This window comes from Nocardia sp. NPDC051787 (assembly GCF_040681325.1).
Classification (GTDB): domain Bacteria; phylum Actinomycetota; class Actinomycetes; order Mycobacteriales; family Mycobacteriaceae; genus Nocardia.
Genome location: NZ_JBFAYO010000003.1, coordinates 57,672 through 115,342 on the forward strand (window position 1 = coordinate 57,672; position 57,671 = coordinate 115,342).

The following is a 57,671-nucleotide window of genomic DNA, read 5'->3' on the forward strand; positions in this document are numbered from 1 at the left end:
GACAACAGACTTCGCCTCTCGACTGGAGCGAACATGCGGGTTGTTGCGCAGTGAACCGTATCGGATCAGGGCCGCGGTGGTGGCAACCCATACCCACTCGGGCAGAGTCAGCCCGGCGATCAGGTGTTGCGACGCGCGTCGAGTCCGTCCAGCACGCGGTCCAGCCCATAGCGGAACTTGCACTCGCGCAGTTGTTCCGGGTCCTGGTCCCAATCCTCCTGGACTCGCGGAAACGCCCGCGCGGCCTCTTCGGCGGCAGGACGCAGTTCGGCGAGCCACTCCTGCTCGGTCTTTCCACTGCGGACCAGCAGACTCAGATATGCCGCCTCGGAGATGCCCATGCCGACCACATAGCTGATTACGGTGCCGATGCCGTCCCTCGCCTCGTCGACGGGGAAGCCTCCCGCTTCGAACAGCCCGACCATGCGATCGTTGAGCCGCATGACATTCGGGCCCAAGTAGGACAGCCCGACCTGGCCGAGCGTCGAGGCCATCCATGGGTGCCGCAGGATCATCGCGCGCAGGCTCATCGCGCACTCCCGTGTCGCCGTCCGCCACTGCGCCGGATCGCCGATCTCCGGAACGCTGATCTCGCCGTAGACCTCGTCGACCACCAGCTCGATCAGTTCGTCGCGATTGGCCACATGACGGTAGAGCGAGGTGGCGCCCGCGTTCAGGCGCGCGCCGAGCTGGCGCATGCTCAGCGCGTCCATTCCCTCGGTGTCCAGCAGCGCCACCGCCTCGGCCACGATCTGTTCCCTGGTCAGAGCCGGTTGTTCGCGGCCGCGCCGGGGGCGCGTCCACACCGAACCCACCGGCTGTTTCTCCGCGGGCATGCCCACTCCTTCCGTCGCCGTCAGCGTAGCGCACGCCGTTCGCAACTGCGAACGGCGACCTGCGAACGATGTTCGCGGCACCACGGGAGTTGATGCGTTTCTGATCATCCCGGGTGGAACAGTCAGGAGGGCCCACAGCGACAGCCACCGTCACCGTCACCGAGCTCACTCCCGCCGAACTTCACCGGTTCAACGGCAACGGGAGGCTCGGACCGAAGTTGTTCGCGATGGACGGCGTCGCTCCGGTCTTGGTCCGCATCGATATGTCAACGACATGGCTGCCGATCCAGTGGCAGAACCACGCCGATCTCGGGTGACTTTCAGAACTCGCCCGCGACGCCCAGTACCGTTCGGCCCGAGTGGGTCCCGTTCTTGATCGACTGCAGCACCCGCTCCGCCTCGGTGACCGGCGCGTAGCTCTCCAGAGCCGAAAGATGCTGCGGGCGAAGCTCATTGGCGATCCTGGTCCACAGCTCGGCACGCCGCTCGATGGGCACGTTGACCGAATCGATGCCCAGCAGCGCGACCCCGCGCAGGATGAACGGCATCACGCTGGTGGGCAGCTCGGATCCACCGGTGAGGCCGCTGACCGCGACCGCACCGCCGTAGCCGATCGCGCTGAGAATGTAGGCGAGCGAAGTACCGCCGACGCTGTCCACCGCCGCGGCCCAGCGGGCCTTGGTCAGCGGTCGAAGCTTGGCGGTCGGGTCCTCTGGCAGGCGGCCGATCACCTCATTGGCGCCCAGTTCGCTGAGCAAATCGTCCGCGTCGGTCTTGCCGGTCGAGGCGATGACCTCGAAGCCGAGGTGCGACAGGATATCCACGCTCACGCTGCCCACACCGCCGGTCGCGCCGGTGACCAGCACCGGGCCGTCATCCGGGGTGAGTCCGCGTTCGAGCAGGGCCTGCACGCTCAGCGCCGCGGTGAAGCCGGCGGTACCGATCGCCGCGGCGTCGCGCGTATCCAGCTGATCGAGCTTGACGATCCAGTCGGCGGGCACCCTGGCGTATTCGGCGAAACCGCCGTTGTGGGAGACACCGAGTTCGTAACCGTGCGCGATCACCAGGTCGCCCGGGGAGAAATCGTCGACGGCGGATTCGACCACCTCGCCGCTGAGGTCGATGCCCGGCACGATCGGGTAGTTGCGGACCACGCCGCCACCCTTGGTGATCGCCAAACCATCTTTGTAGTTCGCGCTCGAGTAGTGCACTTTGATCGTCACGTCGCCCGGTCCGAGGAATTCCTCGTCGACCTGCCGACGGGTCAGGTCGATCCCGCTATCCGATTCCTGTGCCACCATCGCCCAGAATTCCATGCGACGAGCATACGAGGGTCCGGACGGGTCCGGGCGCTACTACGGCACGAGTTCCAGGCGGACGCCGAGCAGACGAACCGGCCGGTCGAGCTCGAACCGGTCGACGATGCGCACCGCGGTCTCGGCGATCCGAGCGACGTCGATGGTCGGTTCGGGCAGCTTTTCCTGCTTGCTTCGGGTGTAGAAGGTGTTGGTGCGAACCGTTACGGAGACCCGGGTGCCGATCCGGCCCGCGGCGGCCATCTCTTCGGCGACCTCGGTGGCCAGCCGCGCGACCTGGGCACGAATCTCGCCGGGATGGGTCAGGTCGCGCGGAAATGTCTCGGATTTACTGCGGCCAACGGGTATTCGCGGTTCGGTGGTGACATCGGTGTCGCCCTTGCCGTGTCCCAGCACCCAGAGATAAGGGCCGGTATTCGGACCGAACTCGGCGGCGAGCCGCTGCCGGTCGGCCGCCATCAGCTCGCCGACCGTGTGGATGCCGAGCTCGGCGAGGCGGGCCGCGATCCGATTGCCGATTCCCCAGAGCGCGTTGGTCGGGCGGTGGGCCATCACTTCGATCCAGTTCGCGGCGGTGAGCCGGAAGACGCCCGCGGCGGCGCCGGAGTCCACGGCCGGTTCGGCCGACGACTTGCCCGCCGACTTGGCGAACCCGGTGGCGAGCTTGGCGGTGAGCTTGTTGTCGCCGATACCGATCGAGCAGGTCAGCTCCAAGCCGGCGATGGCGCCGCGGACCTGCTGTGCGAGCGTCTCGGGGTCGTCGGTGTCGACGGCGAGGAACGCCTCGTCCCAGCCCCACACCTCGACCCGGCCGGGAAACGTCCGCAGCAGTGCCATCACCTCGTCGGAGGCGTCCTCGTAGGCGGCCATGTCCAGGGGCAGGAAAATGCCGTCCGGGCATTTGCGCTGTGCGCTGCGCAACGGCATCCCGGCCCGTACCCCGAACGCGCGCGCCGGGTAGGACGCGCAGGTCACCACCTTGCGCGGTTCGGTCGGATCACCGTGCCCGCCGACGATGACCGGCAGCTCCCGCAGTTCCGGATGACGGCGGAACTCCACCGCCGCCTGGAACTGATCGAGGTCGACGTGCAACAGCCATCTGGCCACATCCCGTTCTTACCGCAGCCCTCCGACACGCTGCGGGAATTCCGGCGCTATGCGGCAAACCGGCACAGCCTTGTGCGTGGCAGAAAACAGAACTAAATTCTGGTTATGAAGATTCGAGATCGGTTGCTGCTGGCGGCCGAGCGGCAGTTCGCCGAGCGGGGGGCGCTGGACGCGACGCTGACGCAGATCCGCGACGCGGCGGGCGCCAGTGTCGGGGCGCTCTACCACCACTTCCCGGACAAGGCCGACCTATACCGGCAGGTGTGGGCCAACGCGCTCGCGGACTACCAGGAACATTTCTGGGGGGTGGTCGGCGACAGCACCGACGCCAAGGAAGGCATCACCGCTGGAGTGCGCGAGCACCTACGCTGGGTGAGCGAGAACCAGTACCGGGCAACGGTGCTCACCTCGGCGCGTCCACCCGGGGTGCGGGAGAGCGAGAGCAATCGGCGTTTCATGAGCGACATCGCACGATGGTGGCGCACGCATGCCGGATACGGAGTGGTGCGTGATCTCCCACTGGACTTGGTCTACGCACTGTGGCTGGGACCGGCGCAGGAGTACACCCGGCACTGGCTGAGCGGGGAAATGCGCATCTCTCCGATGGAAGTCGCGAGTGAACTGGCCGACGCCGCGTGGCTCACCCTCGCCGCCGGCCGCACCCGCGCCCTGGAAGGAAAGGTTTTCGAATGACCGCCCCCACGCTGGACATCGACAGCGCGCGACAGGTTCTCGACGCACAGCCGTTCGCCGCCCTGGTCGGCACCGAGATCTCCGAGTTCGGCGACGGCGCCGCTACCTTGGTCATCCGCATCCGCCCCGAACTCGGCCAGCAATTCGGCTTCGTGCACGGCGGCGTGCTCTCCTACGCGGCCGACAACGCACTCACCTTCGCAGCGGGAACAGTCCTGGGCCCGAACGTACTCACCGGCGGTTTCACCATCACCTACCTGCGGCCGGCCGCGGGAACACGGCTACGCGCGGAGGCGACCGTCACGGGCTCGCCCCGACGACAGGCCGTGGTCCACTGCGAGATCTACGCCGAAAGCCCGGACCGCGAACCAGTGCTCTGCGCGGTGGCCCAGGGCACCACGCGAACGGTGGAACGCGATCTGGAGGCATGAGTCCGGAACCCGGCGCATTTCAAATGGTTTCGGGATAGCGGACGACCGGTTCGCATTGCACGAAAGTTGCGCGACGTTCGGTAGTCCGCTGATCCGGGTCCTGGATCGGGCGATGGCCGGCCTGAAGACGCGGAGAGGCGGTCGAGCCGGGCACGGAATGATTTCCATACCCGGCCCTTTCGGTGCACGTCAGGCTGTTGCCGCGAGGGCCAGGCCGTCCAGTGCCGTTTCGGCGACCGGTTCGATGGCATAGGCCAGGATGTCGGCCACGTCGGCGACGGGGCGCACGTCCAGCGCGGCGAGCACTTCCTCTGGGACGTCGTCCAGGTCCGGCTCATTGCGCGCCGGGATGAACACCGTCTTCAAACCGGCCCGCTGGGCGGCGAGCAGCTTCTGCTTCACACCACCGATCGGCAGCACCCGTCCGTTCAGCGTGACCTCGCCGGTCATGCCCACGTCCGAGCGCACCTGGCGCCCCAGCGCCAGCGAGACCAGTGCCGTGACCATGGTGACGCCCGCCGACGGCCCATCCTTGGGCACCGCGCCCGCTGGGAAGTGGATGTGGATGTTGCGATCCAGTACCGACGGCTCGATGCCGATCTCCTCCAGGTGCGAGCGCACGTAGGTCAGCGCGATCTGCGCGGATTCCTTCATGACGTCGCCGAGCTGACCGGTGAGGGTCAGCGAGCGCTCACCCTCGGCGGCGTTGGCCTCGATGTAGAGGACATCGCCACCCGCCCCGGTCACGGCGAGGCCGGTCGCCACACCCGGAACAGCGGTGCGTTCCACCGAGTCGGGGGTGAAGCGTGGGCGGCCGAGGTAGTCCTTCAGGTCGCCCAGACCGATCGTCAGGGCATCCTCCACCAGTCCCTCGTAGCCCAGCTCGAGGTCGTAACCCGGTGCGGCGGGCCATGTTTCACGCTCGGACAGCCGCGTTGCCGCTTTGCGCAGCGCCTTCGCGATCAGCCGCTCCATCTGCCGCACACCGGCTTCCCTGGTGTAGTTCGCCGCGATTTCGCGCAGCGCCTCCTCGGTGACGGTCACCTCGTCGGTGGTCAGCGCATTGCGCTCCAATTGCCGCGGCACCAGGAAGTCGCGGGCGATGGCCACCTTGTCGTCCTCGGTGTAGCCGTCGACGGTGATCAGCTCCATCCGGTCCAGCAGCGGTCCCGGGATGGTCTCCATGACGTTCGCCGTAGCGATGAACAGCACGTCGGACAGGTCCAGGTCCAGATCGAGGTAGTGGTCGCGGAACGTGTGGTTCTGCGCCGGGTCCAGCACCTCGAGCAGGGCGGCGGCCGGGTCGCCACGGAAGTCCGAGCCGACCTTGTCGATCTCGTCCAGCAGGACGACCGGGTTCATCGAACCGGCCTCCTTCATGGCGCGCACGATGCGACCGGGCAGTGCGCCGACGTAGGTGCGCCGGTGACCGCGGATCTCGGCCTCGTCGCGCACGCCACCCAGGGCGACGCGAACGAACTTGCGGCCCAAGGCCCGCGCGACGGACTCACCGAGCGAGGTTTTGCCCACACCGGGCGGGCCGACCAGCACCAGCACCGCGCCGGAGCCGCGTCCACCGACGACCTCCAGGCCGCGGGCGGCACGGCGGGCCCGGACGGCCAGGTACTCGACCATGCGGTCTTTGACCTCGTCCAAGCCGTGGTGGTCGGCGTCCAACACCGTGCGGGCGGCCGAGACATCGGTGCTGTCGGTGGTTTTCACCGTCCACGGGAGTTCCAGCACGGTGTCCAGCCACGTCCGGATCCAGCCGGATTCCGGGCTCTGATCGCTGGCCCGCTCCAGCCTGCCGACCTCGCGCAGCGCCGCCTCGCGCACGGTGTCGGGCAGGTCGGCCTGCTCGACGCGGGTGCGGTAGTCATCGGCGCCGTCGGGTTCGTCCTCGCCGAGTTCCTTGCGGATGGCGTTGAGCTGCTGGCGCAGCAGGAACTCGCGCTGGCTCTTCTCCATCCCCTCCCGGACTTCTTCGCTGATCTTCTCCGTGATCTCGGCCTCGGCGATGTGCTCTTTGGTCCACTCGATCAGGGTGCTCAGCCGCTTGACCACATCAGGGGTTTCGAGCAGTTCCCGCTTCTGCTCGAAGGTCAGGTACGGCGCGTAGCCCGCGGTGTCGGCGATCGCCGACGGATCGGTCAGCTGATTGACCGCGTCGATGATCTGCCACGCCTCGCGGCGCTGGAGCACCGAGACGACCAGCTTCTTGTATTCCGCGGCCAGCTCCTTCGTCCGGCCGTCCGGTGTGGGTGTCTCGACCGGTTCGGCCTCGACCCACAGGGCGGCTCCCGGTCCGGTGACCCCGTGTCCGATCTTGGCGCGCCGCTCGGCCTTCAGGACAGCCGCGGGGGCTCCGCCGCGCATCCGGCCGACCTGTTCGATGGTCGCGACCACACCGTAGGTGGCGTAGCCCTCGGTCAGCCGGGGTGCGAGCAGTACGGAGTCTTTCTTGGCGGCCCGAGCGGCGTCGATCGCGGCCTGCGCGGATTCGTCCAATTCGATGGGCACGACCATGCCCGGCAGCACGATCGGATCGGTCAGGAACAGCACCGGCAGGTTCTGTGGTGTAGTCACGTCTTCGACCCTTCCAAAAGTTGAGCGTTGCCTACTCAACCCGGAGGTATTCGCGTTTGTTCCGCGCTGCTCGGCTCGTTCGCTGACGGCGAATTCTCCGCCGGGGGCCTCGTTGACACTCCGTCCAAGACAATGAGAACGTGGGGGCCTTGGTATCTCATACCGGCGGTACCGCCGGACCGGCCTAGGGAGTCCCATCGATGTCGTCGCTCGCCGCTGGCGTGTTCATCGACTGGGAAGGATTGACCGGGCAGCCGAAGTTCGTGGTCGAGCTGGTCACGTTTCCGGTCTTCAGTGCGCTGGCCGGGTGGCTGACCAACTGGACCGGCGTACTGATGCTGTTCTGGCCGATCCGGTTCCGCGGCATTCGCATCCCCGGCCTGCAGGTGCTCTACCCGTACTTTCCGCGCCGAGTCCAGGTGCTGCCGACTTTCTCCGGCGACGGCCGCCGCCTCGGATTCCAGGGCTTCATTCCGGCGCGCGCGGAGAAGATGGCCAGTATCTGCGTGGACAAGGCGCTGATGCGGATCGGCAGCCCCAAGGACTTCATCCACGAGCTCGATCTGGACGGTATCGCCGATTACACCGCGATGCTCGCCCGCCAACAGGTGCGGCCGCTGGTCGATGAACTGATGTACCGGGAGAACCGCGACCTCTGGCGCACCGTACCGCGCGCCGCCAAGCAATTGATCTACCAGCGGGTGGCTCGGGAGCTGCCCGCGCTGTCGCGCCGCGCGTTCGCCTCACTCGGCGACAACGTCGACCAACTGATCGACATCAAGAGCTTCGTGATCCGCTACCTGCGGGAAAACCCGGACATCCTGAAGGACTTGACCACCACCATCGCAGCGCCCGAGTTGCGATTCATGGTGCGAATCGGATTGCTCGGTGCGCCGTTCGGACTACTGCTGGCGTTGTACATGCATGTGCACCAGCGCGTTCCTGTGTTCGGCTTGGTGCCGGGCTGGGTGATCGTGCTGCTCGTCTCGGCGGCGATTGGTGTGATCGTGAACGTCATCGCCGTGAAGATGGTGTTCGAGCCGGGCGACCCGCAACCGAGGTACAAGTACTTGTGGAAACAAGCGCTGCTGGCGAAGCGGCAACCGCAGGCGGCGACCGACCTCGCACACATCCTGGCCTACCAGGTGCTGACCCTGCCCAACCTCTCGAAAGAGCTCCTCGAGGGTCCGAACGGGGACAAGACCAGGCAGTTGCTGGAGCACGTGATCGCCGACGAGATCCATCGCCAGCTCGGACCGACCACCACGCTCGTCCGAGCGGCGCTGGGGCGCCGCCAGTTCGTCAACCTCTCGGTGGGTGCGGCGGGAGCCGCGGTCGGGCTGGCGCCCAGCCTGGCGGAAGACGAGGAGTTCACCCTCGAACAAGCCAAGACCATCGATGAGTTCGCGGCACGCAAACTCCGGCGGCTGACACCGGGGGAGTTCATGGAGATGTTCTACGCGTCCGTCGAGCAGGACGCCTGGCTGCTGTACCTGCACGGGGCGGTCCTCGGACTTGTCGTCGGCGCCGCCCACCTGGTCGTTTTCGGCTGGTAGCGCGCATCCGCGGCAAATATAAAACAAGCATGCTTGCCTTTTTCTTTCCGCGCTGCGATGCTGAACAATAACGGCATACATGGTGGTGTGCCCGGGAGGGCAAGGAAACGTATGGCTGACCTTGAAGCGCTGCTCGGTGATTTCGCCGGAGAATGTGCTGATCTGGAACGACTCGTCGGCTCGTTAGCTCAGGAGGAGTGGTCGCGCACGACTCCCGCACCCGGCTGGACCATCGCCCATCAGATCGGCCATCTGGCATGGACGGACGAGATCGCGACGATCGCGGCAGCGGACCCCGAGACCTTCCGGCGTCTGGTGAGCGAGGCCGGGCCGCGTGCGCTCACCTTCGTCGATGAAGCGGCTGAGAAGGCCGCGACCGAACCACCCACCGACCTGCTCGACCGGTGGCGGCGTGGACGCGCGTCTCTCGCCGCGGCGCTGCGCGCGGTGCCCGCGGGTGTCAAAGTGCCGTGGTTCGGCCCGCCGATGAGCGCGGCCTCGATGACCACCGCCCGCATCATGGAGACCTGGGCGCACGGACAGGACGTGGCCGACGGCCTCGGCGTGCGCAGGACGCCAACGGTGCGGCTGCGTACCGTGGCCCATATCGGCGTTCGTACCAGGAACTTCGCCTACACGGTGCACGGAAAGACCCCGCCGGCGGCGGAATTCCGAGTCGAGCTGACGGCGCCCGACGGCACGGTCTGGTCGTGGGGCCCCGACGATGCCGCGCAGCGGGTGACCGGACCCGCGCTCGACTTCTGCTTTTTGGTGACGCAGCGCCGCCATCCGAACGACCTCGCGATCGAGGCGCACGGCGATGAAGCCGCGGAATGGCTCACCATCGCACAAGCTTTCGCGGGACCGACGGGCGAAGGAAGGACAGCGGGCCAATTCGCCTGACCCGCTGCCACCCGACCCGATCCGAAAATGTGGGAGCGGGCGAGCGCCACACTTGGGTGCGCCGTGTTCGTGTCGACGGCCGGACGCCGTTGGCCGGGGTGTCTCGATGTGGCAGTCGAGAATGACGCTCGCCAGCTACACGGATATTTACCCGCTCGTGTATTGCCGGAAACATAAACGCCCCGCGAAGGCCTCGTTGGGGAGCCACCGCTTACCCTGCTCGTCAATGAGTGAGCCAACCATCGAGACAGCCGCGGTCATCCCGGAGCCGAGCGTGCACGAGGCGGCGGGATGACCACCTACGACTTCTGCGTCATCGGCGGCGGCATCGTCGGGGTCGCGACCGCGCACCAGATCCTCACGCGCCACCCCGGCGCGAGCCTTGTGCTGCTGGAGAAGGCATTCGAGCTGGCCACACATCAGACGGGGCACAACAGCGGCGTCATCCATTCCGGCATCTACTATCCGCCGAACAGCCTGAAGGCCACGCTGTGCCGCCGCGGCGCGCGCTGGACCAAGGAGTTCGCCGCGGCACATGACATTCCATACCGGGTCTGCGGCAAGTTGCTGGTGGCCACCGACGATGCCGAATACACACGCATGCTCGCGCTGCACCAACGGTCGATCACCAACGGGGTGGCCGTCGAACTGATCGACGCCGCGGAACTCGCTCGGCGCGAAGCGCGGATCACCGGTGGCGGCGCACTGTTCGTACCCGACACGGGGATCATCGACTTCACCCGGGTGACAACCGCGCTCGCCGAGGAAGTGCGCGCAGCCGGTGGCGAATTCGTGCTCGGCACCGAGATCACCACGCTCACCGAGACGGCGGACGTGGTGACCGCCGCAGGCCCGACCGGCTCCTGGACAGCGCGCCGCTCGGTGGTCTGCGCGGGTCTGCAGGCCGATCGGATGGCGCGAGCGGCCGAGCTGCGCACGGACTTTCGCATCGTTCCGTTCCGGGGCGAGTACTACCAGCTGCCGCAGGAGCGAGCCGAGCTGGTCCGCACGCTGATCTATCCCATTCCGAATCCCGAGTTGCCCTTCCTCGGCGTGCATTTGAGCCCGACGATCGACGGCGCGCTGACCGTCGGCCCGAACGCGGTGCTCGGATTGGCCAGAGAGGGCTACCGCAAGGGCAGCTTCGACGTCAGGGACGCACGAGAGATATTCGGATTCCCTGGATTCCACCGGGTCGCCAGGGCGAACGTGCGGACCGGGCTGCGGGAACTGCGCGACTCCCTGTTCAAACGCGGATACCTGGCGCAGTGCCGCCGCTACTGTCCGGAGCTGACGCTCGCCGATCTGCTTCCACGCGAGGCAGGCATTCGCGCGCAGGCGGTGCTGCGGGACGGAACACTCGTGCACGATTTCATGATCGAGCGCACCGAGCGCTCGATCCACCTGCTCAACGCCCCCTCACCCGCGGCGACCTCGGCGATGCCGATCGCGGAGCACATCGTCGATCAACTCTGAGGTCGCCGAAAGACACGGATCCACTGAGAAACCGGCCGGTCGCAATCTGGCAATACGACACACCAAAATGTGCCGAGCTCTCGAATAAAGAGGAGAGCTGTAGTACTTTTGACGCCAGTCGTGAACAGGGAGGGCCTATGGGCCACATCAAGTACGCGAGTGACGTCGGAGCACCCGTCGAGGTCGCCTTCAGCTATACGGACAACCATCTGTTCGTGCCGGACTGGATGTTCGGCGTCGCGGAATTCGTACCGACCGGCGAAGCGGACCGCGGCCTCGGCGCCGTCTTCGCGACCAGCGCCCGCCTCGCGCTCTGGCGACCGAATGTGACCTGCGAGATCACCGAATACCGCCGCAACGCGGTGATCGGGTATACGCTCCGTGGACGCTTGTCCGGGACGCTGACGCTGCGCTTCGACCCGCTCGGTTACGGGCGGTCGGTGCTGACCTCCGAGGCGACATACGGCCAACCCCGTGGCCCGGTCGGACGCCTGGTGGACGCCGCGGCCAAATCGGCGCTGCGGCGTACCGAATCCCGGCTACGGAGGGAGATAGAGGAATTTCACGGTACCGATCTTGTCGGTCGGATTGCGTAGGGTGCCAGCCATGATCATCGTGAGCACCGACGGATCCTGCCTGCGCAATCCCGGCGGCGCCATCGGCTGGGCTTGGGTCAACCATCAGGGCTCCTCGGCGAGCGGGGGAGCCGCGTCCGGAACCAACCAGGTCGCGGAGTTGCGCGCGGTGCTGGAGGCGATCGTGGCCCATCCCGGGTCCGAACCCCTTCTCATCGAAAGCGATTCGCTGTACGCGATCAAATGTGCCTCGGAGTGGGTCTCGGGGTGGCGACTCAACGGATGGCGCACGTCTACCGGCGGCGCGGTGAAGAATGTCGAACTCGTCCAGCAGATCGATCGAGCCATCGCCAGCAGGCCCGGTCCGGTCCGATTCCGTTGGGTGCGGGGACATGTCGGCAACTACTTCAACGAGCAGGCCGATGCGCTGGCCGGAGAAGCGGCTCGGCAGGCCGCGGTCACCGCGGCTGTCGCCGAGGCGAACACCGTGGAAATGCCCGCGGTGACTGTGGAGGAAGCGTCGACGGCGCCGGAAGCGCCGAAGGACAAGGCCGCGGGGAAGGCGGCCGCGCCGTCGGCGCCACAAGCATTGACACTGTTCTGATCCGCTCGCGCGGAACCGGCAAGCTGCCCGAATGACCTCCGGCGGTGGTGGCTCGGCCCACCGCCGGAGGCGCTCGGTTAGTTACCCGGCTGCGGCCCGGGCTGACCGGACGGCGCGGGCTGCGGAGTGCCGCCCGGCGCCGGCGCACCCGGCAGGCCCGTACCGGCGCCCTTCAGCATCGGCGAGTCGAGCTTCTCGACCAGCCACTTGTCGCCCGACTTCTGCAGCTGGGCGATCACGACCACGAACTGCCGCTCCGGGTTGGCCTGGGTGAAGTTGGTCCGATACTGCGTGAGGGTCACCAGCACCTTCGCCGAGGTCTTGTCACCGGACTGGTAGCCGCACTGCACGTCATCGGCCCAGGACTTGACCTGCGCCTGCACCATCGCGTCCTTGAGCGCCTTGGTCGCGTCGTCGAACTCCTTCAGGAACTCCCCGGTCGATCCGGCCTTCACCGTGGTGAAGTAGTCGTCGAGGTTCTTCGAGTAGTCGTAGACCGAGACGTCCTTGCCGAACTCGCAGGCGGCACTGGTCGAATCCCGAATCGCGTCCAGCTTCTCCCCGCGGTCGGAGCCCTGCAGGAAGAACACGACCAGGGCGGTGATCGCCGCGACCGCCAGCACACCGGCCGCGAACGCGGCCACCAGCGGAAGTGATGCGGACTTCCCGGACGCGTCCGCCTTGGGAGCGTCCTTCTCCGCCGCCTTCATCTCCGTCTTCGGCTTGTCTGCCTTCTCCGCCTTGGACAGCTCGGGCTTCGCCGCGTCAGCGGCATCCTCCGACTTCTCGGTCACCGCGTCGGTGTCCTTGCCGCCCACGGCGGCCGTGGTCTCGGCGTCCTTGTTCTCGGCGTCGTCGGTAGACATCGATACAAACCTGCTTTCCCGGCGCGCATCGGCGCGCGCCGATTGGCTTCGGGGCCCGCGACAGCGAACCTTACGCGTTCTACCGGCGAGTATGCCCGGTCCGGCAGGATGACCGGCGGACCGGGTGTGAACTCACCGCACCGGAGGAAGGGTCCGCTCGTTCGGATCCACACCCGGCGGCATCTGCGCGCCGTTGTTCGGCACGTTGGGCCGCGGCGCGTTCGCCGCACCACGGATCAGCTGGCCCGGCGGCGGGTTCTCACAGTAGTTCCACTTCGGAATCGTGCCGTCCTGCACGACCTCGTTACGGATCTTCGGCGTCTCATAGGTGCAGAACGGCCGCGGCCAGATGTCGATGATCGCGTGGAACTCACCGTCGTGCGCCGGGACGCCGAGCGCCTCGCCACCGAGCGCGAGCGAGGGGAACAGCACCCGCAGCGCGGGCAGCCGCAACTGCGCCGCCTTGGTGATCGCCTGGAAGTTGGTCGCCAGGCTGGTGATCGGATCGGCGGTCCGGTCCACCACCGCGCCGAGGCTGGTGAGCTGACCGGGAGCCTGGTCGAGCACGCGCTGCAGTTCGGCGTTCGCGTTGTTGAACTGCTCGAACAGCGTTCCGGAGTTGCGGGTCAGGGTGGCCAGGTCCGGCTGCGCCATGGACGTGGTGTTGGCGATGGTGCGCAGATTCGCGATCAGGTTCGTGGTCTGCGGCAGCAACGAGTCCAGGCCCGCCATGGCCAAGCTGATCCCGTTGACCATGCCGCGCAGTTGATCCGGTCCCGCGCTGAGCGCGACGTCCAGCTCCTGCAGGATGACCTTGAAGTGGTCCGGGTTGATCTGCGCGATCAGCGCGCTGGAGTTGTCCAGCACCGCCCACACCGGGGTCGGCGTTTGGATCTTCTCCGGATCGAACTTGATCACCGCGCCGTCGGCGAGGAACGGCCCCTGCTCGGCATTCGGCCGGAAGTCGATGTACTGCTCGCCCGCGCCGGACAGGGCCTGCACCGCGATCCGGGTGTCCACCGGGATCTTGTACTTGGCGTCGATCTGCGCGGTGGCGGCGATGGCCTGGCCGCGGTCGGTCAGCTCGATCGAACTGACCTTGCCGATCCGCCATCCCCGCAGCGTCACGTCGTTGCCGGGCTGCAGACCGCCGGAACGGTCCAGGTTCACCGTGACCGTGTAGTCCGAGCGCAGCGGGTTGACCCGCATGACATTCACCATCAGGTACGCGGCGCCGACCAGCAGCACGAGCACCAGGCCCAGGTTCGACAGCAGCAGCTTGCGTCCGGCCAGGTTGCGCAGGAAGGTCATCGGTGTCCTCCCGTCACCCGGCCCTGCACCAACTGCAGCACCTGGATCAAGCTGCCCGCGAAGTCCTGCAGGTCGTGCAGATCCTGGAGCTTGCCGTGCTGCGGGTCGGTGAGCGCGCTGATATCGAGGTTGGTCGCGGTCGCGTACACCGCGAAGCTGCTGCCGCGGAAGGTCGCGTCGACCTTCGGCCGCAGCACCCGCAGGCGATCGAGCAGCACGCCGAAGCCGTCACCGGTTCTGGCCAGCGCGTCCATCAGCTGATGGGTGTTGTCCAGCAGGCTGCTCAGCTGTTCGGTGGAGGTGTTCGCGTAGTCGCCGAGCGCGGCGCTGGCCACCGAGAGCTTGGTCAGCAGGTCGCCGATGGCCCGGTTGTTCTCCGCGACGGCGCCGACCATCTGCGGCAGCGTGTCGGCCACCTCGCCGAGTTCGGACCGCCGCGACTCGATGGTGTTCGCCAAGGTGCTGAACTCGCCGAGGACGCTGTCCACCCGGGCGGTGTTGGCGTTCAAACTGCTGACGACGCCGGTCATTTCGGTGATCAGGTGGGCCAGCTGCCCGCCGCGCCCGCCGAGGATGGAGTCCAACTCCGCGCCCAGCCTGGACAAGCTCGCGATGCCGCCGCCGTTGAATAGCATGGATACCGAGATGAGCAACTGCTCGACGGTCGCACCCGCGGAGGTGCTGTCCAGGGTCAGCGTGTCGCCGTCGCGTAGCATTTCCGCGCCCGGGTCCACCTTGGGTTTGGACACCGCGACGAACACGTCACCGAGCGGGGTGGCCTGGCGCAGCTCCGCCGTGCTGCCCTTGGGCAACTCGATGTCCTTGCGGATGGTCAGATCCACGACGGCCTGGAAGTTCTTCGTCTTGATGTCGGTAACCACGCCGACATCCGAGCCGCCGATTTTCACCTTTGCCTGGTCGGGCAGGTTCAGCGCGTTCTCGAACACCGCGTGCACCGTGTAGGTGTCCCCGTTCAGGCCGGGTTTGGGCAGCGGCAGTTTCTCCACGGTGAATCCGCAGCCCGCGGTGACCCCCACACCGGCCACCGCGACGACGGCGACCAGCGCCCTGCGTGCCTTTATCGTCATTCGGTACGTCATTTCGTCAGTCCGAGCAGTGCGGCGGTGAGCCCGTAGTCGGGTCCGAAGTCCTGCATGTTTCCGGTGCGGCAGCCGTCGGCCCTCATTTGGACGCGCTCGCAGAACAGGCTGACGATCTCGCCCGACAGCGCGGTACCGATGATCGCGTGCAGCCGGACGTATTGGTGCTCCCGGTTCACGATGCCGTTGATGTTCTGCATCACCATCGGCGCAACGTCGACCACCTCGGTGATGCCGTAAGCGTTGTCCCGCAGCTGCTGGGTGACGTTGGTCAGGCCGGTCATGGTGCCGGACAGCTGGTCCTGGTACTGCGTCAGCGTGCTGCTCGTGTTCACCAAGAAGGCGTTGAGCTGGTCGAGCGTGGCCTGCAGGCCCGGGGACTGCTCGGCGAGCAGGCCGGTCATCTGGGTCACCCGGTCGCTGAAATCGCGCACCGATTGGTCGTTCTCGGCCAGCATGGTGGTGAGCTCGTTCAACTTGATGATGATGCTGGAGATCGCGTCCTTGTTGTCCACACCGACCTTCAGCGCGCCGGACAACGCGTTGAGGGTGTCGCGGATCTTCTCGCCGTTGCCGTTGAGCATCGGGTAGAGCACCCGGCCCGACAGCGGGCCGATGCCCTCTTGGCCCGGCTCCGGCTTGAGCGCGGCGGCGAACTGATCGATCGTCTTGATCATCGTGTCCAGCTCGACCGGCGTCTTGGTGCGCGCCTTGGGCAGGTGCGCGCCGTCGGACATGGTCGCGCCGCCGGTGTAGACGGGCGTGAGCTCGATGTGCCGGTCGGTCACGATGGACGGCGAAACGATCGCGGCCTCCGCGTCTTTCGGGATCTGCACGTCCTTGTCGATGGACATGTGCACCTCGACCAGGGTGCCTTTGGGCACGACCTTGTCGACTTTGCCGACGTCCAGGCCGAGCACCGTGATCGGATTGCCCTCGTAGATACCCGCGATGTTCTCGAAGTCCGCGGTGATCCGCATCGTGGTGCCCAACGCGTCGTTCACCGAACTCGGCAGCAGTGAGCAACTGCCGACCGTCAGCGCCGCGGCGCTGATCATGAGCGTCTTCGCGACGGTCTTCAGCGGAAAAGCCGTGCGGAGTTTCATCCCTGGCACCCTTCGATCACTTGGGCGAAGCACAACCAGTTGTCCGGGAAGAGCCACGGCAGGCCGACGTCGCCATACGGACCGCTGCCACCCCACGAGTTCGCCAGGTAGCGCACGGTCGGCGGCATGAGCGACAACAGCCGGTCCAGGTTGTCCTTGTTCTTCTGCAGGCCCTCGGCCATGGTGTTCAGCTGCGCGATGGTCGGCCCGAGCTGATCGTTGTTCTGCGCCCCGATCTCCTGCAGCTGCCTGGTCAGCGTCGCGACGCCGTCGAGCAGCTGGCGCAGCAGGGCCTGACGCTCCATCACCCGATTGGCGATGGCCTCGCCCTGGGTGATCACCAGCAGCACGCTGTTGCGGTTGTCGGCGAGGATCCGGGTGACCCGGTCCAGGTCCTTCAGCAGTGCGTCCACCTCGGCCCTGCGGGTATCGATCACCTTGGCCAGCGCGCCGACACTGTCGAGTGCCTGCGCGGCGAGCTGGGGCGATCCGCCCATCTGCTCGTTGATCAGATTCAGCGACTGCGCCAGCTTCTTGGTGTCGAGCGCCTCGAACTTCGGCGTGCCGATCTGCACCACGTCGGCCAGGTTGTACGGAACCGCGGTATTGGACAGCGGGATTCGCTTGCCCTTCAAGCCGGAGCCATCTCCGGGCTCCAGGTCGACATACCTGGCGCCGAGCAGCGTGGCCATCTTGATCGAGGCACGCGCGTCCGGGCCGAGCTTCACGTCGTCGCGCACGCTCAGCGTGAGCAGCACATGGCTTCCCTCGAGTTCGGCGTCGACCACCTGGCCGGCGGATACACCGGCGACGTTCACCTTGTCGCCGACCTTGATGCCCGCGGCCTGCACGAACTCGGCCTTGATCGACTGCTCGCCGACCCCGATGAGTTTGTAGACGCTGGACACCAGAAGCAGCACCACGATGAGGACGCCACCGATGATGCCCAACCAGAAGTACCGATTGCTGTCGAACCTGGCCTTGAGTTTCGTCATCATGGGCGGCACACCGCCGAGTGCGAGGTTCCACCGATCTGGGAGAACAGCCCGCGCGGGAACAGGATGCCGTAGAGCGAGACGTCCAGGCCGCAGAGGTACGCGTTGGCGTAGGCGCCTTCGGAGGTGTGCCTGCCCGCCGCCGACAGGACGTTCGGCAGGTCGATCGCCGCCTGGTCCAGCTTGGCGCCGTTGTCCAGCAGCAGGGTCAGCGCCGCGCTGGTGGAGTTCTGCGCGGCCTGCAGCCCTGGTTGGATCCGGTCCATCATGTCGACCAGCGACGTGGTGGCGCTGGCGATCTGCTCGGTGGAGGCGAGCAACGACTGCCCCTGTTCGTACAGCCCGCCGATCAACGCGCGGGTCTGGGTTATCAGGGTCTCCAATTCATCACCTCGTTTGGCCAACCCCGCCATCACGCCCGAGAGGTTGGTGATCACATCGGACAGAATCGCGTCCCTGCGCTGGAAGTCGGTGGCCAGCTGCGCGGCCTGAACGATGAACGCGCTCAACGAGACACCGTCACCCTGCAACGCCTGGATGAAGGTTTCCGACAAGCGGTTGACCTGCTCGGGCTGCAACACCTGGAACAGCGGCTGGAAGCCGTTGAGCAGAGCGGACACGTCGAACGACGGCTCGGTCCGCTCGATCGGAATCGAGCCGTTGTTCTTCAGCGGCGTCGGGCTCGGCGCCGTGCCGGGAGCCAGGGCCACATAGCGCTGACCGATCAGGTTCTGGTATCGGACAAGGGCTTTGGTGTCGTCGTAGATCATCTGGTCGCGCTGCACCACGAAGGTGACCTTGGCGACCGACTTCTTCAGATCGGCGTCGCGGCCGAGCTCGATCTTCTCCACCTTGCCCACCCGGACGCCCGCCATGCGCACGTCATCGCCCTCGTGCAGACCGAGCACGTCGGAGAAGGTCGCGGAGTAGGTGTAGGTGTCACCACTGACGATGCGCGCCAAGGTATTCCACACGACCACCGTGACCAGGATCGACACGATGGCGAAGATGCTGAATCCGATCAGCGGCTTACGAATGCTCATCGTCCGGCACCATTGTCGGACACGTGCATGGTTCCGCCCTTCAAAATCGATCCGAGCAGCAGGTACTCGGCGGTGGTCGGCTTGCGGCCGAGCAGCGCGACGATCGCCGAGTCACCCTGGTGGGAGATCGGCGCTGCCGACGGGGTGCCCTCGGGCGCGGCGGCCGGAGCAGCCGGTGCCGGTGCGGCAGGCGGGAACAGACCGGGCGGCAGCATCGGGAACAGACCCTCGAGCGGCGTGCCCGCGAACGGAGCGAGCGCACCGCCGGTCGGAGCGGCCGCGGTAGCCCGGGCCGGGTCGGGGGTGGTGATACCCGGGATCAGGGGCAGACCCGGCATCGGCACCACGGGCGGAAGCCCGGCGGCCGAGGCGAGCGCGCGCGGCTTCAGCTGTTCGGGCAGTTCGGGCAGTTCGGCGACGGCCGGCGCGGTGTAGCAGCTGGGGCCGGCCAGCTCGCCGTAGCGCGGGCAGTCGGCCACGGTGTACGGCCGGTACGGGGTGAGCGTGATACCCGCGTTCCAGACCTGCTGCTTCTGTGGACCCCACGTGAACGTGGTGTCCATCCGGCGCATGGTCTCGCTCAGGTTGAGCAGGCTCCTGGTGATCGCGTCGGGGTCGGCCGCGAGGGCGCCGAACATGTCGCTGGTCCCGGCGGTGACCTCCTTGCCGACGTCCGGGTTGCGGGCGAAGAGATCGTTCACCGTGTCCACGGTCCCGCTGGTGCCGGTGATCAGCGCGACCAGCTCACCGCGGCGGTCGGCGATGGTGCGCGCGGTCTGCACCGAGCTGCCGAGCACGTCGACCAGCTCCGGCGCGGACTGGTTGAGCGCGTGGAACGACGCGGAGAAGTCGCCGAGCAGCACGCCGAGGTCGGGAATCGACTCGTCGACCGCAAGCAGCCAGCGGTCGAACCGCTCGACGGTGGAGCCGGGCATCCGGCCGCTACCGTCCAGCGCCTGCGACAGGGTGCCGAGCACGCGGCCGAATTGCACCGGGTCGATCTTGTCGAGGATGTCGCGCACGGTGGTGAGGGTGTCCTGCAGCGCGATCGTGCCCTGACTGCGATCCTCCTCGATGACGGAGCCCTCGCGCAGGTACTGATCGGAGGGTCCGTTGAAGACCAGTTCGACGGAGGTGACGGCGAACAGGTTGCTCGGCACCACGCGGGCGGTCACGTTGGCCGGGATGTCACCGGCGAACTCCGGCTTCATCTCGATCCTGACCTTCTGCAGTTCGCCCTTCGCGGCGACATCGACGTTCTGCACCGCGCCGACGAGCACGCCGCGGAACTTCACGTCGGCCTGCTCGGGCAGGCCGTCGCCGGTGGTGGTCAGGTTCGCGGTGACGTTGACCTTCTCCTTGAAGTAACCCTGGTAGCGCAGCATCAACAAGGTCAGCACCAGCGCGAAGACGACCAGGCCGCACAGGCCTGCGACGAGCAACTGCCGCATCGTGGGCCCGCGCCCACTGGGATCGATGATCATCTGGTGTTTACCCCGAGATCCGAATGCCGGGGTTGACACCCCAGATCGCCAATGTCATGAACAGGTTCGCGAAGACGACCGCGATGATGCACATCTTGATCGCGCGGCCCGCGGCCACACCGACGCCTTCGGGACCACCGGAGGCGAAGAAGCCGTAGTAGCACTGGATGAATGTGGTGATCGCGACGAACAGGATCGCCTTGAGCAGTGAGTAGATCACGTCGACCGGGACCAGGAACTGATAGAAGTAGTGCTGGTAGGTGCCCGCGGCGGTGCCGCCGATGAGCTGCACGGTCACCGCGCAGGAGATGTAGGCCATGGCAAGGCCGAGGCAGTACAGCGGGACGATGGCCACCATCGCCGCGAACATCCTGGTGCTGATCAGATAGGGCAGCGGCCGGATGGCGATGGATTCCAGCGCGTCGATCTCCTCGGAGATGCGCATGGCGCCCAGTTGCGCGGTGAAGCGGCAGCCCGCCTGAGCGGCGAAGGCCAGCGTCGCGAGCAGCGGCCCGAGTTCACGGGTTGTCGCGAACGCCGAGATCGCGCCGGTGATCGGACTCAGTCCGAGCAGGTTCAACGAGTTGTAGCCCTGGATGCCGACGGTCATGCCGCCGAAGGCGCTCAGGATGACGACGACGCCGATGGTGCCGCCGCCGACGACGAGATTGCCATTGCCCCAGGTGACATCGGAAAGCAGTCGCCAGACTTCCTTGGGGTAATGCTTGAGCGCCAACGGAATGGAGCCGATCGAGCGCAGCAGGAAGAACACCTGGTGGCCGAGCCTGGCGAGCAGATCTACCGGCGCCTGTGCGGATTTCCGGAGTGACTGGAAGGGCCGCAGCAGCGGAGGTACATAGGTTGATGACACCGGCTCAGACCACCTGTGACGGGAATAGTGCGTTGTAAACCTGGGTGATGATGAGGTTCACCCCGAACAGCATGATGGCGGAGCTCACCACCGCGGAATTCACCGAGTTCGCGACACCGCCGGGACCACCTCGGGTGTTCAATCCGGTATCGCAGGCGATGATTGCGGCCAACAGTCCGAAAATCAGCGATTTGACCAGCGCGACAAGCAGGTCGGTGGTCACCGCGAACGACGAGAAGGTGCCGACATAGGAACCTGGCGTTCCGTTCTGCGCGAAGATATTGAACATGTAGCCGGTCAAGAAACCGACGAAGACCACGAAGCCGCACAGCAGCACGCTGACCAGCATCGCGGCCCCCAGCCGCGGTGCGACCAGCCTGCGCATCGGGTCGACGCCCATCACTTTCATGGCGTCGATCTCCTCGCGGATGGTGCGCGAGCCGAGATCGGCGCAGACCGCGGAACCGACCGCGCCCGCGATCATCAGCGAGGTGACCAGTGGGGCGCCCTGCTGGATGATGCCGAGCCCGTTGGCGGCGCCGATGAAGGAGGTGGCGCCGACCTGACCGGCGACCGAACCGACCTGGATGGAGACGATCACGCCGATCGGGATGGCGACCAGCAGCGTCGGCGCCGCGGAGACACTGGCCATGAATGCACACTGCCGGACGAACTCCCCGAACGGGAACCGTCGGCGGAAAATCGCGACGAACAGTTCGGCGACCGCCGCGAAGCCCATGATGATCTGGCGACCGAACGTTTCCAGCGAACGCTTCGGGTGATCTTGCCAGTACGACTTCTTCCAATCGACCGCATCACTGAACCGTGACCCTCGGGGTGGACTCTCGGTCGACTGCACTGGCTAACCCTCCTCGACGCCGGTTGGCTGCCCCGACGACTCGTTTGCTTGACGCACCTTACTACGGAGTAGTGCAGAACACACCACCGACTTGTGATTGCGGTCATAGATGTCGCTCACCGTTGGCAAAAGGCAATGGCAGCGGGCATGAACATTGGGATACGGCCCAGTACCGGCGCGCCCATCTCTGGAACAAGTGACAACCCAGCTGCGCGAATCTCCGGCCTATGCCGGTTGCTGTGGCGAATTAATATGGAGAGAATTCATCAAAAATCGTTTTTGATTCCGGAGACGAACACATCCACCTCTTAGTACCCCCGCACGACAAACGGCCACGAGATTTTCACAATTATGATAGCGGCCCGCTATCGTGCACGTAAGATACATTTCAACTATTGTGTACGAAATAGGGTTGAAGTAGATCGCAGTGGGGACAACCCGTAGTGGGTGACGCGCCCGAGGTCGATTACTGACACGATGGGTGCGACAGATTGATATCGTGCGGGCTTCCGACGTCTGGAGGGACATGTTCAGCAAACTCGCCAAGGTGGCCAACGCCGCCTTCGCCGTCGCCCTTGGCGCGGCGCTGCTCGGCACGGGCGCAGGGGCCGCAAACGCCCAACCGGGCCTGCCGGTCGTGGGCGGTGGATCCGGGATCATCATCGACAACCAATTCGAGTGCACGGTCACCACGGTCGGCCACGACAACGCGGGCCGTCTGGTCGGGCTGACCGCTGGGCACTGCGGCGATCCCGGCTCGCAGGTCTACGCCGAATCCGATCGGGGGGCGGGCGTGATCGGCCGGTTCACCTATTCCAACCACGACCTGGATTACGCCGTCATTCAGTTCGAGCCGGGCAAGCTCGTCCCGGTGAATCGCATCGGTAACGTCACGATCACCGGGATCGGCGGGCCTGCCAACTTCCCGCAGATCGTCTGCAAGGAGGGCCGGACCACCGGCAACACCTGCGGTATCGCCTGGGGTGACGTGTTCCGGACGAACGTCGAGACCTGGAGTCAGATGTGCGTGGTTGAAGGCGACTCCGGCGCACCGGTCGTCGTCGGCACGACACTCGTCGGCATGGTGAACGCCTACCTGGCCATCGCTTGCTTCGGCCCGGAAGTCGGCACCAACATGAGCGCGATCACGGGTGATCTCAACGCGCGCGGCGGTGTCGGGGCGGGTTACATCCCGATCTGATCGCACACCCGACCTGATCGGAAACCAACTGAACGGCCCGAATGGAGCAATCCATTCGGGCCGTTCATTTCTCGCTTCGTGCCGGTGCCAGCGCGGGAGCGGCCATCCCGCACTGCGGCAGGCAGTCGACGTTGTCCAGGACGGGCACGCGCCGCTCGGGGCGCAACAGGACGGCGGCGAGGACCGCTCCGGTCACCAGCAGGCCGACGCACAGCCACATCGCGGTGGCGAAACCATCGTCGAACGCCTCCGGGTCGCCCAACGCACCCGAGATACCCGCGAGCCCGGGCAACGCAGCCACGGCGAGCAGTTGTGCCGTGCGGGCGACCGCGTTGTTCACCCCGGAGGCGATGCCCGCCTCGCTGCTGGGCACGGCACCGAGCACCGCGCCGGTCAGCGGGGCGACCAGTACCGCGAGCCCGAGCCCGAAGACGAGCACGCCCGGCAGCACGTCGGTGAGGTAGGTGGTATCGGGACCTATGCGCAGCAAGAGCACCAAGCCCGCGGCCGCCAGCAGCGGTCCGGCGGTCATCGGAACGCGGGGACCGTGCACCTGCGCCCAGCGCCCGGCGGGGGCCGAGAGCGCCAGCATGATCAGGGTGACCGGCACGGTCGCGACCCCGGACATCAGCGGCGAGTATCCCGCCACCAGCTGCAATTCCAGCACCAACAGGAAGAACACCCCGCCGAGGGCGGCATAGACCGCGAGTGTCACGAGATTGGCCGCGGTGAATACCCGGGAACGGAACAGCGCGGGCGGCACCAACGGATGATCGCCGCGCAGCTCGATCACGACGAAGAGCGCCAGTAACACCACGCCGATGGCGATGAGCAGCGGCACGGTGTCGATCAGTCCCAAGGTGAGCGCGCCGAGGCCGAGCGCGACCACCAGCGCGCCCGGCAGATCGAGTCGGGTCGCCGCGCTCGGGTCGCGGCTCTCCGGCACGTGTCGCACCGCGACGAGCACGACGACCACGGTCAGCGGAACGTTGAGGAAGAATATGGACCGCCAGCCCGCGACCTCGATCAGCCAGCCGCCGAGGAAAGGGCCGAGCGCGCCCGCCACACCCCCGAAGCCCGACCAGAGTCCGATCGCCGCGCCTTGGTCGCGCTGGTCGATCGAGGAGGAAATCAGGGCGAGACTGCCCGGGGTGAGCATCGCGCCCGCCACGCCCTGCAGGATCCGGGCCACGATCAGCATTTCGATGGTCGTCGCGGCGCCACACAATACGGATGAGATCGCGAAAGCGACGGTGCCCCACACGAAGACCCTGCGCCTGCCGAGCTTGTCGCCCAGCGAACCGCCGAGCAGGATGAAGGAGGCAAGAGTCAGTGTGTAGCCGTTCAGCGTCCACTGCAGTCCGGCGACATCGGTGTCCAGTGAGTCCCCGATCCGTGGCAGCGCGATGTTGACGACCGTCGCGTCGAGCGAGGCCACCGACGATCCGAGGATGGTGGCCAGCAGAATCCAGCGGCCGCTGCCCGACCGCAGACGGGGAAGCTCGGTGGTGCTCACCAACCCAACCTAGCGACAGGCCGCCGGTCGGTGCCCCCAACTACGACGGGCCGTGCCTCGCGAGGCGCGGCCCGTCTGGTCATCCGCCAGGCCCCGGTCAGAGCTCTTGGACGCAGACGACGAAGCGGCGTTTGTCGTAGACGTATCCGGTGCCGCTACCGCAGACGCTGACATCGTCGGCGCCCTGCTGGATCTTGACCACCTTCACGCCCTTCGCCGGGCTCGAACCGGCGCAGTCGATGCGCTTGGGATCATCGCCGCCGACGTCCATGCAGCCGCCGACCACCCAGTCGATGTCCAGGCACAGCGCGCCCTGCTCGATACCGTTGATGGTCTCGGCGTAGTAGTTGTCCGCGTCGCTGACGCACTGCGAGCTCTTCGACTTCTTCTCGATCACCTTGTAGTTCGATGCGCGGCTACCGCAGGACGCCTTGTCGATGGTGGCGTTGGTGGTGGTGCCGCCGAGTGTCACGCAGTCACCGACCTCGGCCTGGAAGTCGGTGTCGCCGCCCGACTTGGTCGGCGACGGCTTGCTGCTCGGAGCGGGCTTGCTCGCGGACGGTTTCGGCGTATTGGTCACCGAGACCGCATCGATCGTCCCGTTCTCCACGGCAGGCTGCGCGGTACCGCTGATGGTGGAGCTGCACCCGATCAGCGACAGACCCGCCGCGATAGCGAGCCCGGCGAAGGCGAGACGACCCCAGGTCGGTTGACGAGACACGTACAGTCCTCCCGAGCTGTAACGCTCCGAACTCACACCCCCGTAAGAATCCGAAGTTGCCATAGCAGTGCTTGAAATACCACGCCATGAATACACCATGGACCGAGCGCACGTCGAGCCGGAGACGGAAGCCATCCGCCGATGATTCCGGCGATAGGTGCCTCACCACGCCTTTTACCCGTCGGCAGACCTGGTCCGCGGGTTACTCTGGTTCACCGGCGCGACTAACGGTGGTCAGGAGGTGACCCCATGGTTTCGGCAATGGCGGCTGATGAGTTCGAGCCCGCCGATGCGGCGGGCAAGAAACTTGCGCCACCGCGCGACATGCTGGTCGACCCGCGATTCATCCGGCTGGCCGATCAGTTCTTCGGCATGTTCGCCCAGCCCGCGCGCGGTGGCGGTGCACTCGCGGTCTACCTGGATGGCAGGCCGGTTGTCGACATCTGGGCCGGCTGGGCGGACAAGGAGCGCCGCTGGAACAGCGAGACCGTCGTACTGACGTTCTCCACCGGCAAGGGCGTGGCCTCGACCGTGCTGCACCGGCTCGCCGAACGCGAACTGATCGGCTATGAGACGCCGGTCGCGGAGTACTGGCCGGAGTTCGCCGCGCACGGCAAGGAGGACATCACGGTGCGCGACGTGCTGTCGCACCGCGCGGGTCTGCACCGGGTGCGCGGCTTGGTCCCGGGTCGCGAGGGCATCCTGAACTACGACGCCGTCACTCGCGCGCTCGCCGACAGTCCGCCGGATCCACGCCGCATTCGCACCTCCGGTTATCACGCGATCACCTTCGGCTGGCTGGTCGCCGAGATCGTGCAGCGGGTGACCGGCGCGTCGTTCACCGACGTGGTGCGCACCGAGATCGCCGAGCCGCTCGGGCTCGACGAGTACTGGTTCCAGGTGCCGGAATCCGCACGACATCGGATCGCCAAGATCGTGCGGCCCCTCGGTCCGCCGGGAATCCGCTGGAATACCGCCTCCTCGGTGATGTCCTGGGTGCGGCCGGTGCGTGGGCTCGCCGAGGCGGGCATGCCGGAGAGCTTCGACGAGCTGGTCCGCGACCCCCGGGTGCACGACGCGGTGATGCCCGGCTGGAACGGCGTCTTCTCGGCACGTGCGCTGGCGCGGATGTACGGCGCGCTGGCCAACGACGGTGTGGTCTACCCCGACCGGCCGGAGCGGGGCGTACACGGCCTCGGAACGGCCGCTCCGGAGCCCGTCGTGCGACTCCTGTCGCCGGAAACGATCGAGACGATCAGCAAGGTGCAGCCCGCTCAGAGCCGCGACTACGTGCTCGGCGTACCGATCCGCTTCACACTCGGATATCACCGCCCCGTGCTCATGGCCAAGCAGCAGCCACGAAACGCGTTCGGTCACTATGGCGCGGGCGGTTCGGGCGCGTACGCCGATCGTGATCTGCGCATGTCGATCGCGTTCGTGACCAACGGGATCGGCAGCATGGTGACCGCGCTCGGTGACGCCAGGCTCGCGCGGCTTGGCGCGACGGCACAGGCCACGGTCCGCAAATACAAAGAGGCCGGACAATAGGGGAGCCACGGGCGGCCCGCCTGGATGATCGGGGGAGTCGAACCCCTCGAGTGGCGACTTCGTGTTTCTGGGTATGGACGTGCGTATGGCTTCGATCCGCGCAAGTGAGGACAGCGCCGGGCCACGCGCGCCGCGATGGACCGTGCTGCACGCGCTGGCCGCGGGCATCGATTTCGACCGGTACTTCCGGTGGCGCAGGGCGCGCGAGGGCGACCCGTTCTATGTTCGTTTCCCTGGATTCGGTGCGGCGCTCTTCACCGGGACGGCTGTCGGTGCTCGCGAAATGTTCCGCGCCCCGATGGAGATCACGCAGCCGCCACGTCCGAATCCGATCGAACCGATGGTCGGGGCCGCATCGCTGATCCTGGCTTCGGGCGAGCGTCACCGACGCGACCGTGCGCTGCTCACGCCCGCGTTCCACAGTCTGCGGATTCGCGAGTACGGCGAGCTCATCCGCGACGCCACCATGCGGGAGATGTCCGGGGAGAGCGGCCGCGCGTGGGTGGCGGGCGCGCGTATCGACGCACGAGCGGCCGCACGGGCGCTCACGCTGCGGGTGATCTCGACGGTGGTGTTCGGAGTGGACAACGAGCAGCGGCGGGCGGAGTACACCGCCGCCGTCACCGACTTCCTCACCGCGTTCTCCGGGCCGCTGATGCTGGTGCCCGCACTGCGCCACGGACTGCTCGGGCACAGTCCATGGGACCGATTTCAGGCCGCCCGCACGCGGCTGGACACGCTGCTGCGCGCCGAGATCGCGCGGCGGCGCCGGACCGTGGGCACACAGCCGACGGACGTGCTCGGCATGCTGCTGTCCGCTGCCGCCGACGACACCGCCGCGAGCACCGACGACGAGCTGTGCGAGCAACTGCGCACGCTGCTGGTCGCTGGGCACGAGAGCACGGCGACCGCCCTGGTGTGGGCGTTGTACCGGCTGCATCGGGCACCGGAGTCGCTGGCGCGGCTGCGGGCGGAACTGCGTGACGCCGGGCCCGACGCGAGCCCGGGACAGCTGGCCGGACTGCCCTACCTGGACGCGGTATGTCAGGAGACGCTGCGTCTGCACCCGCCGGTCCCGATCGTCGTGCGCAGGCTCACCGAGCCGTACGCGCTGCGCGGCGTTGCGCTCGCATCTGGCGACACCATGGGGATCGCGGTGCCGTTGCTGCACTCCGACCCGGACGTTTGGTCCGACGCCGGGCGCTTCGATCCGGGCCGCTTCATCGAGCGCCGCTACCGGCCGTTCGAGTTCGCTCCGTTCGGCGGTGGGCACCGGCGCTGTGTCGGCGCCGCACTCGCGGACTACGAATTGCGGATCGCGCTGGCCACCATTCTCGGGCACAAGCACCTGCGGCTCACACCACGCTATGCGCACGGACGTGTCCCGGTCTCGGTGCCACACAACATTTCCACCGGCCCACATCGCCCGATTTCATTCGACGTAGTGAGTGACGTTGCTCACTAAGAAGTTTGCGGCGAACTGCCTTTCAGTCACCCACAGCACTCGGCCTCAGACGAGGCTATCCGGATTGACCGGGACGTTCATCCAACCGATACCCATCAAGGCATCTTGTGATGTGAAACACATTCAGCGCGCTGACTGAATCACTGTGAAACGCAAGTGGCTTCGGCGTGCGTCGGACGGTAGGAAGGACGACGGGTCGGGCCGTCAATACCCACGGGGCGCTCTTCTGGCTCCGCGCTGACTGAAATATCTCGCTACGCGCGCGTGCGAGAGATGGAATGGACGAGAAACCTATGCATGCCGCTTTGCACACCGCGTCGTTGCCTGCTCACCGCAAGGGAGCTCGGCTAGCCCGCCGGTTGCGCGAGGGCGTCCTGCTGTCCGCCGCGATCGCGGCGGCCGGAGTCATGCTGGTCGCGCCTGCGCAGGCCGAACCGATTCCGGGTATCGACACGGGCTCGGCCACCGCGGCCACCGATCCGGCGCCGCAGGCCAACTTCGCCCCACCCTCGATCAACATCGCCGACGGCGAGGTCGTCGGTGTCGCGCAGCCGATCATCATCACCTTCAAGGAACCGGTGACCGACCACGCCACCGCCGAGAAGGCCATCAAGATCACGTCATCGAAGCCCGCCCCCGGCCACTTCTACTGGCGCGGTGACAAGCAGGTGCGCTGGCGGCCGGACGAGTTCTGGCCGGACAACACCGACGTGCAGGTCCAGGCGGGCGGCACGACCAGCTCGTTCCGGATCGGCGACGCGTTCGTCGCCACCGCCGACGACGACACCCACACCATCACCATCACCCGCAACGGCGAGGTGGTGAAGGAAATGCCGACCTCGATGGGCAAGCCCAAGCACGAGACCCCGAACGGCACCTACATCGTCGGCGAACAGCAGCGCAAGATGATCATGGACTCGTCCACCTACGGTGTGCCGATCACCGACCCCGAGGGCTACAAGCTCGAGGTCGAGTACGCGACCCGCATCTCCAACAGCGGCATCTTCGTGCACGCGGCTCCGTGGTCGGTCGCCCAGCAGGGCGTGTCCAACGCCAGCCACGGCTGCCTGAATGTCAGCACCGAGGACGGCAAGTGGTTCTTCGAGAACGCACGTCGGGGTGACCCGGTGATCGTGCAGAACACCAAGGGCGGCACCCTCAGCGCCAGCGACGGCCTCGGCGACTGGAACTGAGCGCGGGCTCCCCCGCCTCTCCGGGTCTTTAGGCCGTATTAGTCAGGTGACGCGGGATTTGCGTTCAGTTCCTGCGTTGAGTGCCGCTCGGGTTCTGGGCGTACCCGGTGAGTTACCCATGTGCTCACGAGATCAGTTGTCGCGTCGCGCCCCTGCGGGGCGCTGACGAAAGGACGATCAGATAATCCGTAGTCGACCGCGGCGTCTCTGGTGATTGCTTCACTTGGCCGGTGCGCGAGAAAGTTCTGCGCGTCTGCGCCGCCCCAAGGCCGAGGACGTCTTCTTCTCGACTCCCGGACCCGGGCCGTTCGCGCTGAACACAGAGCCGAGGCGGTCCCACTCGGTGGGACCGCCTCGAGCCGGCCGATTACCAGATCTTTACGCGCTCAGCGGGTTCCAGGTACAGCGCGTCGCTAGGTTTGACGTCGAACGCTTCGTGGAAGCTGTCGATATTGCGCACCACGGCGTTGCAGCGGAACTCGGGCGGCGAGTGTGGGTCGACGGCGAGCCGGCGTATGGCCTCCTCTGCACGGGCCTTGGCGCGCCACACCTGTGCCCAGCCGTAGAACACCCGCTGCAAACCGGTGAGTCCATCGATCTCCGGCGCCTCGGCGCCGTTCAGCGAGATCTTGTACGCCTCCAACGCGATGGACAGGCCGCCGAGGTCACCGATGTTCTCGCCGATGGTGAACTCGCCGTTGACGGTGTGTTCGTCCGGCAGTTCCTTGGGTGAGAGCACGTTGTACTGGGCGATCAGAGCCTTCGTCCGCTTGGCGAATTCGGCGCGATCCGCGTCGGTCCACCAGTCGACCATGTTGCCGTCACCGTCGTACTTCGCGCCTTGATCGTCGAAGCCGTGCCCGATCTCGTGGCCGATCACGGCGCCGATGCCACCGTAGTTGGCCGCGTCGTCGGCGTTCATGTCGAAGAACGGCGGCTGCAGGATCGCGGCGGGGAAGACGATTTCGTTCATGCCCGGGTTGTAGTAGGCGTTCACTGTCTGCGGGGTCATGAACCACTCGTCCCGATCGACCGGGCCGCCGAGCTTGTTCAGATCCCGATCGTGTTCGGCGGCATAGCCGTTGCGGTAGTTGCCGACCAGGTCGGCCGGATCGATCACGACGGCCGAGTAGTCCCGCCACTTGTCCGGGTAACCGATCTTCGGGGTGAACTTCGCCAGCTTGGCCAACGCGGCCGACCTGGTGTCCTGCCCCATCCATTCGAGTTCGGCGATGTTGCGCCGGTACGCCTCCTGCAGGTTGGCCACCAGCTCGACCATCCGCGCCTTCGCCTCCGGCGGGAAGTGTTCGGCCACATACAGTTTGCCGACCGACTCACCGAGCAGGTCTTGCACCAGCGCGACGCCGCGCTTCCAGCGCTCCCGGTTCTCTTCCGCGCCGGTGAGCGTGCGGCCGTAGAAGTCGAAGTTCTCCTCGACCAGTTCGTCGGTCAGATACGGTGCGCGCGAACGCAGCACCCGCCATGCCGCCCATGCCTGCCAGTCCGCGAGCGGTTCGGCGGCCCAGACCTGCGCGAACGTACGCAGGTAATCCGGCTGGAAGACGACCGACTCGGCGAACAGGTCGGACCCGTTGCTTTCGACCCCCTCGGCGAGAGCGGACGTCCATGCGGTCCAGTCGAATTCGGGATTGTCCGCGATCAGCGCGTCGAAAGCGGTCAGGTTGTACCTCAGTTCGGCATCGCGGCGGCGCACCACGTCCCAGTGTCCGGCGGCCAGCTTCCGCTCCAAAGCGAAGACGCGCTGTCCGACCGTGTCCAACTCAGCGGGCAGCAACCCCGAGACCCCCTGGTCGGCGGCGGCCAGGGCGAACATGCGGTTGATATGCGCGATGTACTTCGCGCGGATCTCGGCGAACTCGTCTTGCCGGTAGTAGGACTCGTCGGGCAGTCCGATCCCGGACTGGGTGGCATGCGCGAGGTAGCGGGTGGAGTTCTTGGCGTCGGTGTCGATGAAGACGGCGACGGCGCCGCCGACGCCGGTGCGCTGCAACCGGCCCAGCAGCGTCGCGAAAGTCCCCTTGTCGCTCACCTCCGCGATCGCGGCGAGTTCATCGGCGATCGGCGCGAGCCCGGCAGCGGCCACCGCGGCGGTGTCCATGAAGCTGGAGTACAGGTCGCCGATCTTGCGGGCGTCGCTGCCCGGCTCGGCGTCGGCGGCAGCGGCATTCTGGATGATTGCCTGGACATCCAGCTCGGCCTGGTCGTGCAGCGCGCGGAAAGCGCCGTCCACCGCGCGGTCGGCGGGTATCTGGTGGTCCGCCAGCCATTTGCCGTTGACGTGCGCGAACAGGTCGTCCTGCACCCGCACGGCCTGGTCGAGGTGGGACAGATCGATACCGGAAGGGCGGGTCAGCTCGGAAGTCACGATCTCCAGTATGCCGATACGCGCGAGAGCCGGCCCCCGGCCGCGACCGGCCGGGGGATTCTGAGCAGAGGAATCAGGCGAACGCGACGATACGGTCGAATTCGCCGTCGTGTGCGCCGAGCAAGAAGGCGTCCCATTCCCCGGGGGTGTAGGTGAGGGTGGTTTCGCCGTGGCGCAGTGTGGTGTGACCGTTCGCGGCGGTGTGCGCGCTCAGTTCGCCATTCGATCGCCCGCGGGTGCGCAGGACGTCGAGGAACGCGGTCCATTCGGCGGCGGTGACGGTGATGATGGGCTCGTCGGCGGGGCGGTTGGCCGGGTTACGGCGATATTTGCTGTCACGGATGAGTACCGCATCACCATCGAACCGAACCTCGACGCATTGGTTGCCGTTGTTCGATCTGGTCGATGTGAACCAGCCGGTGCTTACCGGCCGTGCGGTGGTGGCCATGGGCAGGATTTTACACGCGAGAATAGTGCCTGATCAGGGCCAATGACTCGGTACGTTGGAGGGATTGCTCCACCGCGCGCAGGTACGCGAAGCTCAGATCCCGCACCAGATCCGGGTCCTCGACGGCGCCGCCGAACACCGCGCTCTCCGCCCAGCCGAAGGTGGGCAGCTGCTCACCGGCGAAGTCGATGAGATGGAAGCTGGAGCCGCCGAGCACCGCGCCCGCGGTCGCGGCGAACGGGATCACCCGCACTTCCACGGTGTCGAGTTCTTCCATCAGCTCGGCCAGGTAATTCAACTGCCCCCGCAACACGTCCGGCCCGCCGGTCTGCTGTAGCAGGGTGCCCTCGCCGAACACCGCGGTCAGCTCGACCGGGTCTTCGCCGCGTAGCCGCTCTTGGCGTCGCATCCGAATCGCCACCAACTGCTCGACCTGGACCGGCCGGATCATCACGTCGGCGCTGATCAACGCGCGGGCGTAATCCTCGGTCTGCAGCAGTCCCGGCACGACCAGGCTGTCGTAGCTGCGGATGCTCTGCGCGCCGTACTCCATTCCGTAGAGCCGCTGCAACTCCGGTCCGATCAGCGCGGACGACTTCGCCCACCATCCGCGCTGCTTGCTGGCCTCCAGCAGAGCGAGCAGTTCCGCGCGTTCCTCGGGCTCCACCTCCAGCAGCTCGAGCACCGGTCCGATGGTGTTGGTGGTGAGTACGCGTCTGCCCTTCTCCACATGCGACCAGTTGGCCGGGGTGAACCCGACCCGCTTGGCGAAGCCCGCCGAGTCGAAACCGCGCTGTTCGCGCAGCTCACGCAGGCGAAGCACCAGCTCCCAGCGGGCAACGGTCGGCGAGACGGGTGCCATGCCCGGTGATGCTACGCCGACTCCGACGCGCCGAGGTCTGACTATTGTCAACCAACTTGCCCAAGGGCTAGTGTCGATGCAAGCGGTCGATTTTCCAGCACGCGATACACCCGCAGCGAGGCGAGGTTGTTCGTCATGAGTAGATCCCGCATCGAGTTCGGCAGCCGTCTCACGCCAACGGATCCGCCGGCGATTCAGGACGCATTCGCTCGCTGCCGTCACTACCGCCAGGACAACGGGCTGTACGCCGTGGTGAACGCGACACTCGGACGGATCATGCTGGAAGTCGGCTCGGTGGGTGCCGTTGTGATGCCCACCGCGTTCGGCCGCAAGGTGCAACAGCGGCTGATGGCCGGAGCCGAGCACCGGCCGGGGCCGATCATCGCGCATCCACGCTCGGACCGCTGGACCTTCCTGACCGGTCCCACCGACAACTCGTACCTGGATACCGAGCTATTCGCCGACCTGTTCCGCAACTGTGCTTCGATCGCCCTACCGGGCAGCCACATCGTGCTGCCCTCGCCCACCGACGAGCGTGGTGGTTACCGGACCTGGGTCGTGGCGCCGGACGGCGACTTCCGCCGCGAGTTCGCCGACGTGATCGCCACGACCCGCGCGTGCGCCGCTACCGGGGAGTCGGTGGGGCGGGCGGAGTGAGCGTGACGCTGTATCTGTCCTGCAGCTTCTGATTCCACTCGCGCTCGCATTGCTCGATCTTGGACTGATCGTTGCCCGCCTTGTTCAGGCAGTCCACGAAGTCCTTGCCGCCGGACTCGACGAAGAAGCTGTACCCCACGATGGTGAGCAGAACGGCACCGACGAGGCTCAGCACGCCGAGCACCGAGCCGGTGATCGCCATACCCATGCCGCCCGCACTGCCTGCGCGGGCCTTGAACACCGCGATCAAGCCGAAGATGACGGCGAAGATGCCGAACAGATAGCCACCGACGATCGTCCAGAAGCTCAGCAACCCGACGATGCCGAGCACCAGCGCGGTGATCGCCAAGCCCTTGCCCTTCGGTGACTCCTGCCAATAGGCGGGCTGGCCTGGGTACTGTCCGGGAGGCGGCGGGTATTGACCCGGCGGCGGGGGGTACTGGCCGGGGGGCGGATACTGCGACATGGACTTCCTCTCCGTCGGTGCCTCGCGATGCTCGGTCCGGACGGGGTGGCCCGGTAGGTGCGCCGCGATCGCCTACTGATCGCGCCGCCTACGGACGGATGTTAATGCGGTGGCCGGACCGGCTACTGGGCGCCCAATCGCGCATGCATTTCCCACACCAGGATCTCCGAAGGTCGCCGCGCGATCACGCGCTGGCCGCCGGTCCTGGTCAGACGAACCGCGTCGCCCTCGTAGAGCGGGCCGACCCCTTCCATCTCCACCTCGCCGCGCGCGACGAACAAGTGCAGGTAGGGCGCGTCGGGCAGTTCGACCACCGGTTCACCGGCCGGCTCCGTGCTCATCATGCGCGCCACGTGCAGCGCCGAATGGCTGCTGTTGATGGCGATGGCGGTCCGGTCGCGATATCGCGGCAGCCCCGAGGCGACCGTCACCAGGCCGCCGCCCGCCAGCTCGTCGTCGATCTCCAGCTGTTCGTAGCCGGGGGTGAGGCCCGGGTCGTCCGGCACCACCCACATCTGCACGAAGTGCACGGGCTCGTCGTGTTCCGGAGTGCGGCCGTCCAGCCGCCACGAGTCGTTCTTCTCGGAGTGCAGGATGCCGGTGCCGGCGCTCATGCGCTGGGCCAGCCCGGGATAGATGACGCCGCTGTGGCCCAGGGAATCCTGGTGCACCAGGCTGCCGCCGAGCACCCAGGTGACGATCTCCATGTCCCGATGCGGGTGGGTATCGAAGCCTTGGCCGGGGGAGACGATGTCCTCGTTGTTGACCAGCAGCAGGCCGTGGTGGATGTTCTCGGGATCGTAGTGTTCCCCGAAGGAGAACGAGTGCTTCGAATCCAACCAGGAGACCCGCGTCTTCATGCGGTCGCCACCACGATGGACGTCGATGTGTGGTGTCGTGAGTGTGGACATCATGGTCCTCCTCTCGGGACCGTGCACCGATCGCCATTCAGGGTAGGGCACTTCCGCCGCGGTACTCCGCATTCCTAGTAAATTGAGCTGCACTCGGCATTTTACGCGAGCAACCGGAAGGTGAACGGGAGGCGAGCAGAACCAACCGGTACGTCGAAATGTCGGGCCACCTCGTCGGATATCGAGGCCCGTGCCGATCGCCGAGCACCACAATGCCAACCGGAGGTAACGACGTGCTGGGACCCGCTGAGCTCGCCCGCATCGAACGGGAACTCCGCAGCGAAGCGCGGCGCGACGGCATCGCGCATTTCGTGATCGGCATCGCCGTGTTCCGCGCGGGCAGACTGCTGCTGGTGCGCAGGGCCGCCGACGACTATCGCGGCGGGTTGTACGAACTGCCCGGCGGAGGTGTCGAATCCGGGGAGACATTTGCCGAGTGCGTAGCGCGGGAATTGCTGGAGGAAACGGGGTTGCGTGTGCGCGGGATCACCGAATTCCTCGGTGGATTCGATTACTCCACCCGAACCAAGTCGAAAGTGCGTAAATACAGCTTCGTCGTGGAAGCGGAACCCGGTGATGTCGCTCTTGCGCCGCGCGAGCATGACGCGTTCGCCTGGATCGACGCGGACGGGCTCGACGAACTGCCGATGGCGCCGGATACCCGCCAGACGGTCAGCACACTGGTGGATCGGGTCTGATTCGCGCGCCGCGTGATTCGCGCTCCGCGGCCGAGTGCGCGGCGACGTCGACGAACGCAGTACCCTCGCGGACGTGTCGACTGGTCACGCCGAAGGCCGCACCCCCGCGGAGCAACGGCCGATTGGGCTGCGCGCGGCACTGCGGGAAAGCCCGGGCGTGTCGCGTCTGGCTCTGGTGCGATTCACCGGGCAATTCGGCGACGGCATGTTCCAGGCCGCCTTGTCGGGCGCGATCCTGTTCAATCCCGAGCGGGAAACCGATCCGCTGGCCATCGCGGCGGGCTTCGCCGTGCTACTGCTGCCGTATTCGCTGATCGGGCCGTACGCGGGCGCGCTGCTGGATCGCTGGGACCGGCGCGTGGTGCTGTTGGTGGCCAATGTGCTGCGTGCGGTCTTGATCGCCATGGTGAGCGCGGGGCTGCTCGCCGGGATCGGCGAGACGCCGCTGCTGCTCCTGGCGCTGGCCGTGGTCGGCGTCAGCCGTTTCGTGCTGGCGGGTGTGTCGGCGGCGCTGCCGCGGGTGCTGGCACAGGCGTGGCTGGTGCCGATGAACTCGGTGTTCGCCACGGTCGCCTCCGGATGCGCCGGACTGGGCGCGGCGGCGGCGGTGGGGATGATCGGGGTGATCGGGGCGGGAGACTTCGCCTCGGCGATCACCGTCGCGGTCAGCGGCGCAGGGTCGGTGCTCGGTGCGGTATTGGCGGCCGGATTCCGCCGGCGTGTGCTCGGTCCAGCCTCCGACGCGGCGGCCGGGGAGAACACCCTGCATGCGATCGCCGGCGGACTGCGCACCGGCGCCAGGGCGGTGTGGGAATCAGTGCAGGTCACCACGGCGATGGTGGGCGTCGGGACGCACCGGATCGTCTTCGGCGTGAATGCGCTCATCATGGTGCTGGTATTGCGCCAAATCCCGGTGGACGGCTCCGGGCTCAGCGGAGGTCTGGTCGGTTTCGGCGTCGCCATCGCCGCCACCGCGGCGGGCATGCTGGTGGCCGCCGTCGTGGCGCCGCTGCTCATCCCCAGGCTGGGGCGGCCGCGCACCGTGGTCGCCGGTCTGATCACCGCCATGCTGGTGCAGGTCACGCTGGTGACGCCGATTGCGTTCGCCGACTCGGGCGACGCGGTGCAGCGTGCGCGTGAACTCTTGCTGGTCGGCGCGTTCCTGCTGGGCCTGGCCGGACAGACGATCAAGCTGACCGGTGACGCGACGATGCAGATAGACATCGATGACACACGGCGCGGCGAGGTGTTCGCGCTCCAGGACACGGTCTTCAATATCACGTTCGTGCTGGCTATCGCGGCCGCCGCGCTGGTGATTCCGGTTGATGGCCGGTCGCTGGCCGTGATTCTCGCCGGCGCCGCGATCTACGGCGCGGGCATAGCGGCCATCGCGCTGAACACGCGACGCGGCGCGCTCACGCGATGAACGGTTGGTCGCCGAGGTTTCGTCCGTCGCGGCTCAACCAGTGCGCCAAGTGCTCGGGCAGCCCGTCGACCTGCCCGCGCTCGGACAGTGCGGCGGGATGATCGGTGTGCGGGTCCACATCCGCACCGCCGAAGAGACGATCGGGCATCTCCTGCTCCGTGCGCACGATCCAGTCGAGCTGCTCGCTCCCCGCGTCATCGGGCAGGCCGGTGATCTGGTGATTCCAGGTGCCCAGGCCGGTGGGGTCGGTGAAGAAGTGGTCGAGCACGCCGTCGTCGTCGAGATCCAGCGCCGCTATATCGGCGATGCCGGAGCCGGAAGAATCCCATAACGCGTCGTCGGTGCTGCCGTCTCCGTCGAAGTCCAACCGCACCGCGTCGGCCCCGCCCATATCGCCGAGTTCCAGGTCGGCCTGGCTGGTCCAGACGTGCACGGTCCCGTCGCCGGTGCCGAACACATACTCGATCTCATTCATATACCTTTGGACGCACGCACCGCGGCGCCGGTTCCACTACCCGGCGTTTCCGATACCCGTCCCACGTTCGAGGGGCTGATTCCGGTATGTTGACCTGTCGGCGGCCGACCGACAGGAGGCAACACGACATGGGTTTCCGGCGATGAAAACCCGATGCGGCGCGAAAACTGCTTGGCGCGTAGAAGACCCGGCCGACTACCGGTCGCCCGATGCTCGAATGGCCAGCCACGAGCCGACGTGACGCGCGAATCCGGAACCAAATCCCCTTGTGCACCGGCATTGTTCGGCGCGCTGCTCGCCAGTGTTCTCACCATGCCGATGCCCGCCGCGCAGGCCGCACCGTTCCCGTGGGCGCCACCCCCGGTGAACAGCTGCGATGAGGTCGGGTTCGATCCGCTCAATCGCGAGCCCGATCCCTCGCAGCCGCCTCCTCCGCCGGTGCCGCCGCAGATCGATATCCCGGTGCCGGTCCCGGAGATCACTCCGGTTCCGGTGCCCGACCCGCCGCAGGACAACACGCGGATCGCCCCTGACCCACTGCCGGCGAATCCGTGCGACAACCCGTGCCCGGACATCAGGGACAACCCGAAACCACCGGAGCCGCAGACCGATCCGAGCCCGAAGTCGGATGACGGTGCCGATCCCGGGACCGGCACCGATCCGGGCTCCAACTCCGGGTCCGCCACGGGCTCGGGCAACGACTCGGGCTCGGCCAGCGGCTCAGGCAGCGGCTCGGGTTCGGGCAGCGGCTCAGGTTCCGGTGAGCCGGTCAAACTGCCCCGCATCGAGTTCAAGCCGGAGATCGAACCGATTCCGATTCCGGTGCCCGGCGATCCGGGGGAGGAGCCGCAGCCCGCGCCGCCGCACGTGGTGCATCCGGCCGAACCGGGTCCGCTTGCCGCGCCGGTGACCGCGCCGCAGGTCGAGTCGGTACGGCTGGTCGGGCAGGTGACCGGGCACGGTTCGGAGAATCGGACCGACATGCGCTGGCAAGTCGACGGCACCGACCTGGGGCTGATGTGGGAAACGAGGCCGGGCGAGGTCGCCGTGGTTTTCGGCGACACTTTCGGCACGGGCTGGGGCGGCGGTGGCGCGGGCAACGACGACCAGGATTGGCGCAGCAACGTGATCGGCTTCAGCACCGATCCCGACCTCTCCGACGGCCTGACACTGGATACCTTCGCGCAGGACAGCCGCTGTCACGCCGCGGAGATCCTGGGCAGCCGCAAGATCAAGAACTGGGAGACCACCACCATACCGACCTCCGGGTTCGCCATCGGGAACCGGCAGTACCTGAGCTACATGTCGGTGAATCGATGGAGCCGCATCCCGGGCCTGTGGTGGACCAACTACGGCGGCATCGCCTACTCCGACGACCACGGGCGCACCTGGAAGAAAGACCAGCATGCCAAGTGGGAGAACGTCTTCGGACTCGGCCGATTCCAGGTCGCGGCGATGGTGCCGCAGGGCGACTACGTCTACATGTTCGGCACCCCGAACGGACGCATCGGTGTGATCGGGCTGGCCAGGGTGCCGAAGCACCAGGTACTCAACAAATCCGCCTACCAGTACTGGGTGGGCGGCAACTGGGCCCCCGCGGCCGAGAACCAAGCCACCCCGCTCGTGCTCGGCATGGCCAGTGAGGTGTCGGTGCGCTACGACCGGGAGACCGAACAGTGGCAGATGGTCTACCTGGATTCGGCGCGGGGCGCGATCGTGTTGCGCACCGCGTCGAGCCCGCAGGGCGCGTGGACGGACGCGATCCCGCTGGTGTCCACCGCCGACTACCCGAAGTCCTACGGCGGATTCATCCACCCGTGGTCGACGAGCGAAGATCTGTACTTCATGCTCTCGGCGTGGGACAGCTACAACGTATATCTCATGCACGCCAGGCTGGATCCGAGCGCCGGTCAGGCCGTGCGGACGAACCGCACGGGCTGACCAGGGCGCGCCTGCGCGATCGCGTCGACGTCCGCATCGATGACCACGGCGATCACCGGATAACCGCCCGTGATCGGGTGATCGGCGAGGAATACGACCGGCTGCCCGCTCGGCGGCACCTGGATCGATCCGAGCGCCATGCCTTCGGTCGGCAGCTCGCGGGTGTCCTTGCGGGTCAGCGGCGGGCCGGTTCGGCGATCGAGTCGCGCGCCGATCCGATCGGTATCGGGGGAGACGGACCAGAGGCCGTCGAACAAGGCGGCGGCACCGGTGAACCAGTCGTCGCGTGGACCGAGCATGGCACGCACGGTGACGATGTCCCCGGGCAGCTCGGCCACCGGGGCGAAATCCACGACCGGAATCGTATGCGGAGACGGGCCGATCGGCAGTCGAGCGCCTTCGGCCAACGGCTCGGGCCCCAATCCCGACATGGTGTCGCGGCTGCGTGAACCGAGCGTCCTGGGTACATCGATACCGCCGCGCACCGCGATATAGCTGCGCAGTCCGACGGACGCGTAAGCGAGTCGAAGCCCCTGTCCCGGTTCGAGTTCCAGCACACTGGCGTGCCCCACCGGCCTGCCGTCGACAGTCGCCGGCGCGGCCGCGCCGGTGACCGCCAGCATGACATGTTCTTCCGCGTGCAGGGCGAACCCACCCAGCAGCACCTCGATCGCCGCGTGGCCCTCCGGGTTGCCGACCAGCCGATTGGCCAACCGCAGCGACCCGCGGTCCGCGGCGCCCGCGGGACCGACACCGGAATCGAACCAGCCCGGCCTGCCGAGATCCTGAATGGTGGCGAGCGGACCGACTTGCTCGATGACGATCATCCGGCCTCCTTCGCGTCGACGAATCGGACTGTGGCGCCGGCGCGGACCAATGCGGGCGGATCGCGCTCGACATCCCACATTCTGAGCTCGGTGGTCCCGATCAGCTGCCAACCACCGGGCGTGCTGCGTGGATACACCGCGCTGTAGCCGCCGGCCAACGCGACGGCGCCCGCTGGAATCGCGGTGCGCGCCTGCGCTCGGCGTGGAACCGACAGCCGGCCATCGGGCGATTCCAGGTAGCCGAAGCCGGGTGCGAATCCGACGAACGCGCACCGCCACACCGTGCCGGCGTGCGCGGCGATCACCTCGGCGGTGCTGAGTTCCAACAGCCTGGCCACCTCGTCCAGGTCGGCGCCGTCATAGCGCACCGGGATCACCACCGGATCGGCTCGGAAAGCGCTGTCCGGCGACGTTTCCCGGGAAGCACCGCCGACGAGTTCGCGCAGCGAGACCAGCATGGTGGTCAGCGCGCGTCGTACCGCGTCACGGTCGTGCGGTGAATCCAGCGTCAGCAGTACGGTTTCCGCGGCCGGGAGCACGTCCTGCACACCGGGGATCGGTCCGGCTCGCAGCGCCGCGACAAGTTCCGCGATTACCTCGCGCCGTTCCGGCGTCACCAGCAGCGCCCGATCGCCTGCCGCGCGAATCGCCGTCTCGGCCTCCTGCCGAGCCGCGTCGGGCACTGCGCCCTTCGTCGTCATATCCCGGCCTCAGCCGAACGGCTCCACCGGCACGCCGACTTCGCCGAGCGCGGCACGAATCCGACGGGCCATCTCCACCGCCGCGGGGGAATCACCGTGCACGCAGACACTCGCGGCACGCACCGCTACCGCGCCGGATCCGTCGACCGTCCGTGCGGTGCCCGACTGGGCGATCGAAACCGCCTGGGCGACAGCATCCGCCGGGTGCAGCACCGCGCCGGGCGCACCACGCGCGGCCAGCGAGCCGTCCAGCGTGTAGGCGCGGTCGGCGAAACCCTCGCCGATGAATCGCACCCCTGCGTCCTGTGCGGCCAACTCCAGCTGGGTGCCCGCCGGGCCGAGTAATCCGAGCCGCAGGTCGTACTCCACGATCGCGCCCAGCACCGCGTCGGCAATCATCCGATTCCGCGCGGCCGAATGATACAGCGCCCCATGGGGCTTCACGTACCGAACCCGATCGCCCGCGGCCTTCGCGAAGGCGTCGAGGGCGCCGATCTGATACAGCACCTCGTCACGCAACTCCCCGGGCGCGACAGTGATCTCGCGCCTCCCGAATCCGGCCAAGTCGCGGTATCCCACGTGGGCGCCGATCCGCACCCCCTTCGCCACGGCCAGCGCGCACGTCGTGCGCATGATCGAGGGGTCGCCCGCGTGGAAACCGCAGGCGATGTTCGCACTGGTGACGATGTCGAGCATGGCGGCGTCGTCGCCCATCGTCCACGGTCCGAAGCCCTCGCCCAGATCACTGTTGAGATCCAGCGCCATGTGCGTTCTCCCAGTTCCGTGTTGCGGCGGACTTCGATTCTCGTACCGAGGCGTCTGTCCCGGCAAATGCGCCCGTCCGCGCGACCTGGCTCACAGATCCCAGGTTCGGCGGGCCTGGCCAAGTACGCTCGGTCCAATCATGGCCACGTATTTCGATCCGAAGTCCTGGTCGCCGTCACGGGCAGCCGATCTCGGCAAGCGCCTGTTCGATCAATCCTGGCTGGAGCAGTGGGTCACGCTGAGCACCGCTTGGCTGGATCCGGTCGCCGACCTCGGCTCCGGAACCGTCACGGCGCTGCTGCCGGATGTGCTGATGACGATGCTCAGCGAGGGCATCCTGAGCCGCTTCGGCGGACAGGAGGTCAGCGCAACGCTGCTGGGGCACGACCTGCGGGCCACCTTGCGGGTGCTGAAGGTGCGCCGCCGCGGCGCGCATTTCCAGACCAAGACGGTGTTGGCGGGGCTGCGCTGGGACGACCATTCGATCGAGGCCGTGACCGTCATCGCACATGGCGTCCGCTTGATTCCGGGCGTCCCGACCAAGGTCCGCGCCGCGCGGCTCGACTTGGACGGCACGGTCACCGCCGCGGCGCTGGTCGGGTGGCTCAACACCCAGCCGCTTGGCTGGACCCTGGACCTGCATGAAACCGGATTCATCCGGGCCAGGCACCGCCGACGAGCGGTCACGGCGCTGATCGAAGCGTCCGTCACGGACAATCGGCTGGACATCGCCGTGCGCAGGGCGAGCTGGTTCGGCGTTCCGATCCCGCGCAGGCTGATCGGCGTTCCCGCGGTGCTGCTGGAGCAACTCCCCAACGGCGCCCGGATCGCGCATGCCACCCGCGAGGGCGAGCTGATCCGGTTCCGCATCGAACTACCCGAGGTCACCGGTTCGTTCGATCTCGCGCAGATTCGCTCCGCGATCCTGGCGGGCACCACCCTGATCGTCTTCTGACCCGGTCAGCTCTGCGTTTTCCACCACTCGAGCAGTGCCGACTCGGCTTCCTCGCGGGTGAGCGGCCCGTGGTCGAGGCGCAGTTCCTTCAGATGACGCCAGGCCCGGCCGACCTCAGGGCCGGGCGGCAGGCCGAGCAGCTCCATGATCGCGTTGCCGTCCAAGTCCGGGCGGAGCTTGGCCAGGTCCTCCTGCTGCCGCAGATGCTCGATCCGCGCCTCGAGCTCGTCATAGGTTGCGCGCAACGCGGCGGCCCTGCGCTTATTGCGGGTGGTGCAGTCGGCACGGACGAGTTTGTGCAGACGGGGGAGCAGATCGCCGGCGTCGGTGACATAGCGCCGGACAGCCGAATCGGTCCACTGGCCTTTGCCGTAGCCGTGGAAGCGCAGGTGCAGGAAGACCAGCCTGGCCACGTCTTCGGTGAACTGCTTCGGGTACTTCAGCGCCCGCATCCGTTTGCGCACCATCTTCGCGCCGACCACCTCATGATGGTGGAAGCTGACGCCGCCACCCGGCTCGTTGCGCTTGGTATCGGGCTTGCCGATGTCGTGCAGCAGCGCGGCCCAGCGCAGCACCAGGTCGGGGTCGCCTTCTTCCTGGTCGATGGCCTGCTCCAGCACGGTGAGCGAATGCCAGTAGACGTCCTTGTGCTGATGATGCTCGTCGATCTCCAGCTTCATCGCGGGGACTTCGGGCAGCACCCGCTGGGCCAGCCCGGTCTCGCACATGACGTTGATGCCGTCGATCGGGTGTGCGCCCGCGATCAGCTTGTCCAGCTCGACGCGCACCCGCTCCGCGGTGATCCGGTCGATCTCTCCGGCCATCGCGGTGATCGCGGCCCGGACCCGCGGGTGCAGCTCGAAGCCGAGCTGGGCGACGAACCGCGCGGCGCGCAGCATGCGCAGTGGGTCGTCGTTGAACGAATCCTCCGGGGCGGCAGGCGTATCGAGCAGCCCCTCGAGCAGGGCATTCATCCCGTCGAGCGGATCGACGAACTCCAGCGCGCCGTCCGCGCCGATCCGGACCGCCATCGCGTTCACCGTGAAATCCCGGCGCACCAGGTCGTCCTCGAGCGAGTCGCCGAAGGTCACCTGAGGGTTGCGGGACACGCGGTCGTAGCTGTCCGCGCGGAATGTGGTGATCTCCAGTTGCTCGGCGCCTTTTGCCGCGCTGACCGTGCCGAACGCCAGACCGCCGGTGTCCCACACATGGTCGGCCCAGCCGCGCACGATGTCCTGTACCACCTCCGGCCGCGCGTCGGTGGTGAAATCCAGATCGGTCCCCAGCCTGCCGAGCACCGCGTCGCGCACACTGCCGCCCACCAGGTACAGCTCGTGTCCCCCCGCGGCGAACATCTCGCCAAGGGGCGTCAGCACATCCGACAGCCTCCCCAGCGTCACCGCCGCGGCGGCCAGCAATCGGGTACGTCTATCCAGCGCAGCGTCCTCGGACTTGGGCGAAACCACGAATGAGCAGCTTACCGAGCCGCGACGCCGAATATTACGGCGCAGTCCACGCACACAACAGTGGCAGTTCGGGGGGCATACCTGCGGCTCGCAGTCGCGGCAGGGTTCCGCGAACATTCAGGATTGCCGGTCACTGCCCAGCGCTCCCGCACCGGCTCAACCTCGGTTTTTCGAGCGAAACGAGACCTGGCATTGCCCGTTCGCGGCCCGGCTCGCGTCCGAGCGGCCGACGCGCAAGCGACGAAGTCGCAAGCAGCGGTCGCTCGCACGCGAGCCCCAAGGGGGCCGCGAACACGCAGCGCCGCAGGCGCTGCAAATCAAACACAGTAGGATTGCCAGGTGTCTCCGGCCGATCGTGCGAACAGTCGACGCCGCCAGTCTCGGCGCCGCGGTTCGGCCGCCAATGTCGCGAAACCGCGGATGCGAACGGTGCGGGAGACCTCGGCGGGCGGGCTCGTCGTCGACGGCCTGGACGGTCCGCGGGAGAACCGCAGCGCGGCCCTCATCGGCCGCACCGACCGGCGCGGGCGGCTACTGTGGTCACTGCCCAAGGGACATATCGAAGAAGGCGAGACGGCCGAGCAAACCGCGATCCGGGAGGTCGCCGAGGAGACCGGCATCAATGGTGTCGTGGTCGCCGAACTCGGCAGCATCGATTACTGGTTCGTGACCGACGGTCGGCGGGTACACAAAACGGTGCATCATTATCTGCTGCGTTCGGTCGGTGGTGAACTGTCCGACGCCGACGTGGAAGTCACCCAGGTCGCGTGGGTTCCGTTGAGCGAGCTGGATTCTCGGCTGGCCTACGCCGATGAACGGCGACTGGCCGAGATGGCGAACAAGCTGATCGACCGGATGGAGACCGGCAAGCGATGACGCGTGGACTGTTCCGGATCTTCGTGGCGGTCCTGACCATCCTCGGCCCCGTGACGGCGCTGCCGCTGCTGGATGGGACGGCCGTGGCCCAACCCAGCGGATCCGGTACCTCGTCGAACCCGAAGTTCCTGAAGCTCTCGCTGGATTCGGTGTCGCCGACGACGGTGACCACCGCCAGCGATCCGCTGCTCACCGTCTCGGGCACGGTCACCAACATCGGCGACCGCTGGGTGGACGACGTCAGCATCCGCATCCAGCGAGCGGCGGCGATCACCGCGCCGAGCGGGTTGCGCGCCACTTTGCGCCTCGATGAGGTCAGTTACGACGTGAACGGCGAGTTCGAGGATGTCGCGCTGCGACTCAATCCGGGACAGCGCAAACAGTTCACCTTGAGCATCCCGTTGCGCTCGGAGAGCGGCACGACGTCGTCGCTGCGCATCACCGAGCCGGGCATCTATCCACTCCTGCTGAACGTGAACGGCGAACCCGCCTACGGCACCCAGGCCAGGCTCGACGATGCCAGGTTCCTGCTACCGGTCCTCGGAGTGCCGCCCGCTCCGGGCGAAGACGGCTCCGGCTACCCGGCCCCGGCGGTACCTTCGCCTACTGACGCGCCCGTGGCGACAACCTTGCTGTGGCCGTTGGCCGACCGGCCGAGGCAGGTCGCGGGCCATCCGGGCAACGTCGACGGCAAAGTGGAACTCACCGACGATGAACTTGCCGCTTCGCTCGGTAAGGGCGGTCGTCTCGACCAACTGTTGTCCGCTCTGGAGGGAGCGATCGGCGGGGGCACCACCAGGGACGGCAATCTGGCTTCGGCGGTATGCCTCGCCGTCGATCCCGATCTGCTGCTCACAGTGCGGTCGATGACCAGGGGATATCGCGTGCTGGCGAGCCCGTCCGACCCCGATGGCGCGACCAGAGCGGGCGCGGGCGCCGAAAACGCGCAGATCTGGCTGGATCGGTTGCGCACGCTGGCCGGGTCGATGTGCACCGTGGCGCTGCCGTTCGCGCAGGTCGATCTCTCGACGCTGGCCGCGGTCAACGACCCGGCGCTGTCCGCGCGCGCGATCACCGAACCCGCCGACATCATCGACTCGATCCTGTCCACCAGCTCGGTGCGGGGTGTCAGCCTGCCGGATTCCGGCAGCATCGACGCCAGTGCGGGACTCCTGTTGCGCAACCACGGTTTCGGGACCGCCGTGCTCGCCTCGACGGCCACCATTCCGCAGGGCGCCGCGGATTGGGCGCAGTCGACCAGCGAAAGCGGCAGGACAGCGGCCGATCCGAACTCGGTTTCCCCGATCGCCGACTCGGCAAGCCCGGAAGTGGTCCGGCTGCCCGCGATCACCGCGATATCGCCGACCCCGGCGCCGCCGCCACCGGCAGCGGCCAACGGAACTCCGTCGGCCGCGCCCGCTCCGGCCGCCGACCCAGCGCTGCACGCGGTGACGTTCGACATCTGGTCCGCGACCGCCCTGGCCGCGGTCGGCTCCAATCCACCCACGCCGCCGTTCACTCCGTCCGGGGTTCGCTACGACGTCACCAACGATTCGCGCGCGGCGCGATTGCAGGACGCGCTCGGGGCGATCTCCTGGACCGCGCTGAATCCGGAGACGAGCCGGCCACGCTCACTGTTGCTCGTGCCACCGCAACAGTGGGGCCCGAACCGCGACGAAGCGACCGCGCTGTTGCGCCAGGTGGACATGCTGCTGCGCGGCAACCTAGCCACCGCGCGTCCGTTCCATGACTTGGTGGCGCTGCCGCCGGACCCCCAGCCCTACGAGCTGGACTATCTGCCCCAGGTCGCGCAGGATGCGGTGCCGGACCGATTCGTGCTGCCGGTGCGCGACCAGGGCCGCCGGATCAGCGAGATGATGCGCGCGTTGGTCGACGTGCCGGAGGCCGAGCTGACACCGCACGCTTTCCTGACGCCGCTGCGGGACGACCTGATTCGCACGCTGAGCCTGTCGGACAGGCGCGCGGACGACACCGCGCAACCGGACACCTTCGCCCAGCGCAGGCTGGACCAGATCATCCGGACGATGGACCGGCTGTACCGCTCGGTCACTGTGCTGCCGCCGGGCGGGGTGTACACGCTCGCGTCCGAGCAGAGCCCGTTGCTGCTGGTCGCACGCAATGATCTGCCCGTGGCCATCCGGGTCAGGTTCCGGATCGAGGCACCGGCGGAGACGGAGATCACCGATCCCGGCGAGCAGCAACTTCCGGCGAACGGCTCCCGATCGTTCCAGATTCCGACCGAGGTCAGCGACAGCCGCAACCTGGTCATTCCCATCTCGCTTACCACATCGGAAGGGATCGCACTCGGCAATCCCACGCAAGTCTCGGTGCGTTCGAACGCTTATGGCCAGCCCTTGGCGATAATTACCGGATGCGCCGGACTCCTGCTGCTCCTGTTGGCCGGCCGCCGTTTGTGGCGCCGGTTCCGTGGGCAGCCCGACCCGGCGGACGAGGGATTCGATCCCGGCACCAGGCGCCGGGTCAACCGGTACCGGCGCGCACGCAGCCGGATGCTGCGGGAGCAGGAGCAGCTCCAGGAGACCCGGTGAGGGACCCCGCGGCGACGGACCCTCGCAAACCGCTTCTACCTGCATCAATGTGGTATCCCACGGTGTCGTGTGGCACGGTGGAGGACAATCGGAGTGTTCCCGTGCCGGCCAGAGCCGGAGGGGCGCGATGGGCAGAACATTCACCGATCCCGGTGAACCGGTGTGGTGAGCCGCGGCTCATCACACCGATGGGGGTGCGGATATCCCGGCGGGTACAGGAGGCATGATGAGCGACGATGACATATCGGCTCATCGCCCTGGACCAGGTGATCGGCTCGACGGGCCACCGGCCCGCCGAGCGCCGGTCGCACCGTGGGAACGCCGTCCGCCGCATTCCGAGGCCGGTGAACCGGACATGAACGGCAGCCACAACGGCGGCCAGCCGCAGGTGCCGCAGATCAGTCGTCCCTCGGCCGCGCCGCAGCCCAGGCCGGGCCAGCACATGCCACCACCGCCGCCCGTACCCCAGCCGCGACCGCAACGGCCGCCCGTTCCGCCACCGCCGCGCTCCGATCCCGGGCCGCATCCGGGCCAACGGCAGTACCCGGCGACACCTCCGGGCGCCGGACGACCGCCCGGTTCCGCACAAGTGTCCGGTTTCGCACAAAGGCCCGGCCCTGGACAGGCGGCCGGTCCCGCCGAGCAACGGCGTCCGATGCCGCCTGGTCCCGCACGTCCGGGGCCGGGACAGCCCGGTCCGCTCCCCACCGGTGCGCCGAGGCCCGCGCCACCTGCTCCGCCCGCCGTGCCGCGGTCACCACACTCGGGTGCGATTCCGGCCACGCCGCGTCCGCCGCAGTCGGGTCCCATCCCGGCCGCGCAGCGCCCGCCCCAATCCGGACCGATCCCGGCCGCCGCGCCCGAGTCCGGCCGAGTGCCACCGCCGCGCTATGCCCCACAGCAGCCGCAGCAATTCCCGCCACCGCCGCGACAGCGGCCGCCCACGCCGGTTCGGCACGAGTACGCCGAGCCGGACCGCCCCCGGACCAGGCAGTGGCCCGCCGCCACGACCGCGGAGCCGCCGAAGGACGAGGACTCGAAGCAGAGTTCGAGTGCCCGGCTGCTCAGCGACTCGGGATCGATCGCGTTCGCGACGCTGATCAGCCGGATCACCGGGTTCGGCAAGCAACTGCTGCTGCTGACCGTGCTCGGCCCGGCCATCGCCAGCGCGTTCACCGTCGCCAGCCAGATCCCGAACATGATCGCGGAGTTGGTGCTCGGCGCGGTGCTCACCGCCATCGTGGTCCCGACGCTGGTGCGCGCGGAGCAGGAGGACCCCGATCGCGGGGCCGCCTTCGTCCGGCGCTTGGTGACCGCGGCTTTCGTGGTTCTGGCGACCGCCGCGCTGTTGGCTACGGCGGCGGCGCCGGTGCTGACCACGCACGTCTTTTTGTCCGACGACGGCCAGGTGAACACCGCCCTCACCACGGCGCTGGCCTTCCTGCTGCTGCCGGCGATCCTGTTCTACGGCATGTCGGCGCTGCTCACGGCGATCCTGAACACCAGGCAGATGTTCAAGCCCGGCGCGTGGGCGCCTGTGCTGAACAATCTGGTCGTGCTGGCCGTGCTCGGCCTGTACGTGCTGATGCCGGGCGAAATCACCCTGGATCCGGTCCGGATGAGCGATCCCAAGCTGCTGGTTCTCGGCGTCGGCGTCCTGACCGGCGTAGTTGTGCAGGCGGTCAGCCTGATCCCGGCGATCCGCAGGGCGGGCATCGACCTGCGTCCGCTCTGGGGGATCGACGCCCGGCTCAAGCAGTTCGGCGGCATGGGCGCCGCCATCGTCCTGTACGTCCTGATCAGCCAGGCGGGCTTCGTTTTCGCCACGCGGATCTCCTCGCATGCCGACGCTGCCGGCCCGGCGATCTACAACAACGCCTGGCTGCTGCTGCAACTGCCCTACGGCGTGCTCGGTGTCACGGTGCTGACGGCGATCATGCCGCGGCTGAGCCGCAACGCCGCGGCCGACGACACGCCCGCGGTGGTGGACGATCTCTCCGCCGCCACCCGGCTGACCATGATCGCCCTGGTTCCGGTGGTCACCTTCCTCACACTGGCCGGGCCGCAGGTCGGGCAGGCGCTGTACGGCTACGGCAACTTCGGCTCCGACGCCGAGCGCCTCGGCCTCGCGGTCAGCTGGTCGGCGTTCGCGCTGCTTCCGTATTCCCTCGTGCTCATCCACCTGCGCGTGTTCTACGCCAGGGAACAGGCGTGGATTCCGACCTGGATCATTCTCGGCATCACCGCCGCGAAGATCGTCTTCTCGGCGCTGGCCCCGATGGTTACCGACGCCGAGCACGTGGTGATCGCGCTGGGCGTCGCGAACGGCCTCGGCTTCGCGGTCGGCGCGGTGGTCGGCGGCTTCCTGCTGCACCGCAGCCTGGGCGATCTCCGAATGAGCAACGTCGGCCGCACGGTGACCCGGGTGGTGCTCGCGTCGCTCGCCGGCGGCGCGGTGATGTGGATCGTGGATCGGGTACTCGGCTTGGACCGGCTGAGCGCGGCCTTCGACGGTCCGGGCTCGCTGATCCGGGTGGCGATCACCGCGGTCGTCATGTTCGCGGTGGCCTTCGGCCTGATGCGACTCGCCGGGATTCCCGAGATCGTCGCCATCACGGTGGCCATCTCGCGGCGTCTCGGCTGGACCCCGCCCGCGCCGGATCTCGACCTGGAGAGCCCGGTCGAAGATCCCTACGTCACGCAGGTGCTCCGCAGGCCCGACCCGTATCTGGCCTACCCGCGCTTCGACCCGTACATGGATGCCCAGACCATGGTGCTGCCCGTGATCAGAGCGGAAGCCGTTGACCGCACCGGCGTGGGTGAGTTCCCGTACCCTGTTCGGCAGAGAAGCACAAGTGGCGAATTCGCCGGAACCTCGACATATCAGGGCGAAGGAGGACCGAGGGTGAGCGACGACGCGGTGGGCGGCGTCCCAGCCGCCGATTCTTCTGCGACCACGGCCGGCGGACTGTCCACCGATGTACCGCCGACCGCGGGGGAGCCGTTGGATCCCGCGTACGCGAACAAGGAGCCGGGCACGGCTCCGCCGGATCAGGGCGCGGCGAGACCGCAGGAGAACCAGCTGCCGCCGCGCGATCCGATGTACGACACCGGGATGATCCCCATCGGCTCGCCGGAGATGCCGCCGATGGGTGGGGAAAACCTCGGCGCTCGGCGCATTCCGCGCGGCCCCAAACTGATCCCGGGCGCCTCGGTGGCCGGTGGGCGCTACCGGCTGCTGGCCAGCCACGGCGGTGCTCGCGGCCTGAAGTTCTGGCAGGCGCTGGACATCAAACTCGACCGCGAGGTCGCGTTGACCTTCGTCGACGCCGACCAGAAGGCGACCGACAACTCCGGCCACGACGGCCCCCAGGCGATCCTGTCCCGCACGCTGCGTCTCGGCAGGATCAATTCGCCCGGCCTCGCCCGTGTTCTGGACGTGGTGCGCGGCAGCTCCGGCGGCATCGTGGTCGCGGAGTGGACGCCGGGCCGCTCTCTGCGCGAGATGGCCGAGACGGTGCCCTCGCCGATCGGTGCGGCGCGCGCCATCCGTGCGCTCGCCTCGGCGGCCGAGTTGGCCCACCGCGGCGGTGGGTCGCTGTCCATCGACCACCCGGACCGGGTGCGCATCAGCGCGTCCGGTGACGCGGTACTCGCCTTCCCTGGCACGCTGTCCGATTCGGACGCGCAGTCCGACGTGCGCGGTCTCGGTGCGATGCTCTATGCGCTGATCACCGCGCGCTGGCCGATCCGCTCCGGCGGCGTCACCGGCGCGGCCGCCACGGTCGGCGGCTTGCGGCTGGCCGACTTCGGACCGGACGGCACCCCCATCGAGCCGCGGCAGATCCGCCCCGAAGTGCCGTTCGAGATCTCCGCGGTCGCCGTGCGCTCCCTGGAATCGAACAAGGGCGTGCGCACCGCCGCCACGGTCCAGCACGTGCTCGAGCAGGCGTCGGTGGTCGACCAGAAGACCGATTTCATCCCGGTGCTTCGACTCGGTCAGCGCGCGCCCGCGAACATCGACGACTCGCTCGCCGATCCGGAACTGCTCGCGGCGGAGCGGGAACGCTCGCAGCGCATGATGTGGATCATGGTCGGGCTCGGCATCCTCGCCGCGCTGGTGGTCGGCATCGTCATCTGGTGGATGGTCAGTGTGTTCGCGCCGGGCGCCTCGGACGCACCGCTGAACGAACAACGCAATATCGGGCTGACCACCAACAGCCAGCCCGCTCCTACTCCCGCGGCGGCTGGTCCCAACCTCACCTCGACCGGCGTGCCGGTCCCGGTGACCGGCGTGACGGTGTTCTCTCCGGAGGGCACCCCCGACGGCGTCGGCAACGTCCAAGCGGTGCTGGACAACGACCCGGACACCCAGTGGCGCACGGATCAGTACTTCCAGCAGTTCCCGGCGCTCAAGAAGGGCGTCGGGCTGCTGGCAACCCTGCCCAGCCCCGCCAAGCTCACGAACGTCTCGATCAATTCGCCCAGCGCGGGCACGTCGGTGGAGATTCGCACGTCACCCACCGGCTCGCCGACTCTGGATCAGACCCAGCTGATCGGTTCCGCCCGGCTGGACGACGGCGTCACCGACATCCCCGTGCGCGCCGATCAAGCCGCCCGTTATGTGCTCGTCTGGATCACCGGACTCGGCAACTCCGGCGGTCAGTTCCAAAGCGCGATCGCCGACATTCGTTTCGACGCCGCGCCTTAGCCCGGCGCCAGCCGGAACTTCTACGGCAGGTATTCGCTCGTATCGGCCATCCGCACGCGCACGCTGGGCGTCGCGCGTTCCTCCGATTTCCGCCCGGTCCCTTGGTTGCTGCCAAATCGTGCCGGGCGATATGATCTTCGAGCGCTCTCAGCAGGGGAGCTTCCCGGGTTCTGGTGCTATCGATCCCGGATGCTGCGAAATTCTCGGCGATGGTCAACCGTGCCCGTTGCCGCCGTGAGCGCTGTCCAAGGGGTTGGCATTGTCATCCGAATTGAACGAGGGGTTTCGCGGGGGGACGTCGCGGCCGGTCGCGTACCGCGAGCGCTCGTTCATCCCCGATGAGTACACCGATGTCGAGTTGTTGCGGGCGCACGTCCGTGGCCAGCGGCACGCGTTCGCCGAGCTGCTGCGCAGGCATAACGATCATTTGTGGCAGACGGCGTTGCGCACCTCCTATACCCGGGAGGACGCGGCGGATTCGTTGCAGGATGCGTTGTTGTCGGCGCATCGCACGGCCGGATCGTTTCGCGGCGAGGCGGAGGTCCGCAGCTGGCTGCACGCGATCGTGGTGAACGCCTGCCTGGATCGGATCCGGCGCAACAAGACCAGGCGCGCAATCTCGCTCTCACCGGAGACGATGCCCGAACCGAAGGACGAACGCGATGCGATCGCCGAGCTGGAGATGTCGATGGTGATCGATCGCGCCCTGTTCACGCTGCCGCCGGAGCAGCGCACCGCGTTGGTCGCGGTGGATGTGGAGGGGTATAGCGTGGCTGAGGCGGCCGCGTTACTGGGTGTGGCGGAGGGGACGATCAAGAGCCGGTGCGCGCGGGCACGGCAGCGGTTGCAACAGCGGTTGGATTTTCTGCGTGATCCGGGGAACCGGAGGTAGCTGCGATGCGTCATTAACAGTGACGAACCATGGAGCGATGTAGAGGCAGTCCCCATCGGCGAGGGGGTTGCGGTGATGTCCAGAGGCGAACAACGGAGGTGCGATGGCGACCCGGGTGCCGCGGCCCGCGCTCACGGCCGAGTTGCTCGCCGACCTGCACGCCGACAACGTGGCGCCGGAGCAGCGTGAGCAGTTGTGGCCCGCCGTCTCGCGCGACCCACAGGCGCTGCGTTACCTGCGGTCACTCGACGAGGTCAGCTCCGAGCTCCGTGCCCTGGGCCGGGACGAGCGCATCGTCCACACCATGCCCGCCGACGTCGCGGCCCGCCTCACGCAGTTCGTCGACGAGTTGGACTCACCCGAGGGGCCGACTGCGCAGGATGCCACGATCCATTCTCTGCCGTCGGTGCCGACAGACGAATCAGCCGGGGAACCAACGATTTCGGAATCCACGCCGACACAGCCGGTCGTTCTCCACGAGCACCGCCGCGGCAGGTTGCGCTGGTTGGCCGCGGCAGCCGCGGCGATCCTCGCTGTCACCAGTGTGGGCGGCGTCGTCTCGATGCTGCGCGGCGGTGACGACCCCGCACCACCCACCGCTCAACCCACCACTGGAACCGACCACCTCGGCGAGGATCTCACCGCCACCGTCGCGCTCTCCGCCCTCGGTCGCCACACCGTCACCGGCTCCCTCGCCAATCCGGCCGCCTTGAACCGCTGCGTACAAGCTAACGGACTCGATCGGACCGTCCTCGGCTCCACCGACATCACATTCCAGGACCGCAACGCGGTCCTCATCCTGCTCAGCGGCCCACGTCAACCCACGATCACCGCGCTTGTCGTCGGAACCGGCTGCGGGACAGGCGATCCACAACGCCGGGCAGTGCAGGACATCGGCTGAACCTGCGATATCGGGCACACGCACCGTGTGACCCGGACAACGCGGGAACAACAGCCATTACCCTGTTGTTGACCGACACGTCCACTGCAACTCCCCGGAAGGGCCCCATGAGCGTTCGCGACCTGATCATCATCGGCTCCGGACCTGCCGGCTACACGGCCGCTGTGTACGCGGGCCGGGCCGAGCTCGAGCCGCTGCTGTTCGAGGGGACCCAGTTCGGCGGTGCGCTGATGACCACCACCGAGGTGGAGAACTTCCCCGGCTTCCGCGACGGCATCATGGGCCCGGATCTCATGGAGGAGATGCGCGAGCAGGCCAAGCGGTTCGGCGCGGACATCCGCACCGAGGACGTGGACGCGGTGGACCTCACCGGCCCGATCAAGAAGGTCACCGTCGGTTCGGAGGTCTACGAGGCCTACGCCGTGATCCTCGCCATGGGTTCGGCCGCGCGGTATCTGAACGTCCCGGGTGAGCAGCGTTTGCTCGGCCGCGGTGTCAGCGCCTGCGCCACCTGCGACGGCTTCTTCTTCAAGGGCCAGGACATCGTCGTGGTCGGCGGCGGCGACTCCGCGATGGAGGAGGCCACCTTCCTGACCAAGTTCGCCTCCAGCGTCACCATCGTGCACCGGCGCGAGGAGTTCCGCGCCTCCCGCATCATGCTGGAGCGTGCGAAGGCGAACGAGAAGATCAAGTTCGTGCTCAACGCCGAGGTGATCGAGGTGCACGGTGAGAACAGCGTCACCCACCTGACGCTGCGCGACACCCGCACCGGCGAGACCTCCGAACTGCCCGCTACCGGCCTGTTCGTCGCGATCGGCCACGACCCGCGCAGCGAGCTGGTCAAGGGCCAGATCGCGCTGGACGACGAGGGATACGTGCTGGTGCAGCACCCGACGACCGCCACCGATATCTCGGGCGTCTTCGCTTCGGGCGATCTCGTCGATCACACCTACCGTCAGGCGATCACCGCGGCCGGCACCGGCTGCCGAGCGGCCATCGACGCCGAACGCTGGCTGGCCGAGCAGGGCGATATCACCTCGAACACCCTCGACCACGCGGGCGAGTCGGTCATCGTCCCTGCCAACTGATCTTCCGTCTCGCCGTATTCCAAGGAGAAATTCATGTCCGAGTCCGCCAAGACGGTCACCGTCACCGATGCGTCCTTCGCCGACGACGTGCTGCTCAGTGAGAAGCCCGTCCTCGTCGATTTCTGGGCGGACTGGTGCGGGCCGTGCAAAATGGTCGCCCCCGTCCTGGAGGAGATCGCGGGCTCGCACGCGGACAAGTTGACCATCGCGAAGCTGGACGTGGACGCCAACCCGAGCACCGCCCGCGATTATCAGATCCTCTCGCTGCCCACTATGATGCTGTTCCGCGGCGGTAAGCCGGTCAAGCAGATCGTCGGAGCGAAGGGCAAAGCGGCTCTTTTGCGGGAACTCGACGGCGTCATCTGACGACGCGAAACGATAACGCGCCGTAGGATGCCTGGACCCGGGGAATTGTCGCAACCCGGTCCGGGTCTGAGACAATCGACCGACGCTCCGGTCGTGCGAAGGTGTATCCCATCGCATGAGTGGGTACCCGCGGGTTGACGGAAGGAAAGGGCTCTCACGCATGCACCGACTTCGTCACGGCGATTCCGGTCCAGCCGTAGCAGAGGTTCGGGGCACCCTGGCAAGTCTCGGGTTCCTACATGCGCACGTCGGTACCGATCACGCGGACGCACGCGAGTACTGGAAAGACACCGACGTCTCCTTCGACCATCACCTCGACTCCGCGGTCCGGGCGTTCCAGCAGCACCGCGGGTTACTCGTCGATGGCGTGGTGGGACCGGCGACCTATCGGGCGTTGAAGGAGGCGTCGTACCGGCTCGGCGCGCGCACGTTGATCTATCAGCTCTCCGCACCGCTGTACGGCGACGACGTGGCCACCCTCCAGCGCAGGCTGCAGGACCTCGGTTTCTACGTGCACCGCGTCGACGGCTATTTCGGGCCGCACACCCATGACGCGCTGACGGCCTTCCAGCGTGAGATCGGGTTGTCGGCGGACGGCATCTGCGGTCCCGACACGCTTCGCTCGCTGGACCTGCTCGGCGCCAGGGTGACCGGAGGCAATCCGCATCGCATCGCCGAGGAAGAAGTGGTGCACCGGGCGGGCCCACAGCTGACCGGCAAACGCATCGTCATCGACCCGGGTCTCGGCGGTCCGGACAAGGGCTGCGCGGTGCCCACCGAGTACGGCGACGTCTACGAGTCGGAGATTCTCTGGGACTTGGCGAGTCGCCTAGAGGGCCGGATGGCCGCCACCGGCATGGAGACCTTCCTGTCGCGTCCGTGGGGGGCCAACCCGACCGACGCCCAGCGCGCCGATACCTCGAACGCCTTCGACGCCGATCTGATGATCTCATTGCGCTGCGCCACCAACCCGAGTCCGCTCGCGAACGGCGTCGCGGGATTCTACTTTGGCAACTCGCACGGCTCGGTGTCGATGATCGGCCAGGTGCTGGCCGGTTTCATCCAGCGGGAAGTCGTCGCGCGAACCTCATTGCAGGACTGCCGAACCCATGCGCGAACCTGGGATCTCTTGCGTCTCACCAAGATGCCGACCGTGCAGGTCGACATCGGCTATGTGACAAACGAATACGACGCCTCAGTGCTCACCAATCCGCGCATGCGGGATGTGATCGCCGAAGCGATCCTGATCTCGGTGAAGCGGCTGTACCTGCTCGGCCAGGACGATCAGCCCACCGGCACGTACACTTTCGCGGAATTGCTGGCCGAAGAGCTGGCTGCGGCGGACCGGATGTAGGTCTCTTCGCCCTGAAACGGGAAGCGCCCCTGTCCTTTCGGACGGATTCCAGGGATCGTCGCAACACCGCTGCTAGTTGGTAGTGGACAAGAGCATAGCCAGACGCTCGGCTGGGGTATCCCAGCCGAGCGTTTTGCGTGGACGTTGGTTGAGTTCCGCTGCGACGGCGTCGAGATGTTTGCGGCTGTGGACCGACCGATCAGTGCCTTTGGGGAAATACTGGCGCAGGGGGGGGGAGTGGAGTGGTCCCCTGAAGTTGGACACCGTAAGTAAGCGTCCATCTTCAGGAGGCCATTCGTATTCTCGTTGGAGCCGCGCTGCCAGGGCGAGTGCGGATCGCAGAAGTAGACGGAGATGTCGGTGGCCAGGGTGAACTGGTGGTGCAACGCCATTTCTCCGCCTTGGTCCCAGATCAGTGAGCGTTTGAGCTGGTCGGGCATCTGCGGCATGGTGTCGATGAGGGCATCGCGGACGGTGGCCGCGCCCCGGTCGGCGGGCAGATGCACGAGCATCACGAAGCGAGTCTCAGATGATCCTGCACGAGACGGTGCAGTCGCGGATTGCCAG

The 57,671-nt window shown here is 67.3% G+C and carries 51 protein-coding genes and 1 pseudogene (1 of these 52 only partly in view); 25 read left to right on the forward strand and 27 right to left on the reverse strand.

All coding sequences use genetic code 11. The features are described from left to right. A protein-coding gene (locus AB0M45_RS04065) for an alpha/beta hydrolase (RefSeq protein ID WP_364322687.1) crosses the window boundary here: on the reverse strand, nt 1-5 show its start. Its footprint begins 1,516 nt before the window's first position; the window shows 5 of its 1,521 coding nt (coding positions 1-5); its start codon is at nt 3-5; the stop codon falls past the left edge of the window. 114 nt (nt 6-119) lie between these two features. Further along, a complete protein-coding gene (locus AB0M45_RS04070; protein ID WP_364322688.1) occupies nt 120-836 on the reverse strand; it encodes a TetR/AcrR family transcriptional regulator C-terminal domain-containing protein in 717 nt (238 codons plus the stop codon). A gap of 113 nt (nt 837-949) precedes the next feature. Here AB0M45_RS04070 and AB0M45_RS04075 point away from each other — a divergent pair, with 113 nt between their 5' ends. Further along, entirely contained in the window at nt 950-1,153 is a 204-nt protein-coding gene (locus AB0M45_RS04075; RefSeq protein WP_364322690.1) for a hypothetical protein, read from the forward strand. Nucleotides 1,154-1,156: 3 nt separating this feature from the next. Here the strand turns inward: AB0M45_RS04075 and AB0M45_RS04080 are convergent, their stop codons facing one another. Together AB0M45_RS04080 and AB0M45_RS04085 are read right to left on the reverse strand one after the other, a co-directional pair. After that, a complete protein-coding gene (locus tag AB0M45_RS04080; protein ID WP_364322692.1) occupies nt 1,157-2,152 on the reverse strand; it encodes an oxidoreductase in 996 nt (331 codons plus the stop codon). Nucleotides 2,153-2,191: 39 nt separating this feature from the next. Further along, nucleotides 2,192-3,259: a DNA polymerase IV gene (locus AB0M45_RS04085; RefSeq protein ID WP_364322694.1), complete on the reverse strand. Its 1,068-nt coding sequence runs from the start codon at nt 3,257-3,259 to the stop codon at nt 2,192-2,194. 105 nt (nt 3,260-3,364) lie between these two features. Between AB0M45_RS04085 and AB0M45_RS04090 the strand changes: the two genes are divergently transcribed. Then, nucleotides 3,365-3,952: a TetR family transcriptional regulator gene (locus tag AB0M45_RS04090; RefSeq protein WP_364322695.1), complete on the forward strand. Its 588-nt coding sequence runs from the start codon at nt 3,365-3,367 to the stop codon at nt 3,950-3,952. Continuing rightward, nucleotides 3,949-4,383, forward strand: a complete 435-nt coding sequence (locus tag AB0M45_RS04095) for a PaaI family thioesterase (RefSeq protein WP_364322697.1) — start codon at nt 3,949-3,951, stop codon at nt 4,381-4,383. The genes AB0M45_RS04090 and AB0M45_RS04095 overlap by 4 nt, the downstream gene beginning before the upstream one ends. Before the next feature lie 189 nt (nt 4,384-4,572). Here the strand turns inward: AB0M45_RS04095 and lon are convergent, their stop codons facing one another. Continuing rightward, nucleotides 4,573-6,969 (reverse strand): endopeptidase La, encoded by a 2,397-nt coding sequence (gene lon / locus AB0M45_RS04100; RefSeq protein ID WP_364322698.1) that lies wholly within the window; start codon nt 6,967-6,969, stop codon nt 4,573-4,575. A 200-nt stretch (nt 6,970-7,169) separates the two neighbouring features. On the opposite strand from lon, the gene AB0M45_RS04105 reads away from it, so the two are divergent. The 5 genes from AB0M45_RS04105 (at nt 7,170) to AB0M45_RS04125 (ending at nt 12,083) form a co-directional block, all read left to right on the forward strand. After that, nucleotides 7,170-8,525, forward strand: coding sequence for a hypothetical protein (locus AB0M45_RS04105; RefSeq protein ID WP_364322699.1), 1,356 nt, complete (start codon nt 7,170-7,172; stop codon nt 8,523-8,525). 111 nt (nt 8,526-8,636) lie between these two features. After that, a complete protein-coding gene (locus AB0M45_RS04110) occupies nt 8,637-9,428 on the forward strand; it encodes a TIGR03084 family metal-binding protein (RefSeq protein WP_364322701.1) in 792 nt (263 codons plus the stop codon). A 291-nt stretch (nt 9,429-9,719) separates the two neighbouring features. Continuing rightward, nucleotides 9,720-10,904, forward strand: a complete 1,185-nt coding sequence (gene lhgO, locus AB0M45_RS04115; RefSeq protein ID WP_364322702.1) for an L-2-hydroxyglutarate oxidase — start codon at nt 9,720-9,722, stop codon at nt 10,902-10,904. 137 nt (nt 10,905-11,041) lie between these two features. Then, entirely contained in the window at nt 11,042-11,500 is a 459-nt protein-coding gene (locus AB0M45_RS04120; RefSeq protein ID WP_364322704.1) for an SRPBCC family protein, read from the forward strand. A gap of 10 nt (nt 11,501-11,510) precedes the next feature. Further along, nucleotides 11,511-12,083, forward strand: coding sequence for a ribonuclease H (locus tag AB0M45_RS04125; protein ID WP_195127487.1), 573 nt, complete (start codon nt 11,511-11,513; stop codon nt 12,081-12,083). A gap of 77 nt (nt 12,084-12,160) precedes the next feature. On the opposite strand, the gene AB0M45_RS04130 is transcribed toward AB0M45_RS04125, so the two are convergent. From AB0M45_RS04130 to AB0M45_RS04170, 9 genes are all read right to left on the reverse strand, one after another. Next, a complete protein-coding gene (locus tag AB0M45_RS04130) occupies nt 12,161-12,949 on the reverse strand; it encodes a hypothetical protein (RefSeq protein ID WP_364322706.1) in 789 nt (262 codons plus the stop codon). Nucleotides 12,950-13,081: 132 nt separating this feature from the next. Beyond that, complete coding sequence (locus AB0M45_RS04135) at nt 13,082-14,260, reverse strand: MlaD family protein (RefSeq protein ID WP_364322707.1); 1,179 nt, start codon at nt 14,258-14,260, stop codon at nt 13,082-13,084. Beyond that, nucleotides 14,257-15,348 (reverse strand): MCE family protein, encoded by a 1,092-nt coding sequence (locus tag AB0M45_RS04140; protein WP_364322708.1) that lies wholly within the window; start codon nt 15,346-15,348, stop codon nt 14,257-14,259. The genes AB0M45_RS04135 and AB0M45_RS04140 overlap by 4 nt, the downstream gene beginning before the upstream one ends. Nucleotides 15,349-15,356: 8 nt before the next feature. Next, nucleotides 15,357-16,466, reverse strand: a complete 1,110-nt coding sequence (locus AB0M45_RS04145) for an MlaD family protein (protein WP_364322710.1) — start codon at nt 16,464-16,466, stop codon at nt 15,357-15,359. Beyond that, a complete protein-coding gene (locus AB0M45_RS04150) occupies nt 16,463-17,461 on the reverse strand; it encodes an MCE family protein (RefSeq protein WP_364323057.1) in 999 nt (332 codons plus the stop codon). Before AB0M45_RS04150 ends, AB0M45_RS04145 begins: the two co-directional genes overlap by 4 nt. Then, nucleotides 17,461-18,504: an MCE family protein gene (locus tag AB0M45_RS04155; protein WP_364322712.1), complete on the reverse strand. Its 1,044-nt coding sequence runs from the start codon at nt 18,502-18,504 to the stop codon at nt 17,461-17,463. Before AB0M45_RS04155 ends, AB0M45_RS04150 begins: the two co-directional genes overlap by 1 nt. After that, nucleotides 18,501-19,988: an MCE family protein gene (locus tag AB0M45_RS04160; RefSeq protein WP_364322714.1), complete on the reverse strand. Its 1,488-nt coding sequence runs from the start codon at nt 19,986-19,988 to the stop codon at nt 18,501-18,503. The genes AB0M45_RS04155 and AB0M45_RS04160 overlap by 4 nt, the downstream gene beginning before the upstream one ends. Before the next feature lie 7 nt (nt 19,989-19,995). Further along, on the reverse strand, nt 19,996-20,859 hold the full coding sequence (locus AB0M45_RS04165; RefSeq protein ID WP_040785074.1) for an ABC transporter permease: 864 nt from the start codon (nt 20,857-20,859) through the stop codon (nt 19,996-19,998). Nucleotides 20,860-20,863: 4 nt separating this feature from the next. Next, nucleotides 20,864-21,718: an ABC transporter permease gene (locus AB0M45_RS04170; RefSeq protein WP_364322717.1), complete on the reverse strand. Its 855-nt coding sequence runs from the start codon at nt 21,716-21,718 to the stop codon at nt 20,864-20,866. A gap of 526 nt (nt 21,719-22,244) precedes the next feature. On the opposite strand from AB0M45_RS04170, the gene AB0M45_RS04175 reads away from it, so the two are divergent. Then, complete coding sequence (locus AB0M45_RS04175) at nt 22,245-22,919, forward strand: S1 family peptidase (RefSeq protein ID WP_364323059.1); 675 nt, start codon at nt 22,245-22,247, stop codon at nt 22,917-22,919. A 64-nt stretch (nt 22,920-22,983) separates the two neighbouring features. Here the strand turns inward: AB0M45_RS04175 and AB0M45_RS04180 are convergent, their stop codons facing one another. Together AB0M45_RS04180 and AB0M45_RS04185 are read right to left on the reverse strand one after the other, a co-directional pair. Beyond that, the gene (locus AB0M45_RS04180) at nt 22,984-24,435 is read right to left on the reverse strand and encodes an MFS transporter (RefSeq protein WP_364322718.1); all 1,452 of its coding nucleotides are present in this window, start codon (nt 24,433-24,435) and stop codon (nt 22,984-22,986) included. 97 nt (nt 24,436-24,532) lie between these two features. Beyond that, nucleotides 24,533-25,156, reverse strand: coding sequence for a hypothetical protein (locus AB0M45_RS04185; protein WP_364322720.1), 624 nt, complete (start codon nt 25,154-25,156; stop codon nt 24,533-24,535). A 261-nt stretch (nt 25,157-25,417) separates the two neighbouring features. On the opposite strand from AB0M45_RS04185, the gene AB0M45_RS04190 reads away from it, so the two are divergent. The 3 genes from AB0M45_RS04190 (at nt 25,418) to AB0M45_RS04200 (ending at nt 29,362) form a co-directional block, all read left to right on the forward strand. Continuing rightward, complete coding sequence (locus AB0M45_RS04190; protein ID WP_364322721.1) at nt 25,418-26,704, forward strand: serine hydrolase domain-containing protein; 1,287 nt, start codon at nt 25,418-25,420, stop codon at nt 26,702-26,704. 85 nt (nt 26,705-26,789) lie between these two features. Then, complete coding sequence (locus tag AB0M45_RS04195) at nt 26,790-28,169, forward strand: cytochrome P450 (protein ID WP_364322723.1); 1,380 nt, start codon at nt 26,790-26,792, stop codon at nt 28,167-28,169. Nucleotides 28,170-28,447: 278 nt separating this feature from the next. Next, entirely contained in the window at nt 28,448-29,362 is a 915-nt protein-coding gene (locus AB0M45_RS04200) for a L,D-transpeptidase (RefSeq protein WP_364322725.1), read from the forward strand. Nucleotides 29,363-29,729: 367 nt separating this feature from the next. Here AB0M45_RS04200 and AB0M45_RS04205 read toward each other — a convergent pair whose 3' ends face one another. From AB0M45_RS04205 to AB0M45_RS04215, 3 genes are all read right to left on the reverse strand, one after another. Beyond that, nucleotides 29,730-31,748 (reverse strand): M13-type metalloendopeptidase, encoded by a 2,019-nt coding sequence (locus AB0M45_RS04205; RefSeq protein ID WP_364322726.1) that lies wholly within the window; start codon nt 31,746-31,748, stop codon nt 29,730-29,732. A 73-nt stretch (nt 31,749-31,821) separates the two neighbouring features. Then, nucleotides 31,822-32,196: a DUF397 domain-containing protein gene (locus AB0M45_RS04210; protein WP_364322727.1), complete on the reverse strand. Its 375-nt coding sequence runs from the start codon at nt 32,194-32,196 to the stop codon at nt 31,822-31,824. 10 nt (nt 32,197-32,206) lie between these two features. Further along, nucleotides 32,207-33,058 (reverse strand): Scr1 family TA system antitoxin-like transcriptional regulator, encoded by an 852-nt coding sequence (locus AB0M45_RS04215; RefSeq protein WP_364322729.1) that lies wholly within the window; start codon nt 33,056-33,058, stop codon nt 32,207-32,209. 135 nt (nt 33,059-33,193) lie between these two features. On the opposite strand from AB0M45_RS04215, the gene AB0M45_RS04220 reads away from it, so the two are divergent. Further along, the gene (locus tag AB0M45_RS04220) at nt 33,194-33,715 is read left to right on the forward strand and encodes a hypothetical protein (RefSeq protein ID WP_364322731.1); all 522 of its coding nucleotides are present in this window, start codon (nt 33,194-33,196) and stop codon (nt 33,713-33,715) included. On the opposite strand, the gene AB0M45_RS04225 is transcribed toward AB0M45_RS04220, so the two are convergent. Together AB0M45_RS04225 and AB0M45_RS04230 are read right to left on the reverse strand one after the other, a co-directional pair. Next, a complete protein-coding gene (locus AB0M45_RS04225; protein ID WP_364322732.1) occupies nt 33,684-34,181 on the reverse strand; it encodes a DUF4190 domain-containing protein in 498 nt (165 codons plus the stop codon). The two genes, AB0M45_RS04220 and AB0M45_RS04225, sit on opposite strands and share 32 nt — an antisense overlap. 122 nt (nt 34,182-34,303) lie before the next feature. Next, nucleotides 34,304-35,092 carry a pirin family protein gene (locus AB0M45_RS04230; protein ID WP_364323061.1) on the reverse strand — a complete coding sequence of 263 codons (789 nt, stop codon included), beginning with the start codon at nt 35,090-35,092 and terminating at the stop codon, nt 34,304-34,306. Between the two features lie 233 nt (nt 35,093-35,325). Between AB0M45_RS04230 and AB0M45_RS04235 the strand changes: the two genes are divergently transcribed. Further along, nucleotides 35,326-35,790: an NUDIX domain-containing protein gene (locus AB0M45_RS04235; protein WP_364322733.1), complete on the forward strand. Its 465-nt coding sequence runs from the start codon at nt 35,326-35,328 to the stop codon at nt 35,788-35,790. 121 nt (nt 35,791-35,911) lie between these two features. Then, on the forward strand, nt 35,912-37,216 hold the full coding sequence (locus tag AB0M45_RS04240; protein WP_364323064.1) for a hypothetical protein: 1,305 nt from the start codon (nt 35,912-35,914) through the stop codon (nt 37,214-37,216). Here AB0M45_RS04240 and AB0M45_RS04245 read toward each other — a convergent pair. Beyond that, nucleotides 37,206-37,691 (reverse strand): hypothetical protein, encoded by a 486-nt coding sequence (locus AB0M45_RS04245; protein ID WP_364322735.1) that lies wholly within the window; start codon nt 37,689-37,691, stop codon nt 37,206-37,208. The genes AB0M45_RS04240 and AB0M45_RS04245 overlap by 11 nt on opposite strands. Before the next feature lie 312 nt (nt 37,692-38,003). Between AB0M45_RS04245 and AB0M45_RS04250 the strand changes: the two genes are divergently transcribed. After that, nucleotides 38,004-39,632: a DUF4185 domain-containing protein gene (locus AB0M45_RS04250; RefSeq protein ID WP_364323067.1), complete on the forward strand. Its 1,629-nt coding sequence runs from the start codon at nt 38,004-38,006 to the stop codon at nt 39,630-39,632. Here the strand turns inward: AB0M45_RS04250 and AB0M45_RS04255 are convergent. The 3 genes from AB0M45_RS04255 to AB0M45_RS04265 are packed head-to-tail and all read right to left on the reverse strand — an operon-like array spanning nt 39,602 to nt 41,925. Next, nucleotides 39,602-40,459: a biotin-dependent carboxyltransferase family protein gene (locus tag AB0M45_RS04255; protein WP_364322736.1), complete on the reverse strand. Its 858-nt coding sequence runs from the start codon at nt 40,457-40,459 to the stop codon at nt 39,602-39,604. The genes AB0M45_RS04250 and AB0M45_RS04255 overlap by 31 nt on opposite strands. Beyond that, a complete protein-coding gene (locus AB0M45_RS04260) occupies nt 40,456-41,160 on the reverse strand; it encodes an allophanate hydrolase subunit 1 (RefSeq protein ID WP_364322737.1) in 705 nt (234 codons plus the stop codon). The genes AB0M45_RS04255 and AB0M45_RS04260 overlap by 4 nt, the downstream gene beginning before the upstream one ends. Before the next feature lie 9 nt (nt 41,161-41,169). Next, entirely contained in the window at nt 41,170-41,925 is a 756-nt protein-coding gene (locus AB0M45_RS04265; protein ID WP_364322738.1) for a 5-oxoprolinase subunit PxpA, read from the reverse strand. A gap of 139 nt (nt 41,926-42,064) precedes the next feature. Between AB0M45_RS04265 and AB0M45_RS04270 the strand changes: the two genes are divergently transcribed. Next, nucleotides 42,065-42,880, forward strand: coding sequence for a hypothetical protein (locus AB0M45_RS04270; protein ID WP_364322740.1), 816 nt, complete (start codon nt 42,065-42,067; stop codon nt 42,878-42,880). 5 nt (nt 42,881-42,885) lie between these two features. On the opposite strand, the gene AB0M45_RS04275 is transcribed toward AB0M45_RS04270, so the two are convergent. Further along, on the reverse strand, nt 42,886-44,346 hold the full coding sequence (locus tag AB0M45_RS04275; protein WP_364322741.1) for a CCA tRNA nucleotidyltransferase: 1,461 nt from the start codon (nt 44,344-44,346) through the stop codon (nt 42,886-42,888). Between the two features lie 339 nt (nt 44,347-44,685). On the opposite strand from AB0M45_RS04275, the gene AB0M45_RS04280 reads away from it, so the two are divergent. The 8 genes from AB0M45_RS04280 (at nt 44,686) to AB0M45_RS04315 (ending at nt 57,104) form a co-directional block, all read left to right on the forward strand. After that, nucleotides 44,686-45,222 carry an NUDIX hydrolase gene (locus tag AB0M45_RS04280; protein WP_364322742.1) on the forward strand — a complete coding sequence of 179 codons (537 nt, stop codon included), beginning with the start codon at nt 44,686-44,688 and terminating at the stop codon, nt 45,220-45,222. After that, a complete protein-coding gene (locus tag AB0M45_RS04285; RefSeq protein ID WP_364322743.1) occupies nt 45,219-47,792 on the forward strand; it encodes a DUF6049 family protein in 2,574 nt (857 codons plus the stop codon). The genes AB0M45_RS04280 and AB0M45_RS04285 overlap by 4 nt, the downstream gene beginning before the upstream one ends. 226 nt (nt 47,793-48,018) lie before the next feature. Continuing rightward, nucleotides 48,019-52,503 (forward strand): lipid II flippase MurJ, encoded by a 4,485-nt coding sequence (locus tag AB0M45_RS04290; RefSeq protein WP_364322745.1) that lies wholly within the window; start codon nt 48,019-48,021, stop codon nt 52,501-52,503. Nucleotides 52,504-52,834: 331 nt separating this feature from the next. Continuing rightward, on the forward strand, nt 52,835-53,395 hold the full coding sequence (gene sigM, locus AB0M45_RS04295; RefSeq protein WP_364323070.1) for an RNA polymerase sigma factor SigM: 561 nt from the start codon (nt 52,835-52,837) through the stop codon (nt 53,393-53,395). A gap of 103 nt (nt 53,396-53,498) precedes the next feature. Beyond that, the gene (locus AB0M45_RS04300; protein ID WP_364322746.1) at nt 53,499-54,296 is read left to right on the forward strand and encodes a hypothetical protein; all 798 of its coding nucleotides are present in this window, start codon (nt 53,499-53,501) and stop codon (nt 54,294-54,296) included. Nucleotides 54,297-54,403: 107 nt separating this feature from the next. Further along, nucleotides 54,404-55,384, forward strand: a complete 981-nt coding sequence (gene trxB, locus AB0M45_RS04305) for a thioredoxin-disulfide reductase (RefSeq protein ID WP_364322747.1) — start codon at nt 54,404-54,406, stop codon at nt 55,382-55,384. Between the two features lie 33 nt (nt 55,385-55,417). Continuing rightward, nucleotides 55,418-55,750 (forward strand): thioredoxin, encoded by a 333-nt coding sequence (trxA, locus tag AB0M45_RS04310; RefSeq protein ID WP_364322749.1) that lies wholly within the window; start codon nt 55,418-55,420, stop codon nt 55,748-55,750. A gap of 160 nt (nt 55,751-55,910) precedes the next feature. Continuing rightward, nucleotides 55,911-57,104, forward strand: a complete 1,194-nt coding sequence (locus AB0M45_RS04315; RefSeq protein ID WP_364322750.1) for an N-acetylmuramoyl-L-alanine amidase — start codon at nt 55,911-55,913, stop codon at nt 57,102-57,104. 72 nt (nt 57,105-57,176) lie between these two features. On the opposite strand, the pseudogene AB0M45_RS04320 reads toward AB0M45_RS04315, so the two are convergent. Further along, a pseudogene (locus tag AB0M45_RS04320) lies at nt 57,177-57,586 on the reverse strand (hypothetical protein); the annotation flags it as partial. Between the last annotated feature and the right edge of the window lie 85 nt (nt 57,587-57,671).

Coding starts and splice junctions, on each gene's coding strand:
- AB0M45_RS04160 (WP_364322714.1), bottom strand. CDS start 19,988: ATGATCATCGATCCCAGTGGGCGCGGGCCCACGATGCGGCAGTTGCTC.
- AB0M45_RS04285 (WP_364322743.1), top strand. CDS start 45,219: ATGACGCGTGGACTGTTCCGGATCTTCGTGGCGGTCCTGACCATCCTC.
- AB0M45_RS04255 (WP_364322736.1), bottom strand. CDS start 40,459: ATGATCGTCATCGAGCAAGTCGGTCCGCTCGCCACCATTCAGGATCTC.
- AB0M45_RS04095 (WP_364322697.1), top strand. CDS start 3,949: ATGACCGCCCCCACGCTGGACATCGACAGCGCGCGACAGGTTCTCGAC.
- AB0M45_RS04245 (WP_364322735.1), bottom strand. CDS start 37,691: ATGAATGAGATCGAGTATGTGTTCGGCACCGGCGACGGGACCGTGCAC.
- AB0M45_RS04230 (WP_364323061.1), bottom strand. CDS start 35,092: ATGTCCACACTCACGACACCACACATCGACGTCCATCGTGGTGGCGAC.
- AB0M45_RS04140 (WP_364322708.1), bottom strand. CDS start 15,348: ATGACGATAAAGGCACGCAGGGCGCTGGTCGCCGTCGTCGCGGTGGCC.
- AB0M45_RS04265 (WP_364322738.1), bottom strand. CDS start 41,925: ATGGCGCTGGATCTCAACAGTGATCTGGGCGAGGGCTTCGGACCGTGG.
- AB0M45_RS04225 (WP_364322732.1), bottom strand. CDS start 34,181: ATGTCGCAGTATCCGCCCCCCGGCCAGTACCCCCCGCCGCCGGGTCAA.
- AB0M45_RS04175 (WP_364323059.1), top strand. CDS start 22,245: ATGTTCAGCAAACTCGCCAAGGTGGCCAACGCCGCCTTCGCCGTCGCC.
- AB0M45_RS04290 (WP_364322745.1), top strand. CDS start 48,019: ATGAGCGACGATGACATATCGGCTCATCGCCCTGGACCAGGTGATCGG.
- AB0M45_RS04260 (WP_364322737.1), bottom strand. CDS start 41,160: ATGACGACGAAGGGCGCAGTGCCCGACGCGGCTCGGCAGGAGGCCGAG.
- AB0M45_RS04270 (WP_364322740.1), top strand. CDS start 42,065: ATGGCCACGTATTTCGATCCGAAGTCCTGGTCGCCGTCACGGGCAGCC.
- AB0M45_RS04220 (WP_364322731.1), top strand. CDS start 33,194: ATGAGTAGATCCCGCATCGAGTTCGGCAGCCGTCTCACGCCAACGGAT.
- AB0M45_RS04200 (WP_364322725.1), top strand. CDS start 28,448: ATGGACGAGAAACCTATGCATGCCGCTTTGCACACCGCGTCGTTGCCT.
- AB0M45_RS04195 (WP_364322723.1), top strand. CDS start 26,790: ATGGCTTCGATCCGCGCAAGTGAGGACAGCGCCGGGCCACGCGCGCCG.
- AB0M45_RS04090 (WP_364322695.1), top strand. CDS start 3,365: ATGAAGATTCGAGATCGGTTGCTGCTGGCGGCCGAGCGGCAGTTCGCC.
- trxB (WP_364322747.1), top strand. CDS start 54,404: ATGAGCGTTCGCGACCTGATCATCATCGGCTCCGGACCTGCCGGCTAC.
- AB0M45_RS04250 (WP_364323067.1), top strand. CDS start 38,004: ATGCCGATGCCCGCCGCGCAGGCCGCACCGTTCCCGTGGGCGCCACCC.
- AB0M45_RS04145 (WP_364322710.1), bottom strand. CDS start 16,466: ATGAAACTCCGCACGGCTTTTCCGCTGAAGACCGTCGCGAAGACGCTC.
- AB0M45_RS04300 (WP_364322746.1), top strand. CDS start 53,499: ATGGCGACCCGGGTGCCGCGGCCCGCGCTCACGGCCGAGTTGCTCGCC.
- AB0M45_RS04125 (WP_195127487.1), top strand. CDS start 11,511: ATGATCATCGTGAGCACCGACGGATCCTGCCTGCGCAATCCCGGCGGC.
- AB0M45_RS04110 (WP_364322701.1), top strand. CDS start 8,637: ATGGCTGACCTTGAAGCGCTGCTCGGTGATTTCGCCGGAGAATGTGCT.
- AB0M45_RS04135 (WP_364322707.1), bottom strand. CDS start 14,260: ATGACCTTCCTGCGCAACCTGGCCGGACGCAAGCTGCTGCTGTCGAAC.
- AB0M45_RS04210 (WP_364322727.1), bottom strand. CDS start 32,196: ATGGCCACCACCGCACGGCCGGTAAGCACCGGCTGGTTCACATCGACC.
- trxA (WP_364322749.1), top strand. CDS start 55,418: ATGTCCGAGTCCGCCAAGACGGTCACCGTCACCGATGCGTCCTTCGCC.
- AB0M45_RS04155 (WP_364322712.1), bottom strand. CDS start 18,504: ATGAGCATTCGTAAGCCGCTGATCGGATTCAGCATCTTCGCCATCGTG.
- AB0M45_RS04315 (WP_364322750.1), top strand. CDS start 55,911: ATGCACCGACTTCGTCACGGCGATTCCGGTCCAGCCGTAGCAGAGGTT.
- AB0M45_RS04120 (WP_364322704.1), top strand. CDS start 11,042: ATGGGCCACATCAAGTACGCGAGTGACGTCGGAGCACCCGTCGAGGTC.
- AB0M45_RS04150 (WP_364323057.1), bottom strand. CDS start 17,461: ATGACGAAACTCAAGGCCAGGTTCGACAGCAATCGGTACTTCTGGTTG.
- AB0M45_RS04215 (WP_364322729.1), bottom strand. CDS start 33,058: ATGGCACCCGTCTCGCCGACCGTTGCCCGCTGGGAGCTGGTGCTTCGC.
- AB0M45_RS04190 (WP_364322721.1), top strand. CDS start 25,418: ATGGCGGCTGATGAGTTCGAGCCCGCCGATGCGGCGGGCAAGAAACTT.
- lhgO (WP_364322702.1), top strand. CDS start 9,720: ATGACCACCTACGACTTCTGCGTCATCGGCGGCGGCATCGTCGGGGTC.
- AB0M45_RS04080 (WP_364322692.1), bottom strand. CDS start 2,152: ATGGAATTCTGGGCGATGGTGGCACAGGAATCGGATAGCGGGATCGAC.
- AB0M45_RS04130 (WP_364322706.1), bottom strand. CDS start 12,949: ATGTCTACCGACGACGCCGAGAACAAGGACGCCGAGACCACGGCCGCC.
- AB0M45_RS04105 (WP_364322699.1), top strand. CDS start 7,170: ATGTCGTCGCTCGCCGCTGGCGTGTTCATCGACTGGGAAGGATTGACC.
- AB0M45_RS04070 (WP_364322688.1), bottom strand. CDS start 836: ATGCCCGCGGAGAAACAGCCGGTGGGTTCGGTGTGGACGCGCCCCCGG.